This window comes from Mycobacterium bulgaricum, assembly GCF_041287165.2.
Taxonomy (GTDB): domain Bacteria; phylum Actinomycetota; class Actinomycetes; order Mycobacteriales; family Mycobacteriaceae; genus Mycobacterium; species Mycobacterium bulgaricum.
In genome coordinates this window covers 226,905-282,157 of record NZ_JBGGKV020000007.1, presented here as the reverse complement: position 1 = coordinate 282,157, position 55,253 = coordinate 226,905, and the positions used below count along the sequence as shown (strand labels likewise).

Annotated in this window: 59 protein-coding genes and 2 pseudogenes (2 of these 61 cut by a window edge); 37 read left to right on the top strand and 24 right to left on the bottom strand. The window is 67.3% G+C overall.

All coding sequences use genetic code 11. The annotated features are described in order from the left end of the window. Window positions 1–148: the 3' end of a DUF4344 domain-containing metallopeptidase gene (locus ACAG24_RS20130; protein ID WP_370475816.1), read on the top strand. The gene continues 761 nt to the left of window position 1, outside the view; only the last 148 of its 909 coding nucleotides appear in the window; the start codon falls outside the window, past its left edge; its stop codon occupies window positions 146–148. Between the two features lie 31 nt (window positions 149–179). On the opposite strand, the gene ACAG24_RS20125 is transcribed toward ACAG24_RS20130, so the two are convergent. Further along, complete coding sequence (locus ACAG24_RS20125; RefSeq protein WP_370475815.1) at window positions 180–674, bottom strand: nitroreductase family deazaflavin-dependent oxidoreductase; 495 nt, start codon at window positions 672–674, stop codon at window positions 180–182. Window positions 675–693: 19 nt separating this feature from the next. Next, entirely contained in the window at window positions 694–903 is a 210-nt protein-coding gene (locus tag ACAG24_RS20120) for a hypothetical protein (RefSeq protein WP_370475814.1), read from the bottom strand. 367 nt (window positions 904–1,270) lie between these two features. Here ACAG24_RS20120 and ACAG24_RS20115 point away from each other — a divergent pair, with 367 nt between their 5' ends. Further along, window positions 1,271–1,726 (top strand): hypothetical protein, encoded by a 456-nt coding sequence (locus ACAG24_RS20115; RefSeq protein WP_370475813.1) that lies wholly within the window; start codon window positions 1,271–1,273, stop codon window positions 1,724–1,726. Then, window positions 1,723–1,944, top strand: coding sequence for a hypothetical protein (locus tag ACAG24_RS20110; RefSeq protein ID WP_370475812.1), 222 nt, complete (start codon window positions 1,723–1,725; stop codon window positions 1,942–1,944). The genes ACAG24_RS20115 and ACAG24_RS20110 overlap by 4 nt, the downstream gene beginning before the upstream one ends. Here ACAG24_RS20110 and ACAG24_RS20105 read toward each other — a convergent pair. After that, the gene (locus ACAG24_RS20105; protein ID WP_370475811.1) at window positions 1,929–2,522 is read right to left on the bottom strand and encodes a hypothetical protein; all 594 of its coding nucleotides are present in this window, start codon (window positions 2,520–2,522) and stop codon (window positions 1,929–1,931) included. The two genes, ACAG24_RS20110 and ACAG24_RS20105, sit on opposite strands and share 16 nt — an antisense overlap. A 105-nt stretch (window positions 2,523–2,627) precedes the next feature. After that, window positions 2,628–3,305: a guanylate cyclase gene (locus ACAG24_RS20100; RefSeq protein ID WP_370475820.1), complete on the bottom strand. Its 678-nt coding sequence runs from the start codon at window positions 3,303–3,305 to the stop codon at window positions 2,628–2,630. 42 nt (window positions 3,306–3,347) lie between these two features. On the opposite strand from ACAG24_RS20100, the gene ACAG24_RS20095 reads away from it, so the two are divergent. Beyond that, window positions 3,348–3,509: a hypothetical protein gene (locus ACAG24_RS20095; RefSeq protein ID WP_370475810.1), complete on the top strand. Its 162-nt coding sequence runs from the start codon at window positions 3,348–3,350 to the stop codon at window positions 3,507–3,509. Here the strand turns inward: ACAG24_RS20095 and ACAG24_RS20090 are convergent. Beyond that, the gene (locus ACAG24_RS20090; RefSeq protein ID WP_370475809.1) at window positions 3,476–4,276 is read right to left on the bottom strand and encodes an adenylate/guanylate cyclase domain-containing protein; all 801 of its coding nucleotides are present in this window, start codon (window positions 4,274–4,276) and stop codon (window positions 3,476–3,478) included. The genes ACAG24_RS20095 and ACAG24_RS20090 overlap by 34 nt on opposite strands. Window positions 4,277–4,301: 25 nt before the next feature. Between ACAG24_RS20090 and ACAG24_RS20085 the strand changes: the two genes are divergently transcribed. Then, complete coding sequence (locus tag ACAG24_RS20085; RefSeq protein ID WP_370475808.1) at window positions 4,302–5,237, top strand: hypothetical protein; 936 nt, start codon at window positions 4,302–4,304, stop codon at window positions 5,235–5,237. Window positions 5,238–5,249: 12 nt separating this feature from the next. Here the strand turns inward: ACAG24_RS20085 and ACAG24_RS20080 are convergent, their stop codons facing one another. Together ACAG24_RS20080 and ACAG24_RS20075 are read right to left on the bottom strand one after the other, a co-directional pair. Further along, on the bottom strand, window positions 5,250–8,156 hold the full coding sequence (locus ACAG24_RS20080; protein ID WP_370475807.1) for an aminotransferase: 2,907 nt from the start codon (window positions 8,154–8,156) through the stop codon (window positions 5,250–5,252). Between the two features lie 2 nt (window positions 8,157–8,158). After that, window positions 8,159–9,034, bottom strand: coding sequence for an alpha/beta fold hydrolase (locus ACAG24_RS20075; RefSeq protein WP_370475806.1), 876 nt, complete (start codon window positions 9,032–9,034; stop codon window positions 8,159–8,161). Window positions 9,035–9,135: 101 nt separating this feature from the next. Between ACAG24_RS20075 and ACAG24_RS20070 the strand changes: the two genes are divergently transcribed. From ACAG24_RS20070 to ACAG24_RS20015, 12 genes are all read left to right on the top strand, one after another. Further along, window positions 9,136–9,741 carry a TetR/AcrR family transcriptional regulator gene (locus tag ACAG24_RS20070; protein ID WP_370475805.1) on the top strand — a complete coding sequence of 202 codons (606 nt, stop codon included), beginning with the start codon at window positions 9,136–9,138 and terminating at the stop codon, window positions 9,739–9,741. A 76-nt stretch (window positions 9,742–9,817) separates the two neighbouring features. Continuing rightward, a complete protein-coding gene (locus ACAG24_RS20065; RefSeq protein ID WP_370475804.1) occupies window positions 9,818–10,291 on the top strand; it encodes a VOC family protein in 474 nt (157 codons plus the stop codon). A gap of 152 nt (window positions 10,292–10,443) precedes the next feature. After that, window positions 10,444–11,211, top strand: coding sequence for an MlaE family ABC transporter permease (locus ACAG24_RS20060; protein WP_370475803.1), 768 nt, complete (start codon window positions 10,444–10,446; stop codon window positions 11,209–11,211). After that, window positions 11,208–12,062: an ABC transporter permease gene (locus ACAG24_RS20055; protein WP_370475802.1), complete on the top strand. Its 855-nt coding sequence runs from the start codon at window positions 11,208–11,210 to the stop codon at window positions 12,060–12,062. The genes ACAG24_RS20060 and ACAG24_RS20055 overlap by 4 nt, the downstream gene beginning before the upstream one ends. Before the next feature lie 3 nt (window positions 12,063–12,065). Next, window positions 12,066–13,532 carry an MCE family protein gene (locus ACAG24_RS20050; protein WP_370475801.1) on the top strand — a complete coding sequence of 489 codons (1,467 nt, stop codon included), beginning with the start codon at window positions 12,066–12,068 and terminating at the stop codon, window positions 13,530–13,532. A 64-nt stretch (window positions 13,533–13,596) separates the two neighbouring features. Beyond that, window positions 13,597–14,628: a virulence factor Mce family protein gene (locus tag ACAG24_RS20045; protein WP_370475800.1), complete on the top strand. Its 1,032-nt coding sequence runs from the start codon at window positions 13,597–13,599 to the stop codon at window positions 14,626–14,628. Continuing rightward, window positions 14,625–15,986 carry an MCE family protein gene (locus ACAG24_RS20040; protein WP_370475799.1) on the top strand — a complete coding sequence of 454 codons (1,362 nt, stop codon included), beginning with the start codon at window positions 14,625–14,627 and terminating at the stop codon, window positions 15,984–15,986. The genes ACAG24_RS20045 and ACAG24_RS20040 overlap by 4 nt, the downstream gene beginning before the upstream one ends. Beyond that, window positions 15,983–17,344 (top strand): MCE family protein, encoded by a 1,362-nt coding sequence (locus ACAG24_RS20035; protein WP_370475798.1) that lies wholly within the window; start codon window positions 15,983–15,985, stop codon window positions 17,342–17,344. Before ACAG24_RS20040 ends, ACAG24_RS20035 begins: the two co-directional genes overlap by 4 nt. Then, window positions 17,341–18,486 carry an MCE family protein gene (locus tag ACAG24_RS20030; protein WP_370475797.1) on the top strand — a complete coding sequence of 382 codons (1,146 nt, stop codon included), beginning with the start codon at window positions 17,341–17,343 and terminating at the stop codon, window positions 18,484–18,486. Before ACAG24_RS20035 ends, ACAG24_RS20030 begins: the two co-directional genes overlap by 4 nt. Before the next feature lies 1 nt (window position 18,487). Beyond that, on the top strand, window positions 18,488–19,948 hold the full coding sequence (locus tag ACAG24_RS20025) for an MCE family protein (protein ID WP_370475796.1): 1,461 nt from the start codon (window positions 18,488–18,490) through the stop codon (window positions 19,946–19,948). After that, window positions 19,912–20,583, top strand: coding sequence for an Rv1363c family protein (locus tag ACAG24_RS20020; RefSeq protein WP_370475795.1), 672 nt, complete (start codon window positions 19,912–19,914; stop codon window positions 20,581–20,583). The genes ACAG24_RS20025 and ACAG24_RS20020 overlap by 37 nt, the downstream gene beginning before the upstream one ends. Next, on the top strand, window positions 20,580–21,236 hold the full coding sequence (locus tag ACAG24_RS20015) for an Rv1363c family protein (RefSeq protein ID WP_370475794.1): 657 nt from the start codon (window positions 20,580–20,582) through the stop codon (window positions 21,234–21,236). The genes ACAG24_RS20020 and ACAG24_RS20015 overlap by 4 nt, the downstream gene beginning before the upstream one ends. A gap of 53 nt (window positions 21,237–21,289) precedes the next feature. Here the strand turns inward: ACAG24_RS20015 and ACAG24_RS20010 are convergent, their stop codons facing one another. Continuing rightward, window positions 21,290–22,099, bottom strand: a complete 810-nt coding sequence (locus ACAG24_RS20010; RefSeq protein ID WP_370475793.1) for an SDR family NAD(P)-dependent oxidoreductase — start codon at window positions 22,097–22,099, stop codon at window positions 21,290–21,292. A 24-nt stretch (window positions 22,100–22,123) separates the two neighbouring features. Here ACAG24_RS20010 and ACAG24_RS20005 point away from each other — a divergent pair, with 24 nt between their 5' ends. Next, on the top strand, window positions 22,124–23,383 hold the full coding sequence (locus tag ACAG24_RS20005) for a WS/DGAT/MGAT family O-acyltransferase (RefSeq protein ID WP_370475792.1): 1,260 nt from the start codon (window positions 22,124–22,126) through the stop codon (window positions 23,381–23,383). On the opposite strand, the gene ACAG24_RS20000 is transcribed toward ACAG24_RS20005, so the two are convergent. Continuing rightward, window positions 23,380–24,054: a TetR/AcrR family transcriptional regulator gene (locus tag ACAG24_RS20000; RefSeq protein ID WP_370475791.1), complete on the bottom strand. Its 675-nt coding sequence runs from the start codon at window positions 24,052–24,054 to the stop codon at window positions 23,380–23,382. The two genes, ACAG24_RS20005 and ACAG24_RS20000, sit on opposite strands and share 4 nt — an antisense overlap. A 65-nt stretch (window positions 24,055–24,119) precedes the next feature. Between ACAG24_RS20000 and ACAG24_RS19995 the strand changes: the two are divergent. From ACAG24_RS19995 to ACAG24_RS19985, 3 genes and pseudogenes are all read left to right on the top strand, one after another. Beyond that, a pseudogene (locus ACAG24_RS19995) lies at window positions 24,120–25,564 on the top strand (carotenoid oxygenase family protein). A 43-nt stretch (window positions 25,565–25,607) separates the two neighbouring features. After that, on the top strand, window positions 25,608–26,129 hold the full coding sequence (locus tag ACAG24_RS19990) for a DoxX family protein (protein WP_370475790.1): 522 nt from the start codon (window positions 25,608–25,610) through the stop codon (window positions 26,127–26,129). A 61-nt stretch (window positions 26,130–26,190) separates the two neighbouring features. Continuing rightward, window positions 26,191–27,933, top strand: coding sequence for a DUF3556 domain-containing protein (locus tag ACAG24_RS19985; RefSeq protein WP_370475789.1), 1,743 nt, complete (start codon window positions 26,191–26,193; stop codon window positions 27,931–27,933). Between the two features lie 77 nt (window positions 27,934–28,010). Here ACAG24_RS19985 and ACAG24_RS19980 read toward each other — a convergent pair whose 3' ends face one another. The 3 genes and pseudogenes from ACAG24_RS19980 to ACAG24_RS19970 all read right to left on the bottom strand — a co-directional run. Beyond that, window positions 28,011–28,802 carry a FadR/GntR family transcriptional regulator gene (locus ACAG24_RS19980; protein ID WP_370475788.1) on the bottom strand — a complete coding sequence of 264 codons (792 nt, stop codon included), beginning with the start codon at window positions 28,800–28,802 and terminating at the stop codon, window positions 28,011–28,013. A gap of 170 nt (window positions 28,803–28,972) precedes the next feature. Continuing rightward, window positions 28,973–30,388: a hypothetical protein gene (locus tag ACAG24_RS19975; RefSeq protein WP_370475787.1), complete on the bottom strand. Its 1,416-nt coding sequence runs from the start codon at window positions 30,386–30,388 to the stop codon at window positions 28,973–28,975. Window positions 30,389–30,664: 276 nt separating this feature from the next. Beyond that, a pseudogene (locus ACAG24_RS19970) lies at window positions 30,665–30,856 on the bottom strand (phenazine antibiotic biosynthesis protein); the annotation flags it as partial. Window positions 30,857–30,912: 56 nt separating this feature from the next. Between ACAG24_RS19970 and ACAG24_RS19965 the strand changes: the two are divergent. From ACAG24_RS19965 to ACAG24_RS19950, 4 genes are all read left to right on the top strand, one after another. Continuing rightward, window positions 30,913–32,229 carry an acetyl-CoA hydrolase/transferase family protein gene (locus tag ACAG24_RS19965; RefSeq protein WP_370475786.1) on the top strand — a complete coding sequence of 439 codons (1,317 nt, stop codon included), beginning with the start codon at window positions 30,913–30,915 and terminating at the stop codon, window positions 32,227–32,229. A gap of 94 nt (window positions 32,230–32,323) precedes the next feature. After that, a complete protein-coding gene (locus ACAG24_RS19960) occupies window positions 32,324–33,469 on the top strand; it encodes a thiolase family protein (RefSeq protein ID WP_370475785.1) in 1,146 nt (381 codons plus the stop codon). Beyond that, window positions 33,466–34,266 (top strand): crotonase/enoyl-CoA hydratase family protein, encoded by an 801-nt coding sequence (locus ACAG24_RS19955; protein ID WP_370475784.1) that lies wholly within the window; start codon window positions 33,466–33,468, stop codon window positions 34,264–34,266. Before ACAG24_RS19960 ends, ACAG24_RS19955 begins: the two co-directional genes overlap by 4 nt. A 28-nt stretch (window positions 34,267–34,294) precedes the next feature. Then, window positions 34,295–35,437, top strand: coding sequence for an acyl-CoA dehydrogenase family protein (locus tag ACAG24_RS19950; protein WP_370475783.1), 1,143 nt, complete (start codon window positions 34,295–34,297; stop codon window positions 35,435–35,437). Window positions 35,438–35,501: 64 nt separating this feature from the next. Here ACAG24_RS19950 and ACAG24_RS19945 read toward each other — a convergent pair whose 3' ends face one another. From ACAG24_RS19945 to ACAG24_RS19935, 3 genes are all read right to left on the bottom strand, one after another. Beyond that, entirely contained in the window at window positions 35,502–36,245 is a 744-nt protein-coding gene (locus ACAG24_RS19945) for a fasciclin domain-containing protein (protein WP_370475782.1), read from the bottom strand. Window positions 36,246–36,409: 164 nt separating this feature from the next. Continuing rightward, window positions 36,410–37,012: a TetR/AcrR family transcriptional regulator gene (locus ACAG24_RS19940; RefSeq protein ID WP_370475781.1), complete on the bottom strand. Its 603-nt coding sequence runs from the start codon at window positions 37,010–37,012 to the stop codon at window positions 36,410–36,412. Next, window positions 37,009–37,962, bottom strand: coding sequence for an SDR family NAD(P)-dependent oxidoreductase (locus ACAG24_RS19935; RefSeq protein WP_370475780.1), 954 nt, complete (start codon window positions 37,960–37,962; stop codon window positions 37,009–37,011). The genes ACAG24_RS19940 and ACAG24_RS19935 overlap by 4 nt, the downstream gene beginning before the upstream one ends. A gap of 67 nt (window positions 37,963–38,029) precedes the next feature. Between ACAG24_RS19935 and ACAG24_RS19930 the strand changes: the two genes are divergently transcribed. Genes ACAG24_RS19930 through ACAG24_RS19920 form a run of 3 tightly spaced genes read left to right on the top strand, consistent with a single transcriptional unit; the run spans window position 38,030 to window position 40,459 of the window. Beyond that, window positions 38,030–38,557, top strand: a complete 528-nt coding sequence (locus ACAG24_RS19930; RefSeq protein WP_370475779.1) for a gamma carbonic anhydrase family protein — start codon at window positions 38,030–38,032, stop codon at window positions 38,555–38,557. Window positions 38,558–38,597: 40 nt separating this feature from the next. Beyond that, window positions 38,598–39,752 carry an NAD(P)H-binding protein gene (locus ACAG24_RS19925; protein ID WP_370475778.1) on the top strand — a complete coding sequence of 385 codons (1,155 nt, stop codon included), beginning with the start codon at window positions 38,598–38,600 and terminating at the stop codon, window positions 39,750–39,752. Then, entirely contained in the window at window positions 39,749–40,459 is a 711-nt protein-coding gene (locus tag ACAG24_RS19920; protein WP_370475777.1) for a CPBP family intramembrane glutamic endopeptidase, read from the top strand. Before ACAG24_RS19925 ends, ACAG24_RS19920 begins: the two co-directional genes overlap by 4 nt. Here ACAG24_RS19920 and tet(V) read toward each other — a convergent pair. After that, complete coding sequence (gene tet(V), locus ACAG24_RS19915; RefSeq protein WP_370475819.1) at window positions 40,456–41,712, bottom strand: tetracycline efflux MFS transporter Tet(V); 1,257 nt, start codon at window positions 41,710–41,712, stop codon at window positions 40,456–40,458. The genes ACAG24_RS19920 and tet(V) overlap by 4 nt on opposite strands. A 129-nt stretch (window positions 41,713–41,841) precedes the next feature. Beyond that, complete coding sequence (locus tag ACAG24_RS19910; RefSeq protein ID WP_370475776.1) at window positions 41,842–42,675, bottom strand: enoyl-CoA hydratase; 834 nt, start codon at window positions 42,673–42,675, stop codon at window positions 41,842–41,844. Window positions 42,676–42,793: 118 nt separating this feature from the next. On the opposite strand from ACAG24_RS19910, the gene ACAG24_RS19905 reads away from it, so the two are divergent. The 3 genes from ACAG24_RS19905 to ACAG24_RS19895 are packed head-to-tail and all read left to right on the top strand — an operon-like array spanning window position 42,794 to window position 45,661. Continuing rightward, a complete protein-coding gene (locus ACAG24_RS19905) occupies window positions 42,794–43,888 on the top strand; it encodes a CaiB/BaiF CoA transferase family protein (protein WP_370475775.1) in 1,095 nt (364 codons plus the stop codon). Window positions 43,889–43,919: 31 nt separating this feature from the next. Beyond that, window positions 43,920–44,672 carry a 3-hydroxyacyl-CoA dehydrogenase gene (locus ACAG24_RS19900; RefSeq protein ID WP_370475774.1) on the top strand — a complete coding sequence of 251 codons (753 nt, stop codon included), beginning with the start codon at window positions 43,920–43,922 and terminating at the stop codon, window positions 44,670–44,672. Continuing rightward, window positions 44,669–45,661, top strand: coding sequence for an NAD(P)H-dependent flavin oxidoreductase (locus ACAG24_RS19895; protein WP_370475773.1), 993 nt, complete (start codon window positions 44,669–44,671; stop codon window positions 45,659–45,661). Before ACAG24_RS19900 ends, ACAG24_RS19895 begins: the two co-directional genes overlap by 4 nt. Window positions 45,662–45,730: 69 nt before the next feature. Here ACAG24_RS19895 and ACAG24_RS19890 read toward each other — a convergent pair whose 3' ends face one another. Both ACAG24_RS19890 and ACAG24_RS19885 read right to left on the bottom strand, forming a co-directional pair. Continuing rightward, window positions 45,731–45,862: a hypothetical protein gene (locus ACAG24_RS19890; protein ID WP_011893017.1), complete on the bottom strand. Its 132-nt coding sequence runs from the start codon at window positions 45,860–45,862 to the stop codon at window positions 45,731–45,733. Between the two features lie 107 nt (window positions 45,863–45,969). Further along, window positions 45,970–46,515, bottom strand: coding sequence for a DoxX family protein (locus ACAG24_RS19885; protein WP_370475772.1), 546 nt, complete (start codon window positions 46,513–46,515; stop codon window positions 45,970–45,972). 102 nt (window positions 46,516–46,617) lie between these two features. Between ACAG24_RS19885 and ACAG24_RS19880 the strand changes: the two genes are divergently transcribed. From ACAG24_RS19880 to ACAG24_RS19870, 3 genes are read left to right on the top strand one after another with little or no spacing between them, the layout of a single operon-like run. Next, entirely contained in the window at window positions 46,618–48,909 is a 2,292-nt protein-coding gene (locus ACAG24_RS19880; RefSeq protein WP_370475771.1) for an MMPL family transporter, read from the top strand. Continuing rightward, entirely contained in the window at window positions 48,902–49,597 is a 696-nt protein-coding gene (locus ACAG24_RS19875; protein WP_370475770.1) for a TetR/AcrR family transcriptional regulator, read from the top strand. The genes ACAG24_RS19880 and ACAG24_RS19875 overlap by 8 nt, the downstream gene beginning before the upstream one ends. Beyond that, window positions 49,578–50,207: a class I SAM-dependent methyltransferase gene (locus ACAG24_RS19870; RefSeq protein WP_370475769.1), complete on the top strand. Its 630-nt coding sequence runs from the start codon at window positions 49,578–49,580 to the stop codon at window positions 50,205–50,207. Before ACAG24_RS19875 ends, ACAG24_RS19870 begins: the two co-directional genes overlap by 20 nt. A 24-nt stretch (window positions 50,208–50,231) precedes the next feature. Here the strand turns inward: ACAG24_RS19870 and ACAG24_RS19865 are convergent, their stop codons facing one another. Next, window positions 50,232–51,146: a DUF8686 domain-containing protein gene (locus ACAG24_RS19865; protein WP_370475768.1), complete on the bottom strand. Its 915-nt coding sequence runs from the start codon at window positions 51,144–51,146 to the stop codon at window positions 50,232–50,234. Window positions 51,147–51,220: 74 nt separating this feature from the next. After that, window positions 51,221–51,937, bottom strand: coding sequence for an NAD-dependent deacylase (locus tag ACAG24_RS19860; protein WP_370475767.1), 717 nt, complete (start codon window positions 51,935–51,937; stop codon window positions 51,221–51,223). Between the two features lie 36 nt (window positions 51,938–51,973). Between ACAG24_RS19860 and ACAG24_RS19855 the strand changes: the two genes are divergently transcribed. Continuing rightward, complete coding sequence (locus tag ACAG24_RS19855; RefSeq protein ID WP_370475766.1) at window positions 51,974–52,339, top strand: Rv1152 family transcriptional regulator; 366 nt, start codon at window positions 51,974–51,976, stop codon at window positions 52,337–52,339. Window positions 52,340–52,349: 10 nt separating this feature from the next. On the opposite strand, the gene ACAG24_RS19850 is transcribed toward ACAG24_RS19855, so the two are convergent. Further along, complete coding sequence (locus tag ACAG24_RS19850) at window positions 52,350–53,195, bottom strand: class I SAM-dependent methyltransferase (protein ID WP_370475765.1); 846 nt, start codon at window positions 53,193–53,195, stop codon at window positions 52,350–52,352. 22 nt (window positions 53,196–53,217) lie between these two features. Then, entirely contained in the window at window positions 53,218–54,084 is an 867-nt protein-coding gene (locus tag ACAG24_RS19845) for a class I SAM-dependent methyltransferase (protein ID WP_370475764.1), read from the bottom strand. A gap of 34 nt (window positions 54,085–54,118) precedes the next feature. Here ACAG24_RS19845 and ACAG24_RS19840 point away from each other — a divergent pair, with 34 nt between their 5' ends. Both ACAG24_RS19840 and ACAG24_RS19835 read left to right on the top strand, forming a co-directional pair. Next, window positions 54,119–54,562, top strand: coding sequence for a PPOX class F420-dependent oxidoreductase (locus ACAG24_RS19840; RefSeq protein ID WP_370475763.1), 444 nt, complete (start codon window positions 54,119–54,121; stop codon window positions 54,560–54,562). Between the two features lie 18 nt (window positions 54,563–54,580). Then, window positions 54,581–54,766: a DUF5302 domain-containing protein gene (locus ACAG24_RS19835; RefSeq protein ID WP_370475762.1), complete on the top strand. Its 186-nt coding sequence runs from the start codon at window positions 54,581–54,583 to the stop codon at window positions 54,764–54,766. Here ACAG24_RS19835 and ACAG24_RS19830 read toward each other — a convergent pair. After that, window positions 54,763–55,253, bottom strand: the 3' end of a protein-coding gene (locus ACAG24_RS19830) for an acyltransferase family protein (RefSeq protein WP_370475761.1). Its footprint extends 793 nt past the window's final position; 491 of the gene's 1,284 nt are visible here — the last part of the coding sequence; its start codon lies beyond the right edge, outside the window — the gene reads right to left on this strand; its stop codon occupies window positions 54,763–54,765. The genes ACAG24_RS19835 and ACAG24_RS19830 overlap by 4 nt on opposite strands.

The window sequence follows — 55,253 nt, the reverse complement described above, 5'->3', positions numbered from 1 at the left end:
GTGCTGGGCATACGGCGCCGACACCACCGCCAACGCGGGCATCGTCGACGACGGGGAGCTGCCGCTGGAGCGTGCCGAGTTGTGCGAGGACGAATACGACAAGATGCAGTACGGGTGGGCCACCCTGCTGGAGCCCTACGTGAAGTGACCGGGTGAAGTGACGGGTCGAGTGGGGACGGTCAGCGCGGCGTCAGCCTGAAGATCGGGATCTGACGGCCGCTGTCTGCTGTCTTCTCCCGGTAGTCGCCGTATCCGGCGTACACCCGCTTCGCGAGGTCGTACAGCCGTTCGTATTCCTCGGATTCGGTCACCTGGGCAGCGGTGAACGGCTCCTGCCCGAACGTGCAGTCCGGGTTGGCCTTCAGGTTGTAGTACCACTGCGGATGCTTGCTCTGCCCGAAGTTCGACGCGACCAGGATGACGTCGGAACCGTCGTGGAAGTACGTCAGCTGTACCTCGCGCGGCTTGCCCGACTTGGCTCCGACCGTCCGCAGTGGGGCGTTGACGATCGGCCCCATGTTGACCCGCCCCTTGGTGAGGCGGAACAGGATGGGGTCCGTGCGGCGGGCGACATGGCGGGCGAGGAACTGACCGATCTTGGAGCGGCCGAAGTGGACTCCCTGTTCGTACCCTGACCCGCGACGGCGGTGAGGGTCGACATAGCGCAGCGGCATTGACGCACCGTACCCGTAGTCAGCGCCCGACGAACCTCAGTCTCCGGCGCGCGGAACGCTGGACCCGGCTCGCCGCCACCAGTGCGACAAGTCCGACCGTCTGGCGCCCCAACGCGAACCTGCTGGTGCGCTGCCGCCATGTCGGGGTGCGCGACCCGCGCCGATATCCGACGACATAACCGATGCACAACGCCGCCACCAATGCGGCGACCACCCCGAGCACTGCCATGGGGTCGAGCCTTCACCAATGCGGTCGCAGCGCGGTCACGATCCGGGCACACCTCGTCGTCCATCCGTGTCCCGGGGTGGGGGTGGTGCGGTCGAAAAGGCAAGCATGAAGGTCAGTTTCGCCGCCGCGAAGCGAGTATCGAGCGATTCGCTGCCGGCGCCACAGCGGGCTGAATCTTTGCGTTCGCAACTGGCACACGGTGCCGAGAGAAGCTAGCCTGCTGTGGTAATACAGCTGTATTCGCGGGCCGCGACGCGACTACTGCAGCGATCGACGAGAGAGGTTGTCAGTGAAGGACGCGACGGCGAGATGTTCGGCACCACCGACGACGGCTACATCAGGTGACGGCCCGACCGCCTGAGCCGTCATGACAAACCGATACAACGCGTTGCTTTCCCGCCTCATCGGCTACCACCTGCAATCGGTTCATCTTGCCGGCGGATATCTGCAGTTCGCCTTCGCATCGCTGGGCAGAGGCGACAGTCCCGTGCTCACCTTCGAGGTGATGCCCGTGCTGTACACCTCGACCGGCCCTCTGACGAACGGCCAGCCGGGCTATACCGATGCCATCCGTGCCTTGATCGGCCACCACGTGACCGGTACCGAAGAAGCAGCCGGGGAGGGTTTCCGGATCGAATTCGCCGAGACGACACTGACGTTGCGACCCGCCGCCGAGGAGCTCCACGGCCCGGTCATCGCGATGCTGTCGGACTTCGGCGACTCGGGTTCGAGGAGCTGGCGCCCAGGGGTCGAGGCATTCGAGTACCTTGCTGAACATGGCCCGGACCGGCACCGCGTCACGGGTGATCGACGCACCATGTGAGACGGTCTTCGCCGCACTCGTCGATCCGACGGCTCTGGTCGAGTGGCTTCCCCCCGGCCGGGATGACGGGACATTTCGACCACTTCGACGCCAGGACGATGACCTGGACGGTGACCCCCGTCGCCGGCGGCATGACGTCGCTGGCCAATCTCGCCGCTCACCTCGCGGCGCGGCACTCCAGCCCGCACCGAAGGGGAGGCGGTCAGCCCACCCGGTAGTCGAGCACCGGGTCGCGACTCTGCATCGATTCGCCGGAGAGGACGACGAGCTCGGTCGGGGAGAGCCGGTAGGTGGTTCCGTCATTGCGTGCCTCGAACCCGACCGCCATCGGCCTGACGTCGTCGAGTTCCAAGGCTGCGCCGTCACGCAGGCGAACGCCCTGGTACTCATACGTGCCGTCGGAGGCCTCGCACACGACCATCGTCGCGTGCCGGGTACGGGCGATCGCCACTGCGCGCTGGCGTGCGTCGCAGCGCGCCGAGTCCACATAGCCTTGGGCGTCCATCGCGAGAACCGGGGCCTGCGGCGCGGGCGCAGGCGCGGGTGCCGGTGGGGCCGGGGCCTGGGCCGGGGCGGGCGGGGGCGGGACCGGAGCGGCGACCCACTGCGAGGTCGGATTCGGTTGTGCGGGAATCGATTGCACATGCTGAACCTCCTCACCCGAGGTGAGGATGACGTAGAGGACGCCGAAAGTGGCGATCGAGGCGACGACGACCGAGAGCGCGGTACGGACACCGAACCGGTCGCGAGGGGGCACGTCGTGCGTGGGGACGTGATGGTCCGTCGAGGTCGACATGCCTGCGCTCTCTTGGGTGCCGAATGGGTCTGCTGCCGCACAGCAAAGCACCTGACCAGCAGAAAGTGTGCGATATCGGTCGGCGTTTCGTCGACCAAGTCTGTGTCAGAGAACCACGGAGATCTCGTCGCCGAGGCGGTAGCCCTCGGTCAGCGGCAGCGTATCGCCGCTCCAGAAGGAGCCGGGATCGAACCAGTTGTAGTGCTTTTCGGTCGCCAGCAGGCCCATTTCCTCGTAGGTGATCGCGACCGTCTCTGCGCAGTAGGCCGTTTCGAGCCCGACGTTGGACTTGGCCGCTTTGCGGCGCTCGGCGGATTCGCGAACCTTGCGGTGCACGAACGGGATACCGCGCGTGAAGTCACTGACGATCGGGATGCGACCGCGCATCCATCGCCCGGTCAGTCGCGCCGTCGACGGGAACGGGGTGCCGTCCATGCGCGCGATCACCTTGAGCATCCGGTCCTCCTGCTCACGGGTCGCGTACGGCGTCAGCTGACGCAGCCAGCACCTCTGGTCGTAGCTGTTCACCCAGCGTTCGACGGCCTGGCGCAGGTCGTTGAGCTGCACTCCGCGGTGGTGGGTCCCGGTCCACAGATCGAGCAGTTTGTCGCCCAGTTCGGCATGCCAGATCAGCGGCGGCATGTCGTCGATCGCGACGGTCATGCCGACATGGTTGACCGGGCTGTTGGTCATCGACTGGATCGCCCGATCGGGTCCCGAATGCCCGCGGAACAGCCAGATATCGCCCGTGCGCGTTTCGTCCAGCGCGCGCTGCAGGGACACCGTGCTTGGATTCACCCCCGCAGCTTAGGCAGACTGAGGGGCATGCGTGGCATCTGGAAGTGGATCGGGCTGGCCGGTGTCGCAGGCGTCGTCGCAGGTGGGGCCTTGGTGGCACGCGATCAGCGACGCCGAAGGGCCTACACCCCTGACGACATCCGGGCCCGGCTGCATCAGCGGTTGGAGGAGGCCGAACGCACCGCGTAGAGGGTGTGGGTGCCGGTGAAACCCTTGAGTTCTGCGTCCCGTTCGGTCTCGACGGTGAGGTCGTCGCATGAGGAGATCGCCTCGTAGACCGTCCCGCTGACCAGGATCTCGCCGCCGTCGGCCTCGCCCGCCACGCGCGCCGCCATCGCGACATTGCGTCCGAACAAGTCGTCGCCGCGCAGCACGGACTTCCCGGCATGGATGCCGATCCGTACCCGGATTCCGTTGGGTCGCTTGCGAAGTGACTGCTGGATGTCGACACCGCATCGGACAGCCTGCTCCGCCTGGGCAAACGCCACCATGAAGCCGTCGCCCTGGCTCTTGACGACGTATCCGTCGTGCTTGTCGACGAACCTGCGCACCGACTTGTCGTGCTTGCCGATCATCCGCACGAACGCGCGGTCCCCGATGCGTTCGTTGAGCGCCGTCGACTCCTCGATGTCAGAGAACATGATCGCGACCCGGCCGTTGGGCGCCAGCCGCGCCAGGTCCGGGCGTTCGACCTCGGCCCAGTCGGCGAGTTCCTCGATCGACGACCGCACCGCGGCGCCGAAGCCGTCTCTGCGCAGGATGTTGGCCGTCTGCCAGACCGTCTTGACGGCCTTCGTCCCCCCGGTGACCAGCATCTGACGGGTGTCGAGGCGGCGACGCAGCTCGTCGGCCTCGTCCTGGGCGCTTCTGAGCCGGCGGGTCTGCACCGCCAGAGCGATCGCCAGGCCTGCTGCCAGCACCGCGACGACGCACAGCGCGATCAGCGTTGGAGTCACCACTCCAGTATTGGATGCTGGGTGCGTGACGTTCGTGAAGGCCCCCTATTACGAAAGTCGTTTCGTCCGGGCCAACGACCCCGACGGCGTCCGGGCGCTGTGGCTGCGCGAGACGCTTCTGCTACCCGACGAGGGAGATCCGACCGCCGACGTGTGGGTGATGGCGTTCGACCCGTCCGGCCACCGGGCCGTCAAGCAGCGTTACGCGATCGACGATGCGGACTTCGACGACGACCCGTGGACAGCCCGCATCGCCTCGACCCTGCTCGACGACGCCGCCGCGTCCGGGACTCTGCCCGCGGCGCGCTGGGATCTCGCGATCGTCCCGAACGGCGCCGAGCCGGTTCGGGTGCTCACCGAGCGTGCCTACCAGCGCAGGTTCCCGACCGCCAAGACGACCGTGCGTCACCCCCGAGCACGCTTCGACGGCCGGCTCGAGATCGCAGGACACCGTGTCGATGTCGACGGCTGGGTGGGCAGCGTCAATCACAACTGGGGCACCCGGCACACCCCGGCCTATGCGTACGGGCAGGTCTGTGGATTCGACAACGCGCCGGAGTCGACGCTGGAGATCGTCACCGCGCGCGCCGCGCTCGGTCCCGTGTTGCTGCCCGGCGCAACGCTGTTCGTGTTCCGCCACGACGGGCAGGAGTTCGCGGTGCGCACGATCCGCGGCAGCCTGCAGAGCCATGGGCGCTATGAACCGTTCACATGGACGTTCGGCGCGCGAGTGGGGGAGCAGATGATCGAGGGCGAGATCACCACGGTGCCCGCCGATGTCATCGGGCTGACCTATCCCGACACCCACGGCGGCGTGAAGTACTGCTACAACTCCGCGATCGCGAGCTGCCGACTTCAGGTCGCGGGCAAAGCATTCGACAGGACCGAGCTGACGAGCCACCGCGCCATGTTCGAGATCCTCACCGACACGAGGCTCGGCGCCGTCCCGCTTCTCGTCTGACCCGGGCCGGCCCTACCAGCCCTCGCTCAGCACCCGATCCAGGGTGTCGACGTAGAAGTCGGCTGCCTCGACGTCGATGCACAGCGGCGGCTTGGTCTTCAGGATGTTCTGGTGGTCACCGGTGGGCTGGATGACCACACCGAGTTCCAGCATGCGATCACAGATTGCCGATGTCTCCTCGGGCGCCGGCTCCAGAGTCTGCGGATCGCGGATCATCTCGACACCCAGGTACAGCCCGAAGCCGTGCACGGTGCCCACGAGCGGGTGCTTGTCGCGCAGTGCTTCCAGCCTGGTTTTGAGGTGGCCGCCGACGCGCAGCGCGTTGTCCTGCAGGCTTTCGTCGCGCAGCACGTCGAGTACCGTCATCCCGATCGCGCAGGACAACGGACTGCCTCCGGTCGACGAGAAGAAGTATCCCTGGCTGGAGAACGCATCGGCCACGGCGCGGCTGGTGATGACCGCACCCACCGGATATCCGTTGCCGACGGACTTGGCCACCGACACGATGTCGGGTACGGCGTCCTGCTGCTCGAATCCCCAGAACCACTGGCCGAGGCGGCCGTAGCCGACCTGGACCTCATCCGAGATCGCCAGCCCGCCACCGGCGCGCACCGCGGCGTAGACCTGTTGCAGGTAGCCGTCGGGCAGTGCCATGCCGCCGGCGTTGCCGTAGACGCTTTCGCAAATGAACGCCGCGGGTGGGCGCCCCTCGGCGATCAACGCCTCGATCTGGGCGACCGCATCGCCGGCATACCGGGACGCCTCGGTGCCGCGGTATTTGCCGCGGAAACTGTTCGGTGACTCCACGGTGTGCACCCAATCAGGACGCGTGGCAAGCGCATTCGGGTTGTCGGCCGTCGACGTCGACACCGCGTCGGTGCCGTAGGTCCAGCCGTGATAAGCCTCCCGCACGGCAACCACATCGCGCCGGCCCGTCGCGGCTGTCGCAAGGCGGATCGCGAGATCGCTGGCCTCCGATCCGGAGTTCACCAGAAAGACGGTGTCGAGCGGCTCTGGCAACAGGGCCGCCAGCCGTTCGCTGAACTCGACCACGGCCTCGTAGTTGAAGCGGGAGTTCGTGTTCAGTTTGCGAAGCTGCCGCGATGCCGTCTCCGCGATGCGGGGGTGCGCGTGGCCCAGCACCGTGACGTTGTTGACCATGTCGAGGTAGCTGCGGCCGTCGGTCGACATCAGGTAATGCCTTCTGCCGCGCTCGATCTGGGGTGGGGTGCGGTAGTAGAACTCCTGCACCGGCGCGAAGCTCGCTTCACGCCGCGCCAACAGATCTCCGTGCCCGTCGCGGGGCAACGGGGACAGCCCGAGCAACGGTCGGGGATCGCGGGTGTGTGCCAGCCATCCTGGAGCGAGGTCGGTGCGCGTGAACTCCGGCGCGACGGGCGCACCCACGGGGCGCACCGTCAGCCCGACCCGGGCGTGCGCCACGCAGCGGCCCAGAACTTCTCCCGCGGTCACCGCGCCGCGCACGCCCGAGGAGAGGCCGGCAACGGTCAGCTCGAAGTGCTCGCCGCGCAGCGTGATTCGGCCGGACGCGGCGTCGGACACCTCGCCGTCCCACGGCGCGACAAGGTCGGTGTCCACGGCCGTCCACAGATCCAGACCGGTGGCCACAACGTCGGGAACGTCTTGGTTCAGGCGGGCGGCATTGCACAGCCTGGCTTCGCCGTACCGGGTGACGACCAGCGGCGCACCCTGGTGCAGAGCGGCTTCGGCGCAGTCGTCGGGACTGATGAAGCCGCTGTCGTAAAGATCGGACCTGTCGTAAAGATCGGACGTGGTGGAGAGGTTCAGCGTGACCGCGGCGGTTCGGTCGACAGCGAGCATCTGTGCCTGCACCGTGACGGGGTGGGCCTGCTGGGCCATCCCGAGGTGAGCTCTGATCACCGCCGCCATCACATCGACGGGCACCGAGGTGGCCAGTTCGAACATCCGCATCTCGCCGTCGGATTGCTCGGTCAGGTAGTCGTTGTCAGGATCGAGGACCGCCTGCTGCGCGCCGCTGACGATCAGGACCGCGGTGCGCAGCACCACCATCGGCCAGAGAGCATCGACCTCGGCGGGCGACAACGGTCGCACGGCGTGGAACGCCGCGACCGCCGGCAGAATCGACGTGACGTCGGCGCCGGCGTGTCCCAACACGGACGACGCGCTGATTGCGAGTTCCGACACCGCCCACGTGTGCGACAGGTCCCCGAAGTCGATGACCCCGTCGGGGGCCCCGCTGGGGGAGACCACGACGTTGGCATCCGTCAGATCGATATGTGCCGCCTGCCTCGGCAGTTCGGGGTCGACTGCCGAGATGTGGGCCCAGGCTTGCTGTGCGGCCGCCCGCAGACGTCCGCGAAGGTTCTCATCGGCGACGTGGGATGCGAGATCGTCGACCACTGTCATGCCGAACCGTAAGTCCCACTGTAGGATTCGGTCCAGCCCCGGATGGGTGAAGTCTCTCAGTGCTCGGCTCACCCGCCCGGCGACGTCACCGAGGCCGGCGATCTTGGCCGGTGTGAGATACCCCGACTCCAGAAGCGTTCCCCCGGGCAGATATTCGAGCAGCCGGACGTAGGCGGTCCCGTCGACCAGGCCTGTGACGGCCGTGCATTTCTCGCCCGCGTTGTTCTGCAGCGGGACTGCGACTCTGAGGTCGGGCTCGGCGTCGGCGATCAGCTGAGCTGCCGCGTCCTGGGCGGCGATTTCCTGTTCGGTGAACGCGGGGTTGGCGATCTTGAGGACGCCCAGCACGGTGCCGTCGTCTTCGTGGACGGTGAAGTTCTTGTCCTGCTGGCTGCCCAGCGACGTGGCTCGCGCAGCCAGACCGTAGTGGGTTGCCAGGATCTGTTGTGCGGCAGCCTCATCCACCTGAGGCGCGGGCAACTCGCGTTGCTCCAGGAAGTTGAAGCCCACTGCTACCGCCGCAGCACGAACTGGCTGACAACCTCCGAGAAGGCGTCGTTGTCGTCACCGGCGGCGGTGTGGCCTGCCCCGGAGAGTTCGGCGAATTCGGCGCCGGGCACCTTGGCCAGGAAGTCCTGCACCGCTTCTTCACTCACCACGTCGGACAGCTTGCCTCTGATCAGCAGAATCGGGATGGTCAACTCGATCGCGGCCTGCTCGAGCAGCTCGACGCGGACGAAGGGATCCTCGTTCGGCTTGGTCAGGAACGCTGGATCCCAGTGCCAGTACCATCGCCCGTCGCGGTGTCGCAGGTTCTTCTTCAGGCCCTCCGGGCTGCGGGGCTTGGCCCGGTGCGGCAGGTAGGCGGCGACGGCGTCCGCCGCTTGGTCCAGCGAGTCGAAACCGTGGATGTGGCTGAACATGAACTCCCGGATCCGCGCGCTGCCGTCCTTCTCGTACCGCGGCACGACGTCGACGAGCACCAGCCGCGTCACCACCTCGGGCCCGGCCTGCTGCGCGGCGAGGATACCTGTCAGCCCGCCCATGCTGGCACCGATCAGCACCGTGGGGCGGCCGATCTCCCCGAGCACGCTCAACGTGTCCTCGCACAGCGCCTCGACGGTGTATCGGGCGTCGGGGGATCGATCACTGTCGCCATGACCACGGCTGTCGAGCGCAACGACGTGCAAGCCCTGCGAGGCCAGGATCTGCCCGGTTTTCTTCCAGGAGAAGCGATTCTGTCCGCCGCCGTGCAACATCAGCACCGACGGGCGTGACTCGTCGAAGTCGACCGTCAGTACCGGCTTGTTCCACTCGTCGGCAACGAGTGCGAGATCGTCTACGCCGCGGAACGTGGCGGTCATCGGCTCGCTGTGGTGAGCGCTCACAGGCGTCCTCTCGGCTGTCCCCGGTCGCTCAGGTTACCGAGGTGGGGAATTGCGGCCATCTCGGGTCCGTCGCGGTTGCACTTTCCCTAATATTTACGACCGTGCAACCCCGGTCCGGCTCCGACGACGATCGCCGAAGCATCATGGCCGCTGCCCTGCGCTTTCTGTCGGACGCCGACGCCGGCCCGGTGCCGATGGCGACGCTGCTGCGCAGTGCCGGGGTGTCCAGCCGGGCGTTCTATCGCCATTTCGTCTCGAAGGACGATCTCTACCTCGCCCTGCTCGAGGACGAGTGCCGGGCCGTGGTGCGCCGGGTCGACCGCGTCGCCGACGACGCGATCGGCTCGCCGCTCGACCAGCTCGCCGCATGGATCGGCACGATGTTCGACATCGTCGTGGATCCGACCCAGAGGATGCGCCTGACCGTGATCGACTCCGAAGAGGTCCGGGCAGCCAAGGGTTACCGGGAGGCGCGCGAACGGCAGCACGCCGCCCGCGAGCGGTCCCTGGCCGAGATCCTGCGCAGGGGCCGCAGCGACGGGACCTTCCCGCTCACCGATCCCGACATCGACGCGGTCGCGATCAATGCCACCGTCAGCCGGGTGCTCGGCGGCCAGACCACCGATGACCCCGAAGCCCTCAAGCAGGCCCAGGTGAATGTTCTCGACTTCGCACTGCGCGCCCTCGGAGCGATCACGCGCAGGTAGCCGGAGCCTTCGATGAGTTGTGCGCCTGCGGGTGGTCTGCACGGTATCGACAGTTTCCGCCGACAGGAGGTTGCCCATGCCCGCCATCACACCCTCGCTCTGGTTCGACAACGACCTGGAGGACGCCGTCGCGTTCTACAGCGCGATCTTCCCGAACTCGTCCCTCGAATCTGTCGAGCGCTACACCGACGCAGGCCCCGGCACGCCGGGCGAAGTGGTGTCGGCGTCGTTCACTCTCGACGGGCAACGCTTCATCGGGATCAACGGCGGCCCGCAGTTCCCGTTCACCGAAGCGGTGTCGTTCACGATCGCCTGTCGCGACCAGGACGAGGTCGACTACTACTGGGACCGGTTGGTGGCGGGCGGCGAAGAGTCGCAGTGCGGCTGGCTCAAGGATCGATACGGTCTCAGCTGGCAAATCGTGCCCGATCGGCTGATGGAACTCACCACCGACCCCGATCCGGCAAAGGCGACGGCAGCGACGAAAGCCATGCTCGGAATGCGCAAGATCGTGATCGCCGACCTGGAGGATGCAGTCGCGGCGAGGTAGCCCGGCGGAGCTCGTGTTGCTGGGTCAGAATTTGTTGATATACGGTTCTGCCTCGTCCTCACCTGTGTAACCTCAGCGGCACCCAAACTGGGTCCAGGCCGGTTGTCGGGGGGACCTATGTCGGTGGGCGCACACGAGGAGGGGCCCGTTAGATGGTCGCTTCCGGCGTGATCGCCAAACCTGTACGCGCTTTCGGCGGCTTCTTCTCGATGGCGCTCGACACGTTCGTCGTGATGTTCAAGCCGCCGTTCGCATGGCGCGAATTCATCAGCCAGTCCTGGTTTGTCGCACGCGTCTCCATCATCCCAACCCTGATGCTGACCATCCCGTACACGGTGCTGCTGACCTTCACGTTCAACATCCTGCTCACCGAATTCGGGGCCGCCGACTTCTCCGGCACCGGTGCGGCACTGGGCACCGTCCGCCAGATCGGTCCGATCGTGACGGTGCTGGTGGTCGCCGGTGCCGGCGCGACGGCGATGTGCGCCGACCTGGGCGCCCGGACGATCCGTGAGGAGCTCGACGCGCTACGCGTGATGGGTGTCAATCCCATTCAGGCTCTTGTGGTTCCGCGCGTCCTTGCGGCGACGTTGGTGTCGCTGGCGCTCTCGGCGACGGTGATCCTGGTCGGCCTCGCCGGCGCATACTTCTTCTGCGTCTACATCCAGAATGTGTCGCCGGGCGCGTTTGCATCCGGTCTCACCCTGATCATCGGCGCTCCCGACGTGATCATCGCGCTCATCAAGGCCGCGTTGTTCGGCCTCTCGGCGGGCATGATCGCTTGCTACAAGGGCATTTCGGTGGGTGGTGGACCCGCCGGTGTCGGCAACGCGGTCAACGAGACCGTCGTATTCACGTTCATGGCGCTGTTCGCGATCAACATCGTCGCCACGGCCGTCGCGGTCAAGGTGACGATGTGACCGTCTCGCGGCCGCACTCCCAGTTCCCGTGGCTCAAGGCCCGGTATCGCGCCATCGCTGGTCCGTGGAATCAGGTTGGCGTGCAGACGAAGTTCTACGGACGCACCCTGCGCTCCATCGTCTTCGCCGTCACCAGGTACCGCATCGAGCTCATCCGCCAGATCGCCCAGATGGGTTTGGGCGCAGGTGCGTTGATCGTCATCGGCGGCACCGTCGCGATCGTCGGCTTTCTGACGGTCACCACGGGCGCCCTGGTGGCCGTGCAGGGTTACACCGACTTCGCCGAGATCGGCGTGGAAGCGCTGACGGGTTTCGCGTCGGCGTTCTTCAACGTCCGGTTGATCGCACCGGCGACGACGGCCGTCGCGCTGGCGGCGACGATCGGCGCCGGCGCCACCGCGCAACTCGGTGCGATGCGCATCAACGAGGAGATCGACGCCCTCGAAGTGATGGGCATCCGCAGCGTCGCCTACCTCGCCTCCACCCGGGTCGTCGCCGGTCTGCTCGTGGTGATCCCGCTGTACTGCGTCGGCGTGCTCGCGTCGTTCTGGGCGGCACGCTTCGGCACCACGGTCATCTACGGTCAGTCGACCGGTGTGTACGACCACTACTTCCGGACGTTCCTCAACCCGACCGACCTGGTGTGGTCGTTCGCGCAGTGCATCGTGCTGGCCGTGGTGATCATGCTGGTGCACACGTACTACGGCTTCAGCGCCAGCGGCGGGCCGGCCGGCGTCGGCGAGGCCGTCGGACGTGCCGTCCGCACCTCACTGATCCTGTCCGCGTTCGTGCTCGTGATGATCTCCCTTGCGGTGTACGGGCAATCCGGCAACTTCAACCTGGCGGGCTGAGCGGTGGACGACGACGGCCTCAAGCCAGGCTGGTGGACGCTCATCCTGGTGATCCTGTTCGCGGGAGCCATCATCCTGACCTGGGCGCTGTTCACCGGATCGCTGAAATCCACGGTGCCGGTGACGTTGACCTCCGACCGCGCGGGCCTGGTCATGGAGACCAACGCCAAGGTGAAGCTGCGCGGCGTCCAGGTGGGCAGGGTGTCGAACATCGCGGTGACGGGGCGGCAGGAGCCCACCGTCGCACTGCAGCTGGAGATCGATCCCGATCAGCTGCAGTACATCCCGGCCAACGTGGAAGCCCAGATCCGCGCCACCACGATCTTCGGCGCCAAGTTCGTCGACCTCGTGTTCCCCGACGATCCCAGCAGCCAGCGTCTCGAAGCCGGCCAGGTCCTGGTGTCGCGCAATGTGACCACCGAGGTCAACACCGTGTTCCAAAACCTGGTGGAAGTCCTCGACCAGGTCGACGCGGCCAAGCTCAACAGCACGTTGTCGGCGCTGGCCGACGGTGTGCGCGGCCAGGGCGAGCGGATCGGTCGGGCCACGACGGACGCCAATCAGGTTCTGCTGGCGCTGAACCCCCGCAACGAGACCATCACAGCGGACCTGCGCGCCCTGGACGAGTTCAACGAGACGTACAGCGCTGCGGCACAGGACATCCTGACCACTTTGGACGCGGCGAGCACGACCAGCACCACGGTGGTCAACCAGTCCAACGAGCTCGACGCCTTGCTGCTGTCCACCATCGGCCTGTCCAACAGCGGCATCAACCTGCTCGCACCCAGCCAGGCGAACCTGATCAGGGCCGTCAACGTGCTGGCGCCGACGACGCAGCTGCTGCTGAAGTACAACCCCGAGTACACCTGCCTGCTGCTGGGGGCCAAGCACCTCCTCGACAACGGTGGATACGAAAGTCCCGGCGGCAACGGCCGTTCGCTGGTGCTCGACGCCGGACTGGCCTTCGGCGACGACCCGTACAAGTACCCGCAGCACCTGCCGATCATCGGCGCCAAGGGCGGCCCCGGCGGCAAGCCGGGCTGCGGTTCACTGCCTGACGTGTCGAAGAACTGGCCGGTGCGCAATCTGGTCACCAACACCGGGTTCGGGTCGGGCTTGGACTGGCGGCCCAACCCGGGCATCGCCTTCCCGATCTACGCCAACTACTTCCCGGTCACCCGCGCCGTGCCGGAGCCCCCGAGTATCCGCAACAACTTCGGAGGGCCCGCCATCGGACCGGTTCCGTACCCCGGCGCCCCCGCCTACGGTGCGCAGTTGTACGCGCCCGACGGCACGCCGCTGTGGCCCGGGCTGCCGCCGGCGCCGCCGCCGGGGGCTCCCCGCGACCCCGGTCCTCGTCCCGGGTCCGAGCCGTTCTACGTTCCGAATCCGGCGCAGCTGCAGCCGACTGCGGTTCCGTACCCGAACGTCGTACCCCCGGTTCCGGCGCTGCCCGGGCCGCCCCGCTAGACCCGCGGAACACCACCGATCCCCGAGGCGCACCCCGCCCCCGAAACGCACAGAGAGGTAACCGATGTCAGTCAGTGTCCGGCGCGACGCCACGCGACTCGGGGTCTTCCTCGCCGTGTGTCTGCTCGGCGTGTTCGGTCTGTTCGCCGTGTTCGGCCAGATGCGCTTCGGCGAGAAGTCGCACGACTACCGCGCCGAGTTCGTCAACGTCACCGGGCTGGAGACCAACGACTTCGTCCGGATCGCCGGTGTCGAGGTCGGCAAGGTGGAGAACGTCGAAATCCAGCCCGACACCACAGCTCTGGTCGAGTTCACCGCCGACGACTCGGTCGTGCTGACCGAGGGCAGCCGAGCCGTCATCCGCTACGACGATCTGATCGGCGGCCGCTATCTCGCGTTGGAGGAAGGAGCGGGCGGCACCGAGAAGCTCGATGCGGGCGACACCATTCCGCTGGCCCGCACCTCACCCGCGCTGGACCTCGACGCTCTGATCGGCGGTTTCCGTCCGCTGTTCCAGGCGCTGGATCCCGACCAGATCAACGCGCTCTCAGGGCAACTCATCACCGCGTTGCAGGGCCAGGGCGGCACCGTCAACTCGTTTCTCGCGCAGACGGCGGCGTTGACCAGCACGCTTGCCGACCGCGACCAGCTGATCGGTGAGGTCATCGTCAACCTGAACACGGTGCTGGGATCGCTGGGAGACCAGAGCCAGCAGTTCGACAAGGCGGTCACCTCGCTGTCCGAACTCGTCGAGGGCCTCGAGTCCCGCGGGCAGGACATCAGCGACGGGCTGGCATACACGAACGCCGCCGCAGGCAGCATCACCGATCTGCTGTCGCAAGCCCGTCCACCGCTGCAGAAGGTGGTGCAGGAGACCGACCGTGCGGCCGGAATCGTGGTGGCCGACCACGAGTACTTCGACAACGTCATCAACACCCTCCCGGACGCCTACAAGGCCCTGGCGCGCCAAGGTATCTACGGCGACTTCTTCAGCTTCTATCTGTGCGACCTTGTCATCAAGACCAATGGCAAAGGCGGACAACCGGTTTACATCAAGGTGGCCGGCCAGACCAGCGGGAGGTGCGCGCCGCGATGAAGCCGTTCAGCGAACGCAACCAACTGGTCATCGGCGCGGTCGGCGTCGGGATCACCGCCGCCATCGTGCTGGGGTCCGTGAACTACGACAAACTGCCGTTCATCAACCCGGGCAAGGAGTACACCGCCCACTTCGCCGAAGCCGGCGGTTTGAACACCGATGCGGCTGTTCAGGTTTCGGGATTCAAGGTCGGTCAGGTCAAGTCGATCGAGCTGGACGGCCCACAGGTGCTCGTGACGTTCACCGTCGACAAGGACATCCGCCTCGGCGACCGCACCGAGGCGGCGATCAAGACCAAGGGCCTGCTGGGCACCAAGATCCTCGAAGTCGTCGCCCGCGGCGAAGGTCAGCAGGACGGTACGATCCCGCTGGACCGGACGACGTCGCCTTACCAGCTTCCGGACGCGCTCGGTGAGTTGGCGACGACGATCAGCGGTCTGGACACCGACCAGCTGTCGGAGTCCCTTCGCGTGCTGTCGGCCACGTTCGCCGACACGCCGCCGCAGTTGAAGATCGCGGTCGAGGGTGTGGCGCGCTTCTCCGACACCCTCAACGAACGCGACGCCGAACTGCGCAACCTGCTCGCCAACGCGAACAAGGCGACCACCGTTTTGGCGGAGCGCAGCGACCAGGTCGTCAGCCTGGTGTCGAACACCAATGCCCTGCTGGCCGAATTGCAGAGTCAGAGCGCGGCTTTGGATGAGATCTCCGGCAGCATCTCGGCGCTCAGCCAGCAGCTACAGGGCTTCATCGGCGAGAACCGCGCGACCATGAAGCCCGCGCTCGACAAGCTCAACGGAGTGTTGACGATCCTGGACAACCGCAAGGAACGACTGCAGGAGTCGCTCAAACTGCTGAACCAGTACTCACTGTCGCTGGGCGAGTCGGTGTCGTCGGGTCCGTTCTTCAAGAACTACATCTCGAACCTGCTGCCCGGCCAGTTCCTGCAGCCGTTCATCGATGTGGCTTTCTCCGACCTCGGTCTCGACCCGAACGTGCTGCTCCCTTCCCAGCGTTTCGACCCGCAGGTCGGCCAGCCCGGCACCCCGGCGATGCCGGTGCCGTTCCCGCGGACCGGCCAGGGCGGCGAACCGCGGATGACGATTCCCGACGCGATCACCGGCAATCCCGGCGATCAAGGCTGCGGCCCGCCGGGAATCCCACTGCCTGGGCCGACGGGCTGCTACCCCTACCGCGAGCCGCTGCCCGCACCGCCGCCCGGTGGACCGCCACCCGGGCCGCCCGCACTCGCGCCACACGGAACAGGCTCCACGCCCACCCCGAACACCGGTCTGCTGGTGCCCGCGCCGGGTGAGGCGCCCCCGCTCGTTCCCGTTCCGGGGGAGGTCGCACCGTGAGAAACCCGAGAACGTGGGTCGGCCTCGTACTGGTCGCACTTCTGGTGGCGGGCGTCGCAATCCTGGTGAGAACGACGGACAAGGTCAATCGGATCAACGTCGTCGGCTACTTCGACAACAGCAACGGCATCTACGTGGGCGACGACGTCCGCATCCTCGGTGTGCCGGTCGGCCGGATCACCTCGATCGAGCCCGAGCCGGAACGGGTGAAGATCTCGTTCTGGTACGACGACCGCTACGACGTGCCCGCCGATGCGAACGCCGCGATCCTGTCGCCGGCGCTGGTGACCTCGCGTGCCATTCAGCTCACCCCGGTCTACACCGGAGGGCCGGTGATGGGCGACAACGCCGTCATCCCCGAAGAGCGGACCGTGGTGCCCGTCGAATGGGATCAGGTGCGGGGGCAGCTCGAACGGCTCAGCGAGACACTGCAGCCGACCGAACCCGGTGGGGTGAGTCCGTTGGGGTCGGTGATCAACACGACCGCCGACAACCTGCGGGGCCAGGGTGCCAGCATTCGCGAGACGGTCGTCAAGCTGTCGCAGGCCTTCTCGGCGCTCGGCGACCACAGCACCGACATCTTCTCGACGATCAAAAACCTGGCAATCCTGGTGTCGGCCCTGCAGGACAGCACGGACCTGATGCGGCAACTGAACCAGAACCTGGCGTCGGTCACCGGGCTGCTCGCCGACGGCCCCGACGAAGTAGCAAGCGCGATCAGAGATCTCAACGCCGTCGTGCCCGAGGTGCAGGCCTTCGTCGCCGAGAACCGCGACGCCCTCGGTACCACGTCGGAGAAGCTGGCGGGCGTGACGACCGCGCTCAACGAGAGCCTGGACGACGTCGAACAGTTCCTGCACAGTGCGCCCAACACGTTCCAGAACTACGTCAACATCTGGCAGCCGGCGCAAGGCGGCGCAAGCGCGATCCTCGCGGTGAACAACTTCGCCAACCCGATCCAATTCCTCTGTGGCGCAGTGCAAGCCGCCTCGCGGCTGGGTGCCGAGGAGTCTTCAAAGTTGTGCGTGCAGTACCTGGCGCCGATCATGAAGAACCGCCAGTACAACTTCCCGCCGCTGGGTCTCAATCAGCTCATCGGGGCCTCCACGCGACCCAACGAGTTGACCTATAGCGAGGACTGGCTTCGACCCGACTACATCCCGCCGAACGGGCCCGCGCCTGCCGGGTCACCGCCCGCAGGGTCACCGCCCGCACCGCCGGCCGCCGACCCGGCCACGCTGCCGCCCGGCCAGGGGCCGCTGCTGCTGAACGCTCCGCCCGGGGCTGCCGAAGCCCCGATCGCGACGAACCCCGGCGACGGCCTCCAGGGCATGATGGTGCCGGGAGGCGGGTCATGATCCCGGCCGTCAAGACGGCGGTGGCCGTCGCCGCCGTCGCGCTGGCCGCATCCGGATGTGGTTGGCGCGGACTGAATTCCATACCGCTGCCAGGCACCCAGGGAGGCGGCCCCGGCTCATTCACGATCCAGGCGCAGATGCCCGATGTCGACAACGTGGAGGAGAACTCGCGGGTTCGGGTGGGTGACGTCAACGTCGGCACCGTCAGCAAGATCGAGCGGCAGGGCTGGACCGCGTTGGTCACCATGACGATCAACGGTGGGGTGAACCTGCCCGCCAACGCGACCGCCAAGATCGGTCAGACCAGCCTGCTGGGCTCGCAGCACATCGAGTTGTCGGCCCCGGCGGGCGCGCCGCCGCAGGGCAAGCTCGAAGAGGGCGCGCTGATTCCGCTGAAGAACTCCGGTGCGTTCCCCACCACCGAACAGGCGTTGGCCGCGGTCGCTCTGCTGCTCAACGGCGGCGGCCTGGGCAACATCGGCGACATCACCGAGGCACTCAGCGTCGCCTTCACCGGGCGCGAGAACGATCTCCGCAGCCTGATCGAACAGCTCGACATCGCGATCGGGCATCTCGACGACCAGAAGGGCGACATCATCGCCACGTCGGAGAGCCTCGACGCACTGGTGGGGCAGATCGCCGACCAGAAGCCCGTCGTGGACAGGGCGCTGAAGACGATCCCCGATGCGCTTGCCGTGCTTCGCGATCAGCGCGACGAGCTGTCCGAGGCGCTCGTCCAGCTCGGCAGATTCAGTGCACTGGCCGCCGACTCGGTCAACCAAACCCGGGACGCGCTCGTGCAGGAACTCAAGGACATCGGTCCGGTGTTGCAGTCGCTCGCCGACGCCGGACCAGCCCTCACCCGGTCGCTGAGTTTCCTGCCGACCTTTCCGTTCCCGAAGGAGACGCTCACCAACTGGATGCGCGGTGACTACGCGAACCTGACGCTCATCGTCGACCTGACGCTGAGCCGAATCGATCAGGGCTTCTTCACCGGGACGCGGTTCGAGTGCAACCTGACGTGGCTCGAGCTGCAATGGGGCCGCACGATCGGGCAGATGCCCAGCCCGTGCAACCACAACGTCCCGCCGCCTGGCGGGAACCCTCTGGTGGCGCCGTACCGCTGGGATCAGGGGCGTTGACATGCGACTGACCCGACAGATGCTCATCCAGCTCGCGATCTTCGCGGTGATCGCCGTAACCGCTTTGGGCATCATGGTTTTCGGCTACATGAGGTTGCCGGCGATGATGGGTGTCGGCCAGTACAACGTCACCCTGGAGCTGCCCGAGACCGGTGGCCTCTACGAGCGGGGCAACGTCACCTATCGCGGTTCCCAGGTCGGCATCGTGGAAGGCGTCGGTCTCACCGACCGCGGTGTCGAGGCGCGGTTGTCGCTCGACTCGGGCGTCGACATCCCCGCCGATCTCATCGCGTCGGTGCGCAGCCAGTCCGCGGTCGGCGAGCAGTTCGTCGAACTCGTCCCGCAGAGCGGCGCCGGTCCCGTGCTGCGCGACGGTGACGTGATTCCCCGCGACCGCGCGCGGGTGCCACCTGATGTGAACCAGGTGCTGGAGCTGACGAACGAAGGCCTGCGCGCGATCCCGCAGGAGAACCTCAGGACCGTCATCGACGAGTCGTATCTGGCGGTCGGCGGACTCGGTCCCGAACTGCGGCGGCTGGTCAACGGTTCGAGCCAACTCGCGACCGACGCACGGCATAATCTGGACTCGCTGACCACGGTGATCGACCAGTCCAAGCCGGTCCTTGATTCGCAGACCGAGACGTCGGGCTCGATCCAGGCGTGGGCCGCGAACCTGGCGAACATCACGGGTCAGCTGCAGCGCGAGGACCAGTCGGTGTCGGGCATCCTGAGCAGCGGGCCGGGGGCGGCCGAAGAGGTGCGCGCGCTGTTCGACCAGCTGCAGCCCACGCTGCCGGTGGTGCTGGCCAACCTCGTCAGCGTCGGCGAGGTCGCCGTCACCTACCAACCCAACCTCGAGCAGCTGCTCGTGCTGCTGCCGCAGGGCACCGCCGTCACCCAGGCGGTCGGCGTCGCCAAGAACGGCACCAAGCAGGACTACATGGGTGACTACCTCACCCTGAATCTGAACCTGAACATCCCGCCGACCTGCAACACCGGCTTCCTGCCCCCACAGCAGCAGCGGCCGCCGACGTTTGAGGACTACCCCGACCGGCCGGCGGGCGACGTCTACTGCCGGGTGCCGCAGGACGGCGCGTTCAACGTGCGGGGTGCCCGCAACATCCCGTGCGTCACGGTGCCGGGCAAGCGCGCGCCCACCGCGAAGATGTGCGAAAGCACCGAGAACTACGTGCCGTTGAACGACGGCTACAACTGGAAGGGCGATCCGAACGCCACGCTGTCCGGGCAGGCCGTTCCGCAGTTGCCGCCAGGTTCACCGCCTGCAGAAGCCACTCCGCCGCAGGGTCCGGCACCGCCACCGATGGCGGCCGCCGAATATGATCCCGCGAACGGCACGTACGTTGGACCGGACGGACGTGTGTACACACAGTCCAACCTGGCCGAGGGTGCCACTGAGGAGCAAACATGGCAGACGATGCTGCTGCCCCCGACGGGGAACTGACGAAGCCGGCGGACGAGGTCGAATCGACGGCCGGCGAACCAGCGTCGACGGTGACCGATGAGGGCGCCGGCGGAGTCGAGGACACCGCCGAGGTCGATGACGTCGACGAGTCCGTCGACCCCGACCCGGACACAGCGCCGACGAAGACGCCGATGTCACACGTCTCGCTCGCGCTCATCGCCGGTCTGGTCGGCGTGCTGGCACTCACCGGTCTGGTGGGGTGGCTCGGTTACCGCACCTACGAATCGCACCGCGCCGAGGAACAACGCAACGTGTTCCTCCAAGTCGGGCGGCAGGGTGCGCTGAACTTGACCACTATCAGCTGGGAGTCCGCCGAAGCCGATGTGCAGCGAATCCTGGACTCGGCGACCGGCACGTTCTACGACGACTTCCAGCAGCGGGCGCAGCCGTTCGTGCAGGTGGTCAAGCAGGCCCAGTCGAAGTCGGTGGGGACCATCGCCGAGGCGGGCCTCGAATCGGCGGGCGACGACCAGGCCCAGGTCCTCGTCGCCGTGACGGTGCAGACGACGAACGCCGGCGCCCCTGAGCAACAGCCGAGGGCGTGGCGGATGCGGATCTCGGTGCAGGACATCGACGGAGAAGCGAAGGTGTCGGATGTGGAGTTCGTGCCGTGACCGACGACGTGAAGGACGACGAGACGACCAAGACCGTGGCAGACGAGACCCAAGCTGTCGAGATCGAGGAGTCGGGAGCTGTCGAGGAGACCGCCGAGGAGGGCGTCAAGGAGCCTGCCGTGTCGCCACCGGCGAAGCGCGGGATCCAATGGTCGCGCGTGGTCGCGTTCATGGTGCTGCCCGCGCTGGCCCTCGTGCTCGCGGCAGGCGCCGGCTACCTGAAATGGCTTGACGATACGAATCGTGCCGGCACGATGTCGGCCGACGTCACGTCACATCCGTCGCTGGCCGAGACCACGGTGCAGGCGGCCCGCGAGGGCACGATCGCGCTGCTGTCCTACACCCCCGACAAGGTGGAGGAGCAGCTCGGCGCGGCGCGGGACCTGCTCACCGGCGAGTTCCGCGAGTCCTACACCTCGCTGACCAACGACGTCGTGATCCCCGGCGCCAGGGAGAAGCAGATCTCGGCCATCGCGACCGTGCCCGCGGCGGCCTCGGTGTCGCTGTCGGGGGACGAGGCGGTGGTCCTGCTGTTCGTGAATCAGACCGTGACGGTGGGCCCGGACGCGCCGACGGACACCGCCTCCAGCGTGCGGGTCACGCTGGAGAAGGTGGGCGATCGATGGCTGATCTCCCAGTTCGACCCGGTGTAGACGGGTGATTCGGGTGTAGTTGGTCAACGACGGATTGACCAACTACACCGAAATCACGTCTTCTTTCGGCCGGGATGGCTGCGGCCCAACATCGGCAACAGCATCCACCTCGGGGCGAGGCGGTTCAGCATCGCCGCCGCACGGTTGGGGGTGCCGGGCACGATGACCCGGCGCCCGCGCGCCAACCCGTCGACGGCGGTCTTGGCCACGTCGTCGGGCTGCTCCCACAGAAATCTCGGAAGCATCCTCTCGGCCTCGTCATCGGGAATGCCTGCGGCTTCCCCAAATCCGGTGCGCACAGGGCCAGGGCACACGACGGCCGCAGTCACGCCGGTGCCCTTGAGCTCCTCGCTCATCGCCTCGGTGTAGGACAGCACGAACGCTTTCGCCGCGCCGTAGGACGCCTGCCAGGGGACGGGGCCGAACGCGCCGACCGACGCGACGTTGAGGACGGCGCCCCCGCCACGGGTGACCATGCCCGGCACGAAGCGGGTGCACAGGTCGACCACCGCCGCGACGTCGACTTCGACCAGACGCAATTCGGCGTCGACGTCGACCCCTGCCACGCCGCCGAGATTGGACATCCCCGCGTTGTTGACCAGGATGTCGACCGTCAGCCCGAGTGCGGCCACCTGGTCGGGGAGGGTGGCGCGATCTGCGGGGCTCGCCAGATCGACCGGAATGACATAGGCGTCTTTGCCGAGCGAATCGGCGAGCGAGCGCAGGCGATCCGCGCGGCGCGCGACCAGGATCACCGGGTATCCGCGCCGCGCCAATTCCCGGGCGATCTCCTCGCCGATCCCCGATGACGCCCCGGTGATGAGCGCCGCCCCCGATGAGGAGGGATCCGGCAGCGTCGGCATGCGGCACAGCCTAGCCTGGGGCCCATGACGGCGCGGCGACTCACTGCGGTCGATGCGCAGACCTATTGGATGTCGGCCTCGGTTCCCAGCGACCAGTTCCTGATCTACGCATTCGGGCAAGGGACAACAGATCTCGACGACGCCCTGCGCGAGGTCCGTGAACGGGCGCGCGCGTGCGACAACATGCGGCTGCGCATCGAGGACTCGGGATTCTGGACCTATCCGGGCTGGGTGCCGCGGGAGGTCGCAGGGGACCAGTTCGTCGTGCACGATCTCGACAACCCGACCTGGGCGGGGTGTCTCGACGCGGTGGCGGCGCTGGACGCCGACCAGCTCTCCGCGCGGGTCCTCACGTGGCGGTTGCACATCTTCCCGTGTATCGGGGGACTGCCGAACGGAACGCGCAGCGGCACAGTCGCAGTGCTGCAGATCAGCCATGCTCTCGCCGACGGGATCCTGGCCTCTGCGCTGGCGGCCCGGCTCTTCGGTCGCGACGACGACGTACCGACGGTAACCGCGACACCGACGCGGCCGGCGTCCGTGCCGGTGCTCGCGCTGCAAGCGGTACGCACACATCGTCGGCTGGTACGTGACACCGAGTCGGGGTCCGTTCCACCACAAGCACATTCGCGGCCAGTGCTTCAGACCAATCGCCGGCCCGAAGGGCAGCGACGGTTGCGGACGGTGGTGTGCGAGCGTCACCGGGTCGGCGGCCCGACGGTCACGGTGGGTGTGCTGGCCGCGATATCCGCCGCGCTGGCGGCGCATCTCCGCGAACTCGGCGACGCCCCGTCGCAACTGGGTGCTGAGGTCCCGATGGCCAAGAGCGGTCCGCGCCGGTCGAACAATCACTACGCCAATGTCGGGGTGGGACTTTATCCGGACGCCGAGATCGGTCGCCGCGTTCAGCTGATCGCCGCCGACCTGGCGGCGCGTCGGCGGCGGGCCGCACACCCGGCGATGTGCGCCGAGGCCGCAGCCTTCGCCGCCGTCCCCGCGCCGCTGTTGCGTTGGGGCGTACAGCAATTCGACCCTAACGTGCGGTGGGACACCGCAATCGGCAACACCGTGGTGTCGAGCGTGAACCGTGGCCGCGCCGACCTGAGGTTCGGGGATTCGCCCGTGCAGCTGACCACAGGCCTGCTCGGCCTCTCTCCGATGATGGGGATGACGCACGGCGTGCACGGCATCGGCGACACGGTCACGGTCAGCGTGTACGCGGCCGACTCGTCCATCGGTGACATCGATGCCTACGTCGAGCGACTGGCCGACGAACTTCGCTAAGGCTCCTCGGCCAGAGACGCCATCACCGTCTCCATCGAGCGTGTCGCGGCCTCGCGATCGTCGCCCATGCCCACGAGCGCGTCGATGATCAACGGGCCGAGAATCTGCACCAGCCCGTGACCTTCGTGGCCGAAGAAGCCCGCGAGCTCCAGCATCACGGCGCCGTGGTTGATGCTCCACAACCGGCCCGCGACCGCGAGTTCGTCGTCGTCGCGGATCCGGCCCGCGTCCATCATCCGGTGCACCGCGGTGTGCAGCGCTCCGAATGACGCGGTCCACTCGGCGCGGTTGGTCGCACTGTCGGAGACCGTGATGTCGCTGCGAAACTTCGCGACCGACGCCGGGGACGTCGCACCGAAGATCAGTTGATAGCGCTGTGGATTCGCGAGCGCGAACTGGTGGTAGGCCAGTCCCATCATCAAGAAATCGGCCACCGGATCGTCGGTCTCGGGGACTTCGGTGAGCACCTGCGTGAAGGCGAGGAACACTTCCACGGCGATGGCGTCGAGCAACCCGGGCATGCCGCCGAAATGCGTGTACAGCGCCATCGTCGACGTCCCGGCCTCGGTGGTGATGCTGCGCGCGCTCAGCGCGGCGAGGCCTTCGCGTTCCATCAACCGGATCCCGGCTGCAACCAGCCGGTCGCGCAACGTCTCGCGCTCGGAATTCATGGTTGCCATGCTGCCATAACGGTGTTATACACGAGGGACTTATAACGCTGTTATCGGAGGTGGGGATGAGTAGCAGGTATCTGGAGGGTGCGCTCGCCCCGATTGCGCAGGAGTACACGCTGACCGACCTCGAGGTCAGGGGCGACATCCCGGAGTACCTCGACGGGCGTTATCTGGCAACGGCCCGAACCCGATCGAAGAGATCGACCCCGACGTCTACCACTGGTTCCTCGGCGACGGCATGGTCCACGGCGTGCGCCTGCGCGACGGCAAGGCCGAGTGGTATCGCAACCGGTGGGTGCGCGGACCGCAGGCGACGCGGCTGCTGGGCGAGCCCGCGCCCGACGGACACTTCGGTGGGGCGTCGGTCGGCGCGAACACCAACGTGATCGGCCATGCGGGAAAGACGTTGGCGCTCATCGAATCCGGTGTGGCGAACTACGAGCTGACCGACGAGCTGGACACCGTGGGAGTCTGCGACTTCGACGGCACGTTGACCGGCGGCTACACCGCCCACCCGAAACGGGATCCCGATACCGGCGAGCTGCACGCGGTGTCCTACCGCGTCCTCAACGGCAACACGGTGCAGTACTCGGTGATCGGCGCCGACGGACGTGCCAAGCGGACCGTCGACATCGAGGTCACGGGATGTCCGATGATGCACGACTTCTCGCTCACCGAAAAGCATGTGATCATCTACGACCTGCCGGTCACCTTCGATGCGCGCCAGGCGGTCGAGCTCACCGTCCCGCGTGGCCTCCGGCTGCCCGCCCGGCTCATGTTGTCGGCGTTGATGACACGCATGCCCATCCCTGACCCGATCAAGGCGCGTAAACCGCGGACGCCGTCGTCGGACCGCAGCTTCCCGTACTCGTGGAATCCGAAGTATCCGGCCCGCATCGGGGTGATGCCCCGCGAGGGCACCAACGCCGACGTCCGGTGGTTCGACGTGGAACCGTGCTACGTCTTCCATCCGATGAACGCCTACGACTCGCCGGCCGACAACACGATCGTGCTCGACGTCGTCCGGCACCAGAAGATGTTCGCGACCGACCACCTCGGCCCCAACGAGGGGCCGCCGACCCTGGACCGGTGGACGGTCGACCTGGCCGACGGCAAGGTGCGCGAAACGCGGATCGATGACCGTGGGCAGGAGTTCCCACGTGTCGACGAGCGGCGTGTCGGAAAGCGACACCGCTACGGCTATGCGCCGCACGTTTCGGGGGGCGCCGAGACCAGCGACATGCTGCTCAAGCACGACTTCGTCGGACACGGTTCGGTGAGCAGAGCCTTCGGCGCGGGCAAGGTGTTGGGCGAGTTCGTCTTCGAGCCCTCGGCCGCCGATGCCGCCGAGGACGACGGGGTGCTGATGGGTTATGTCTACGATCGCGCGACCGATCGCAGCGAGCTCGCCCTCCTCGATGCAGGCACCCTCGAGGACGTCGCACGCATCAAACTGCCGCATCGCGTGCCTGCCGGATTCCACGGCAACTGGGTGCCCGCGGCCTGAGGGGGGTGGGCGGCGACGTGACAGATGTTCTAGATTTTGTTACATGACTGCCTACGATGTCGGCCTCCTGATCCTGCGCGTCGTCCTCGGCCTGACCATGGCTGCGCACGGCTACAACAAGTTCTTCGGCAAGGGCGGGCTCAAGGGCACCGCCGGCTGGTTCGACAGCATGGGGATGAAGCCGGGCATGTTTCACGCCCGGGTCGCGGCGACCACCGAGATGGCCGCCGGCCTCGGTCTTGCCGTCGGCCTCCTCACGCCGATCCCTGCCGCCGGGTTCGTCGCGTTGATGTTCGTCGCGGCCTGGACCGTCCATAAGGCGAACGGCTTCTTCATCGTCAAAGAGGGCTGGGAGTACAACCTGGTGCTCGCGGCCTCGGCCGTCGGTATCGCGACCACCGGTCCCGGCGCGCTGAGCCTCGATCACGCGTTGTTCAACGACTCCGGGTTCTACGACTACCTGCACGGCTGGTGGGGCCTGCTGATCGCTGTGGTTCTCGGCCTCGGCGGAGGTATCGGCCAGCTGGCGATCTTCTACCGGCCGCCGGCCAAGCAGAGCGCATAATTCGACGCTTTTTGCGGACGTTCGCGCCAGCGGAACTGGAACACGTTCTAGTCTGACCGGCATGGGTTTTCTCAAGCAGGACGCGCCCGTCGTCGACTACGCGGAATGGAGCAAGGGCACCCGCGCCGAGCGGATCGTCCCGATGGCCCGGCACTGGGCGGAGGTCGGCTTCGGCACCCCGGTCGTCATGCATCTGTTCTACGTGGTGAAGATCCTTCTCTACGTGCTCGTCGCGTGGGTGATCGTCGTCGCCACCACCACCGGAATCGATGGATTCACCAACGTGACGGCGTGGTACCACGAGCCGATCGTGTACCAGAAGGTCGTCTTCTACACGATGCTGTTCGAGGTCGTCGGCCTGGGCTGCGGCTTTGGTCCGCTGAACAACCGGTTCTTCCCGCCCATGGGTTCGATCCTGTACTGGCTGCGGCCCAAGACCATTCGGCTGCCACCGTGGCCGAACCGGATACCCCTGACCGCCGGCGACACCCGCACACCGCTCGACGTCGCGCTGTACGGGGCGCTTCTCGTCATGCTGCTGGTCGCCCTCGGGTCGAACGGCACCGGCCCGATTCCCGAGATCGGCTCCGAGGTCGGCGTGCTCCCCGTCTGGCAGACCGCGACCATCATCGGTCTGCTCATCGTGGCCGGGCTGCGCGACAAGGTCATCTTCCTGGCCGCCCGCGGCGAGGTCTACGGCTCGCTGGCGGTGTGCTTCCTGTTCAGCGGCGCGGACATCATCATCGCCGCGAAGCTCGTCTGCCTGGTGATCTGGATGGGCGCCGCCACGTCGAAGCTCAACAAGCACTTCCCGTTCGTGATCTCGACGATGATGAGCAACAACCCGGTGATGCGACCGCGGTGGATCAAACGAAAGTTCTTCGAGCACTTCCCCGATGACCTGCGTCCCGGCCGGGCCTCGCGCATCCTCGCGCACTTCTCCACCGCGATCGAAATGCTGGTGCCGCTGGTGTTGTTCTTCTCCCACGGCGGTTGGGCCACCGCCATCGCGGCATTCGTCATGCTCGTCTTCCACTTCGGCATCCTGTCGGCGATCCCAATGGGTGTGCCGCTGGAGTGGAACGTCTTCATGATGTTCAGCGTGCTGGCACTGTTCGTCGGCAATGCGGGTATCGGCCTGGATGACCTGAACAGCCCGTGGCCGATCGTGCTGTTCCTCGCTGTCGCGGGCACCGTCGCAGTCGGAAACCTGTTCCCGCGCAAGGTGTCCTTCCTGCCCGGCATGCGCTACTACGCAGGCAACTGGGACACGTCGCTGTGGTGTGTGAAGCCGTCCGCGGCGGAGAAGATCACCAACGGCATCGTCGCGATCGCGAGCATGCCCGCCGCGCAGATGGAGAAGTTCTACGGCAGCCCCGAGACGGCGGAGATGTACCAGTACATGGGGTATGCGTTCCGCTCGTTCAACACCCACGGCCGCGCGATGTTCACGCTGGCGCACCGGCTGATGGCCGACGGGAACGAAGCCGACTACGTGCTGACCGACGGCGAACGCATCTGTAGCACCGCGATCGGCTGGAACTTCGGCGATGGGCACATGCACAACGAGCAGCTCATCGCCGCCCTGCAGAAGCGATGCCATTTCGAGCCCGGCGAGATCCGGGTGCTGCTACTCGACGCGCAGCCGATCCACAAGCAGCGCCAGGAGTACCGCCTCGTCGACGCCGCGACCGGGGAGTTCGAGCGCGGCTACGTGATGGTCGCCGACATGGTCACCCGCCAGCCGTGGGACGACACCGTGCCCGTCCACGTGACGTGGCAGAAAGACGGCGCCGACGCCTGAGGGCCGAGATCCACCGTGTGCAGACGGTTACTCGAACGTCCGCCGCAGAACGTGGATTTCGGCGTGCGGGCGACCGATCAGCCCATGACGTCGCGCACGGGCACGCTCTCCAGGCCCGTCAGCAGCAGCTCCCGCGAGGTGTCGAGATGCTTGCGCCAGTGCGATTCGGCTCCGGCGGCGTCGCCCGCACGCAGGAACTGCATGAGCTTGCGGTAGGACCGCATGAGCTTGGCGTAGTCGGCTTTCGACACCGGACGGCGCTCGTTGAACACGAAAGCCGTGTGCCTGACCGTGATCTCGTGCAGCATGCCCGCGACGATGCTCAGCGTGGCATTGCCGGACAGCTGCACCACCCGTAGGTGAAACGCGCCGGTCGCCTCGGCCAGCCGTGCGGACTGGTAACCGTCGGTGATGAGCTCTTCGAGCATCTGTTCAAGTTCGTCGAAGGCTTCCGCGGAACCGGATTCGGCGAGCAGTCTGGCCGCCATCGGCTCGATGCCCGATTTGGCGGTCAGCAGGTCGGCGATGGTGGCGCCGGACAGTTCCAGCAGCAGACCGGCGGGCCGCGCGACGACCTCGGGGCCCGGCACCCGCACGCGCGCCCCGGTGCGCGAACCGCGGCGCACCTCGACCAGGCGTTCGGACTCCAGCACACGAACCGCTTCGCGCAGCGTGGGCCTGCTGACGCCGAAATGCGCCATCAGTTCGGCCTCGTTGGGCAGGAAGTCGCCGTCCTTGAGTTGTCCCTCGACGACCATCCGGCGCAGTGTTCCGGCGACGAGCTCGGCGGTCTTGGGGGAACGCACAGCGGCGCGGGACGCGACGGCGTCCGGCCCGATCATGGGCGCCAGGGGGGTACTGCGAGCCACTGCACCTCCTCGACGGTCGACTGAGCTGTGCAACTCAGTAAACCATGTGGGGCTACTGCGGCCCGATCACACGGTGTCCACGCAGGTGAACAGCGATTCTGTCATGGAAAAGAGAAGCGGGTGCGGGAGCCTGTCGACTCCCGCACCCGCCGGTGACCCTGGGGTACGGCTTACGTGTTCGAGCTCGCGTTGCCGTCGTTGCCGTCGTTGCCCTGGTTACCGTCGGACGCGCTGCCGCGGCCGCCGGCCCCGCCGTTGCCGCCGGTACCGGCCTTGCCCGCGCCGGGAGTGGCGTTGCCGCCGTTGCCGCCGTTGCCGCCGGCCCCGGTGCCTTCGCCGACGGCCGAGCCGCCGTCGCCACCGGTACCACCGTTGCCGCCGCGGGCGACACCGCCGGTGGCGTTGCCGCCGTTGCGGCCGACACCGCCGTTGCCGCCGATCGCACCGCCGTCGCCGCCGTTACCGCCACGACCGCCGGTGGTGTTGCCGCCCTCGGTCGAGGTCGCACTTCCGCCGTTGCCGCCGCGGCCGCCAAGGCCGGTCAGCTCGCTCTTGCCGCCGGTTCCGCCGGAACCGCCTGTGGCAGTGCCCGATTCGGAGGTGGCGCTGCCGCCGCCGCCCGCGTTGGAGCTGCGCGCGGCGAGACGCCCGCCGCCGTCGCCGCCGTTGCCGCCGACAGCCTTGCCGGCCTGGTAGGCCGTGGCGTTGCCGCCCTTGCCGCCATTGCCCTCGAGATCAGGGGTGGCGCCACCGGAGATGAGGCCGTATCCGCCGGCGCCGCCGCTGCCGCCGGTCGCGGTCTGGTCGCCGGTGCCGCCGGTGCCGTCTGCACTGCCGACAGTGGCCGCGCCGCCGGCGCCACCCGCGCCGGGACCGTAGTTCTCTTCCGGGGTCTCGCCGGGCAGCGGCAGGCCGATGTTGGCACGTCCACCAACGCCGCCGGCGCCGCCGGTGGCGTTGCCGTTCAGCGACGAAGCGGCACCTCCGGCACCGCCGGCACCGCCGCGGCTCGGAAACAGCTTGGCGCCTTCGCCGCCCGCACCGCCGGCACCACCGACAGCGTTGGCGTTCGCGCCCGCAGCGCTGGTGTTGACGTCGGCGCCACCGGCACCGCCGGCGCCACCGGCGCCACCGAACAGGCCCGCGTTGCCGCCCTTGCCGCCCGCGGTCGCGGCCGAGATCAGCGTGCCGTCAGCGGCGTACACCGCCGCCTTTCCGGCTGCACCCGCGCCGCCGCTGCCCCACAGGAGGCCGCCGTCGCCGCCGTTGCAGGCGGCGCCTTCGCAGTCTGCGGCGGCGTCGAGTCCGTTGCCGATCAGCCAGCCGCCGTCGCCGATCATCGGGCGGAAGGCGGGATTGGCGCTCGCCGCGGCGAGCAGAGCAGTCGGGCTTGCCGTCGGCGTGCTTTCGGCACCGGCGCAGCCGATGAGCCCGCCGGGCACGCATTCTTCGCTGGCGACCAGCTTGACCTCGGCCGTGTAGGCCGAGGGCGTCGCTTCGTCGGTGGCGCCTGCTGCGGCGACAACCAGTGCGCCGAGACCGACCATCGCCGCGCCTGCGACACCGGTCGCCACGTGCTTGGGCACGGAACGCGGAATCACGTTGTGGCGCGAGGACTTAACGTACATACAACCCCCATGGTTGAAGGGCCTGGCCGCTATGGCAGGCGTGGATGCTTTGCTTTGCCTGAGCAAATGCAGCGTCAGAATGGGGTTGGCCCCGTCGCCGGTCAAGACCTACGTCTGGCGGTCCCGGCCCTGATTCTCGGTGAAATCGGCCCCCGCGCGCTGACGACATCGTAAAAAAGAGCAGGTCACGGGTTCGGGCCGGCCATCGCGGTAGCTGTCGAGACTGTGTGAAAAATATGCCCCGCCGGGCACCATGCCCAGCAGCCCCGCGCCGGTCACGAAGCCACCTCCGCTGAAATCCTCCACCTGCCAACGTGTTACCTGCTCCATCCAGTCCGCCGCCAGGGCGGTGCGCTTGGATGCGCTTGTAGGACCGCCCGATTCGACGATCCGCGGAACCGGACACGGGTTGCGATGACGACGGGGGCGAGGTCCGGTGAATTCGCCGGGATGAACCAGGTGGGCATGGCAGGGTATCGCCCATGCCCACCGAGCTGACCGCAGACGAGGCCGCCGCACGACTCGATTCCGCCGACACCCTCGGCATCCCGTTCGGTCCTGGCCAACCACCTGCTTTTCTGCGCGCGCTCGGGGAGCGCACTGACTGGTCCGACCTCCGCGTCTATGGTGCCCTGCTCGCGGTCGGCACCGAACTGTTCTCGCGCACCGGAGTGCACTATCTCTCCGGATTCTTCGGCCCGCTGGAACGGGCACTCGGCGAAGCCGGCGCGGACATCGAGTTCACACCTGCCGATTTCCGCCGCTTCGGCCCGCTGCTGCAGCGTCAGGCACCGCGTGTCATGACGACGGTCGCCACACCGCCCGACGGGGACGGTTGGTGCTCGCTGTCGTTGCATGCCGGCGGGACGGTCGAGGAGTTGCGACGGGCCGGAGCCGACTCGCAGCGTCAGTTGGTGGTCGAGGTCTCCGATGCCTATCCGCGCACGTTCGGTCTCGGCGACGGGTACCGGCACGCGTTGCACGTGGACGAGATCGACGTGCTGATCCGTTCGACGGACGCGCCGCTGGCGCTTCCGGGTCCGCCGCCGACCGACGCCGACAAAGAGATCGCCAAGCACGCGGTGTCGTTCATCCGGTCCGGCGCCACGCTGCAGACGGGCATCGGCTCAATCCCGAGTCAGATCGCGACCTTGCTCGCCGAGGGCGACGGAGGTGACTACGGGCTGCACAGCGAGATGTTCACCGACGGCTGCATGCAACTGCACCGCGCAGGCAAGGTCACCAACGCCGCCAAGGGGCTGTACGACGGTGTGAGCGTGACGACCTTCGCGTTCGGCACCGACGAGCTCTACCGGTGGCTCGACGGCAACGCCGACGTCGCGTTCCTGCCCGTCGAGATCGTCAACTCGCCAGAGGTCATCGCCGCCAACCGGAACATGGTGTCGATCAACGGGGCGCTCGCGGTCGACATCCAGGGGCAGGTCGTGGCCGACACCATCAACGGCACCCAGTTCAGCGGCATCGGCGGCGCCGAAGATTTCGTGGCGGGCGCCGGATTGGAACTGTCGGACCGCTCGTTGATCTGCCTGCCCTCGACGTACGAGAAGGACGGAGCGCTGCAGTCGAGGATCGTGCCGTGGTTCGGCCCCGGCGCGGTCATCACGACACCGCGCCACCATGTCGACGTGATCGTGACCGAGTACGGCGCCGCCGAACTGGAGGGCAGAACGGTCCAGGAGCGTGGTCACGCGCTCGCCGCGATCGCGCACCCGCAGTTCCGCGACGAACTGGTGGCCGCCGCCGACCGCGCGGCGAAAGGCGGATCGCCGGTCATCTGACACGCGGCCACCGGCCTACCAACCAGTAGGTTGACCTAGTAAACCTTGTTCGTTTACGTTCGAGGGAAGACCCGTTCTATGAAGGAGTATCCCCATGGCTGAAGCCGTCATCGTCGAGGCTGTCCGGTCGCCAGTCGGCAAGCGCAACGGCGGCCTGTCCGGCGTCCATCCCGCCGAACTGTCCGCCCAGGTACTCAACGGTCTCGTGCAGCGCGCAGGCGTGGACCCCGCCCTCGTCGACGACGTCATCTGGGGCTGCGTCATGCAGGCCGGCGAGCAGGCCCTCGACATCGGCCGCACCGCGTTGCTGACCGCGGGATGGCCCGAGTCGGTGCCCGGCGTGACCGTGGACCGCCAGTGCGGATCCAGCCAGCAGTCGGTGCACTTCGCCGCGGCCGGCGTGGTCGCAGGCCACTACGACGTCGTCGTCGCCGGCGGTGTCGAATCGATGTCGCGCACCCCGATGGGTTCGTCCCTGGCCAGCGGCGGCAACCCGTATCCCGGCGGCTTCAAGGACCGCTACAGCCAGACTCCGAACCAGGGCATCGGCGCCGAGATGATCGCCGAGCAGTGGGGCCTGTCGCGCACCCAGCTCGACCAGTTCTCCCTCGATTCCCACGAGAAGGCTGCTGCCGCACAGGATTCCGGTGCTTTCGACGACCAGATCGTGGCCATCAAGGACCAGGAAGGTAACCCCGTGCTCAAGGACGAGGGCATCCGCCGCGGCACCACCCTGGAGAAGATGGGTCAGCTCAAGCCCGCCTTCCGCGAGGACGGTGTGATCCACGCGGGCAACAGCTCTCAGATCTCCGACGGCTCGGCGGCGCTGCTGTTCATGTCGGCCGAGAAGGCCAAGGAGCTCGGGCTCAAGCCGCTGGCCAAGGTGCACACCGCGGTGCTGGCCGGAGCCGACCCGGTCATCATGCTGACCGCCCCGATCCCGGCCACGCAGAAGGCGCTCAAGCGTTCCGGCCTGAGCATCGACCAGATCGGCGCGTTCGAGGTCAACGAGGCCTTCGCGCCCGTGCCGATGGCGTGGCTGAAGGACATCGGCGCCGACGAAAAGAAGCTCAACCCCAACGGCGGCGCGATCGCGTTGGGCCACCCGCTCGGCGGTTCGGGTGCACGCATCATGACCACGCTCCTGTATCACATGCGCGACAACGGGATTCAGTACGGACTGCAGACCATGTGCGAGGGCGGCGGCCAGGCCAACGCCACCATTCTGGAACTGCTGTGACCGAAACCGTCACGACCCCCGGCGCTCTGACGGAGCGCCGGGGCAACGTCCTGGTCATCACGATCAACCGGCCCGAGGCCCGCAACGCCATCAACTCGTCCGTGTCGATCGCCCTCGGCGACGCACTGGAGGAGGCGCAGCAGGATCCGGACATCTGGGTGGTCGTCGTCACCGGCTCCGGCGACAAATCCTTCTGTGCCGGAGCCGATCTCAAGGCCCTCTCACGCGGGGAGGACATCGGGCACCCCGACCACCCGAAGTGGGGTTTCGCCGGCTATGTCCGCCACTTCATCGACAAGCCGACCATCGCTGCGGTCAACGGCACTGCTTTGGGTGGCGGGACCGAGCTTGCGCTCGCCAGCGACCTCGTCGTCGCCGGGGAGAGCGCGAAATTCGGTTTGCCCGAGGTGAAGCGGGGACTGATCGCCGCGGCGGGCGGTGTCTTCCGACTCGTCGACCAGATCCCGCGCAAGGTGGCGCTGGAGATGATGTTCACCGGCGAGCCCATCACGTCGGCCGAGGCGCTGAAGTGGGGCCTGATCAACGACGTGGTCCCCGACGGGACCGAACTCGAGGCCGCCCTCAAGCTCGCCGAACGGATCACCGTCAACGCACCACTGGCCGTGCAGGCCAGCAAGCGGGTCGCGGTCGGTGCCGACGACGGTGTCGTCGCCGACGACGAGCCCGGGTGGAAACGCACCAGGCGCGAAGTCGCCGTCGTCTTCAGTTCCGAGGACGCCAAGGAAGGTCCGCTGGCCTTCGCGCAGAAGCGCGAGCCGGTATGGAAGGCAAAGTAAGCCAGATAAGCCAAGTGGGAGAAGAGAAATGAAGCGCACGATCTACGACGAAGAGCACGAAGCATTCCGCGACACCGTCCGCGGCTACATCGAGAGCGAACTCGTCCCCAACGCTGAAAAGTGGGAAGCCGATCGCCTCGTCGACCGGTCGGCCTACGTGGCCGCAGGCAAGCACGGCCTCATCGGGTTCAACATGCCCGAGGAGTTCGGCGGCGGCGGGACCGACGACTTCCGGTTCAACGCGATCATCGACGAGGAGATCGCCAAGGCGGGCGTTCCGGCCCCCGCCCTGAGCCTGCACAACGACGTCGTCGGGCCGTACTTCAAAGATCTCGCCAACGACGAGCAGAAGCAGCGCTGGCTGCCCGGCATCACCAGCGGCGAACTCGTCATCGCGATCGCGATGACCGAACCCGGCGCGGGCAGCGATCTGGCCGGTATCCGCACCTCCGCGGTGCGCGACGGCGACGACTGGATCGTCAACGGCTCCAAGACGTTCATCTCATCGGGCATCAACAGCGACCTGGTGGTCGTGGTCGCCCGCACCGACCCCGAAGCCGGCCACAAGGGCTTCTCCCTGCTCGTCGTGGAGCGCGACATGGAGGGCTTCAGCCGCGGTCGCAAGCTCGACAAGATGGGCCTGCATGCGCAGGACACCTCGGAGCTTCACTTCGAGAACGTCCGCGTGCCGAGCGCGAACCTGCTCGGCAAGGAAGGCCGCGGCTTCTACCACCTCATGCAGAACCTGCCCTCGGAGCGGCTGTCGATCGCCATCTCCGCGATCGCCGGCGCCCGCGAAACCTGGCGGCAGACACTGCAATACGCCAAGGACCGCAAGGCGTTCGGCCAGCCGATCGGCAGCTTCCAGCACAACCGCTTCCTGCTCGCCGAGATGGACACCGAGCTCGAGGTCACCGAGTGCTACATCGACCGCTGCCTGCAGGGTGTCGTCGACGGTGAGCTGACCGCGGTCGAGGCGGCCAAGGCGAAGTGGTGGGCGACCGAGGTCGCCAAGAAGGTGGTCGACCAGTGCGTACAGCTGCACGGCGGCTACGGCTACATGCTGGAGTACCGCGTCGCGCGCGACTACGTCGACGGCCGGATCCAGACCATCTTCGGTGGCACCACCGAGATCATGAAAGAGATCATCGGCCGCGACCTGGGCCTCTAGACAACGAATCGGGCGCGCTTTGCGACAGTGAGTGTCGCGAAGCGCGCCCGATCCGTTGGTAGATCTAGCCGATCGGTGCTTCGGCGGCGGGCGCAGTCGCCGGCGTGGTCGCAGGAACCTCGGCGGGCAGCGGCGCGGACGGGGTGGTGGTGGTCGCCGTCGTCGACGTCTCGCTGGTGCTGGTGCCCGTCGGCGTGATCGGCGCCGGAGCGTCGGCCGGATTGAGCACCGCGTCGACGATGTAGATCCGCGCGTTCTGCGCCTGGATACCGCCGCAGACGACCTTGACGGTCTCGTTGACCTGGATGTCGCCACCCGAACCGGTCACCTCGATCTCGGTGCCCTCCTGGGTGGGGCGCTGTCCCTTGACGTCGCCGGGGCCCAGCAGGCCGAGGAATGCGTGGTAGTACACCAGGCTGGTCAGCGCCGCCGGATCCGTGCGCAGCACCTCGAGCTGTTCGGGCGGGAGGGCCGAGAACGCCTCGTTGGTGGGCGCGAAGACGACGTACGGGCCGTTGTCGAGAACGCTGGTGACGTTGACGGCCGGGTTGAGCTGCCCGGAGATCGCCGAGTTGAACGTGGAGATGTCGGGGATGCTCGCCAGCACGGTGCTGACGGGCATGTTCGCCAGGCCCTTCCAGTTGGGCAGGGCTTCCTTGAATGCGCCGCAGTCGGGGCCTTGCGGATCGGGGATCTCGGTGACCGGGGTGGTCGGCTCGGCGTAGGCGTTGACGGCCAGCGGAACAGACAGGGCGATCGCGGCGGCGCTGAACGCGACGCCGAGGGCCTTGCTGGTGCGGGTCTTCACGGTGTGCTCCTTACATATGTCAAGTCGCAAGGATGGTATGTGCACGAAATGGTCACGGCCAAGTCGAGGACCGGCCTCAACGGACCCATTCAGGGTCGCTACAACCCTGTGAACTGCGGTTTCAACGGCATCCCGCGAGAGCGGATTCACATGGGCCAACCGGGCTAGGAACGGTTTCCGCCGGTCCCTTCTGGCAACAGCGCGGCGACCATCCGCGCGAGATCGTCGGCGGCGTCCTCGAAGGTGGCCGATCCGGAACTGGCCTGGACCATCGCGCCCACCAGGCCGAATTCCAGCGTCTCGGCGACTTCGGGCCAGGCGGCCGAGCGCAGCACGGTGCGTACGCGGCGATGCAGCTCGGCGTGGATGCGTTTGCGGATCGCCTGCACCGACGTCTCCTGCGAGATCATCGCGCTCGAGCAGGCGGCGGCCAGCCCGGGCTGGTCGGACAGCAGCATCACCAGCTGGTGGAACAGCGCCGCCACCCGCGACTGCGCGGATTCCTCGACGTCGACCGCCAGCGGTGCGTCACGGAGCAGACCCAGGTAGACCTCCGCGACGATCGCGTTCTTCGACCGGAAGTAGACGCACAGATCGCTGTGCGCGACGCCCGCTTTCTCGGCGATCTGCCGGGTGGTCAGGTCGTCGAACGGGGTTTCGCGCAACAGTTCGACGGTCGCGTCGAGGACGGAGCGCACCACGTCATGGTCGTCGCGGTCGCGGTCACCGTAGGAGCGAAGGTAGATGACCTTCGCCGACGTCGTCACGCACTCGAGCCTAGGCTGCGCGCGCTCGGTGTGCAGAGGTGTTCCGAAAGCGCCCACAACGCCAGTGCCCGAGATTCGTCCATCGCGTACGGTGCCGCCTCGGCGACGCCGCAGTCCGACAGGTACAACGCGCCCCGGCCGTCGAGTTCCTCGCTGACCGCCGCCCAGACCTGGGTGGCGGCGCCGTGTTCGGGCGTCGTGAACCGCTTGCGCACGTCGATCTTCGGCGCGTTCGCATCCCGCGAACCCGCATCGTTCAGAGCCGTGAAGTCGTCCTGGGTCATGTGCCGGGCGAGCGAGGTGGCCACGATTCCCGGATGCACCGCGAACGCGCGCACCTGACTGTCGCGCAACCGCCGGTCGAGTTCGACCGCGTGAAGGATGTTCGCCGTCTTGGACGACCCGTAGGCCGCGAATTTGTCGTACTGGCGCGTCTCCCAGTTGGGATCCTGGAAATCGACGTCCGCCATTCGGTGTCCGGCCGACGACAGGTTCACGACCCGCGCCCCGTCGGCGGCCACGAGGGCGGGGAACAGCAGCCGGGTCAGCTCGAAGTGGCCCAGATGGTTTGTCCCGAATTGGTTTTCGAAGCCCTCGGCGGTCCTGCTCAGCGGCGTGAACATCACGCCCGCGTTGTTCATCAGCACGTGGACGGCGGGGGTCAGCTCGCTGATCTCCGCAGCCGCGGCAGCCACGCTGGCCAGTGACGTCAGGTCCAGGTGGATCAGTGACAGCCGCGCATCGCGGACATCGCCGCGGACCCACGCCGCCGTCTCGGACAGCGCTTCGGTGTCGCGCGCCGTGAGGATGACGTGTGCACCCGTCGTTGCGAGGGCCCTCGCCGACTCGCGGCCCAGCCCGGAGGACGCGCCCGTGATGACACAGGTCCTGCCGCTGAGGTCGACGCCGTCGACGATGTCGAGCGCGGTCGGGTTCGACGTCGTTGTCATGCGGTGAGGATTGCACGCCGCGCCCCGCACCCGCGAATCTGTGTGGTCCGGTCATACGATGGCGCTCATGGTCGCGCCACTCATTCTGTCCATCGCCGGACGCTCACCCGAACTGCATCCCGACAGCTGGGTGGCGCCCAACGCCACCGTGATCGGCCACGTCGTCCTCGCCGAGCGCGCAAGTGCCTGGTACGGCACGATCATCCGCGCCGAAGCCGAACCGATCGAGATCGGAGCGGGCACCAACATCCAGGACGGTGTGACGATCCACGTCGACCCGGGTTTTCCGGCCCGCATCGGCGCGGGCGTCAGCGTCGGGCACAACGCCGTGCTGCACGGCTGCACCATCGAAGACGACGCCCTCGTCGGCATGGGCGCGGTGGTGCTCAACGGTGCTGTCATCGGTTCCGGCTCGTTGATCGCCGCCGGCGCGGTGGTGCCGCAGGGTGCGGTGATCCCGCCGGGGTCGATGGTCGCCGGGGTGCCGGGGAAGGTGCGCAGGGAGCTCAGCGGGGACGAGATCGCCGGGATCCGCACGAACGCCCTTCTGTATCAGGAGCTGGTCAAAGTGCATCGTGACGCAAGCAACGCCTGATCGCCGGTTCTGAATCGGCGGGTCGGGGTACAGCCCTAGCGTGAAACCAGTGCGCACCCTCGTGACCGGCGCGACAGGCTACATCGGTTCCCGCCTGGTCACCGCGTTGCTCGATGACGGCCACCAGGTGGTGGCTGCCAGCCGCAACCCGACCCGTCTCGCGGACTTCGGCTGGTACCGCAACGTCTCGACGGTGTCGCTCGACGCGCATGACGAGACCTCGGCACAGCAGGCTTTCACCGAAGCCGGTCCCATCGACGTCGTCTACTACCTCGTGCACGGCATCGGGCAGCCCGGTTTCCGGGAAGCCGACAACAAGGCGGCGGCCAACGTCGCCACCGCCGCCAAGGCCGCCGGGGTCAGGCGCATCGTGTATCTCGGTGGCTTCGTGCCCGATGACGACTCGCTGTCCGAACACCTGACCAGCCGGGCCGAGGTCGCGGCGGCGCTGACCATCGATGGTGGGCCGGACGTGGTGTGGCTCGGTGCGGCCATCGTCATCGGGGCCGGCTCCACCTCATTCGAAATGCTGCGCTACGTCGCCGATCGGTTCTTGCTGCTGCCGATGCCGGAATGGGCGGCCAACCCGATCGACCCCATCGCGGTCAGTGACGTGCTGCACTACCTCGTCGCGGCGGCCGACCCCGAGATCCCGGCCGGCGCCTATGACATCAAGGGCCCCGAGACGACGACGTACGGCGATCTGCTGCGCACCTACGCGCAGATCGCGGGACTGCGGCGCACGCCCGTCCCCGTGTACGGCGTCGACACCGGGCTCGTGTCGAAGGTGTCCGGCCTCATCCTGCCGGTCCCCGGCGGCTTGGCCGGCGATCTCGTTGAGTCGCTTGACTTTCCGATGACCGCGTCGAATCGGGGCCTGCAAGATCTCGTCCCCGATCCGCCCGGCGGTCTGGTGGGCGTCGAGGACGCGATGCGTCGCGCCGTTACGAGTCCGCCCCGGCGGCCCGTCGACCGACTCGGCGACCCCCACCATCTCGCCGACACCGACCCGGACTGGGCGGGCGGCGACACGCTGCGACTGCGGCAGTTGGCGAGCGTGGTGACGCCACCCCTCGCGTGGCCGGTGCTCGGCTTGCTCGGCTTCGTGCCGAGACCCGTCGCCGCCGCGGTACGTACCGGAATCGACCACGTCCTGGGAGTGATCGGATTGGAGCCCAAGGTGATTCCAGCGTGAGCGCGCCGACGAGCTGGGCCGGCGAGCTTCGCAACATCGCTCGCGCCAAGGCCCCGCCTTACAACGAACCGCCGTCGGTGGTCACCAGGCGCAAGGTCATCGTGTCGGTTGTTCTGCTCGTCGGCGCGGCTCTGCTCGGCTACTCGCTGAGCAGACCTCCGGGGGACGAGACGTTCGTGTGGCTCACGCTGGCGCTGGCCGGCGTCTGGGCCGCGGGAGCGTTCGCCTCGGGCCCGCTGCACATGGGACACATCTGTTTTCGCGGACGCAATCAGCGACCCGTCATCACCGGAACGGCCGCAGGACTCGGTTTGGGCGCGGTGTTCGTCGTCGGCGGGTTGGTGGCGCGAGAGATCCCCGGGGTCAACGACTACATCCGCGAGGTGCTGCAGTACTCCAACGCCGGACCGCTCTACCTGATCACCTTCATCACCGTGATCAACGGGCTCGCCGAGGAGATGTTCTTCCGCGGCGCCGTCTACACCGCGCTGCTGAAGTTCCATCCGGTGATCGTGTCGACGGTGCTGTATGTCATCGCGACAGCCGCCACCACCGGCAATCCGATGCTCGGATTCGCGGCGATCATCCTCGGCCTCGTCTGTGCGCAGCTGAGGCGAGCCACCGGGGGAATTCTCGCACCGATGCTGACCCACTTCTTCTGGGGTCTGGTCCTGGTGCTCGCACTGCCCCCGATATTCGGCGTCTAACGCAACGGGTGCGCCAGCTCGTCGCGGTGCATCTTCGCCGCCCAGATCGCCACTGCCGCAAGTAGCACCGGCACCAGTCCCGCGGCGAAGAAGATCGTCTCCATCGGCACCACTTTCGACAGCGGGCCGACAATGGCGAACGACACCGGCATGAACGCCAGCGAGACGAAGAAGTCCAGGCTCGACACCCGTCCGAGCATCTCGGGCGGCACCCGCCGCTGTAGCAGCGTGCCCCAGATGACCATCGCGGCGCCGTCGGTCACCCCGATGACGAAGGTGGCCAACGCCATCAGCGGGAACGACGACGTGACGCCGACGACGACGAGCGGGATCGAGCCGACGCTCCACATCGCCATCATCGTCGTCAGATAGCGGCGCGGCATCCGCCGCGAGGACACCGCCAAAGCGCCCAGAGCACTCCCCAGTCCGAAGAACGCCAGGATGAAGCCGTACGACTGCGCGCCGTGGGTGAACCGGTCCTGCGCGATGAACGGCAACAGCACCTCGATGGGGCCGAGAATGACCAGCACAAAAATGCTCGCGAACAGCAGCGTCCACAGCAGCCAGGGCGTCCTGCGCACGAAGCCGACACCGTCCCGCAAATCGCGCAGCAGATGCGGCTTCGGCTGATCCTGTTGCGCACCTCCGTCTTTGACGGTTGTCGAACGCGTGGCGACAAGGAGAACGAGGCCGATGCCGAACAGGGCCGCGACCACGACCGCGCCGAGTGACGGGAACGTCGCGCCGATCAGAAGTCCCGCGACCGCAGGCCCGACGGCACGCTGGAACACCGGCCGCACCATGCCTTCGACACCGTTGGCCGCGAGCAGCTGCTCGGGCGGCAGGATGCGCGGAAGTATTGCGCTGTAGGCCGGGAAGAAGAACGCCGCCGCGATGCCCAGCGCCGCGGCTGCGACGGCCATATGCCAAATACGGAGTGCACCAGTCATTCCCAGGATCGCGACGGCGGTGACAACCGCGGTGTTGACCGCCTCGACGGCGATGATGATCGCCCGCTGATCGAGCCGGTCCGCGGCCAGCCCGCCCACGAGCACGAACGCGACGAGGCCCGCGCCCAGGCAGGTCGCGACCAGCGACAGCGCCGCGGGATCGTTGGAGAGTTCGATGACCTGCAGCGCCATCACGACGGCCCACATGCCCTCGGCGAAGATCGACAGGGACACGGCGGCGATCAGGAGGCGGTACTCGCGGAATCGGAAGGGTGCGAGCACGCGCCATCGGCCGGGCGTCACCGGCTGTTCGACGTCGACGTGCGTGCTCACCGCTCGATGGTGGCGCACGGGTGAGCTGTCGGTCGAACGATTTTCCGCGGTTCGGGTGTAGTCGGTCAGCCTCAGCGTGACCAACTACACCCGAATCCCTCAGGAATCGGTGAAGGTTGCGGGGCGCCGCTGCTGAAAAGCCTTGGTGCCCTCGCGGAAATCGTGCGAGTGGAGCAGCTCCAACTGCCCCTTCTTCTCACGTTCGAGCGCGCCCTCCAACTCGGTCAGAGTCGCGGCGTTGATCGCGTCCTTGGTCTTACGCAGCGCGACCGCCGGTCCCGACACCAGCGCGTTGATCACCGTGTCGACCGCGGCGTCGAACTCGTCGACCGGGTAGACGGCGCTCACCAGGCCCCAGCCGTAGGCCTCGGTTGCCGTGATGCGTTCGGCCAGCAGCGCCATCCGCATCGCGCGGATCCGGCCGACGGCAGCGGCGATCAACGCCGAGGCGCCGCCGTCGGGCATCAGCCCGATCTTGGTGAACGCCAGCATGAAAAACGCCTTCTCCGAAGCAAGTACGACATCGCATGCCAACGCGAGCGACGCTCCGACGCCCGCGGCCGCGCCGTGCACGACGGCGACGGCGGGCTGCGGAAGCGCGACGATCGCGCGGATGCAGCGGTTCGCGGCGTCGAGGACATCGGCCGGGGTGCCTGCCGCGCCCGGGTTGGCATGGTCTTCCTCGCTGATGCCGGCGCCGGAGGAGAAGCCGCGCCCGGCGCCGCCGATGCGGACCACCCGCACACGGGAATCGGTCGCCGCACGTTCAAGGGCCGCGGCGAAGGTCTGCAGCATCGGGGCGGTCAGGGAGTTGAGGCTGTCCGGCCGGTTCAGCGTCACCGTGAGGACGCCGTCGGCCAGGTTCACGCCCAGGTCGGCAATTCCTTCGTAGACGTTGTCGTTGGGACCTTCATGTACGTCGGTGGAGGTCAAAGTCGTCCCCTGGTGTGTGGTGGTTTGCACTGCCGAAGCCCCGTGGCCGGTCCGACTTGGTTATACAAGTAAGCTATGTCGCGGTCAACCGAGCGATTCTCATGAAGGGCGGTTAGGCATGGCTGGACCTCTGCAAGGACTTCGGGTCGTAGAACTGGCCGGCATCGGCCCCGGACCACACGCCGCCATGATCCTCGGTGATCTCGGCGCCGACGTGGTGCGCATTGAGCGCCCCGGTAAGGGGCCAGGTCCGGCGACCAAGCCCGGCGGCGACTACTTGCTTCGCAACCGCCGGTCGGTGGCGGCGAACCTGAAGAGCGAAGAAGATCGCGACCTGGTGCTGCGGCTCATCGCGAAGGCCGACGTGCTGATCGAGGGCTTCCGGCCCGGCGTCACCGAGCGGCTCGGTCTCGGCCCCGAGGACTGCGCCAAGGTCAACGAGAAACTGATCTACGCGCGCATGACCGGATGGGGTCAGGATGGTCCGCGGTCTCAGCAGGCCGGACACGACATCAACTACATCTCGCTCAACGGCGCGCTGCATGCCATCGGCCGCGCCGGTGAGCGCCCGGTGCCGCCGCTCAACCTGGTCGGCGACTTCGGTGGCGGCTCGATGTTCCTTCTGGTCGGCGTCCTTTCGGCGCTGTGGGAGCGGGAACGCTCGGGTAAGGGTCAGGTCGTCGACGCCGCGATGGTCGACGGGTCGAGCGTGCTGTCGATGATGATGTGGGCCTTCCGCGGCATGGGGATGTGGAGCGACGAACGCGGTGTGAACATGCTCGACACCGGTGCGCCCTACTACGACACGTATGAGACGTCCGACGGAAAGTACGTCGCCGTCGGCGCCATCGAGCCGCAGTTCTACGCGCATGTGCTCACCGGCCTCGGCCTGGACGCGGCGGATCTGCCCGACCAGAACGACATGGGCCGTTGGCCTGAGCTGCGCGAGGCGTTCACCAAGGCCTTCGGCGCGCAGGACCGGGACCACTGGACCAAGGTCTTCGCGGGCACCGACGCGTGCGTGACGCCGGTGCTGTCGTTCGCCGAGGTGGAGTCCGAGCCGCACAACACCGAGCGCGACACCTTTTACAGCGAGAACGGTTACCTCTATCCGGCACCTGCGCCCCGGTTCTCACGCACCGCGCCGTCGGCTCCAAAAGCGCCTGGTGTGCCCGGCGCCGACACCGAAGCTGTTCTGCAGGAATGGGTTTGACCTCTTAACCAAGAGAGAAGGGAAACGATCTGTGGAGATCAAAGACGCTGCTGCCGTTGTCACCGGAGGCGCTTCCGGCCTCGGGCTCGCGACGACCAAGCGACTGCTCGACCGGGGTGCCTCGGTCGTCGTCATCGACCTGCGGGGCGAGGACGTCGTCAAGGAGCTGGGGCCGCGGGCCAAGTTCGTCGAGGCCAACGTCGTCGACCCCGAGCAGGTGACCGCGGCGCTGGATGCGGCCGAGGAGTTCGGCCCGCTGCGCATCAACGTCAACTGCGCGGGCATCGGCAATGCGGTCAAGACGCTGGGCAAGGACGGACCGTTCCCGCTCGACGGGTTCAAGAAGGTCGTCGAGGTCAACCTGATCGGCACGTTCAACGTGCTGCGGCTGAGCGCGGAGCGGATCGCCAAGACCGAACCGATCAACGGAGAGCGCGGCGTCATCATCAACACCGCGTCGGTCGCCGCGTTCGAGGGTCAGATCGGCCAGGCTGCCTACTCCGCGTCCAAGGGCGGCGTCGTCGGTATGACCCTGCCGATCGCCCGCGACCTGTCGCGGGAGTTCATCCGCGTCTGCACCATCGCGCCGGGTCTGTTCAAGACGCCGCTGCTGGGCTCGCTGCCCGAGGAGGCGCAGGCTTCGCTGGGCAAGCAGGTGCCCCACCCGGCGCGTCTGGGTGATCCCGACGAGTACGGTGCGCTGGCCGTGCACATCGTCGAGAACCCGATGCTCAACGGCGAGGTGATCCGCCTCGACGGTGCGATCAGGATGGCCCCCAGGTGACGATCCAGACGAAGTTCACCGAGGCGTTCGGGGTCGAGCATCCGATCGCCCAGGGTGGTATGCAATGGGTGGGTCGCGCGGAACTCGTTGCGGCCGTGGCGAATGCGGGTGCTCTGGGCTTCATCACGGCGTTGACGCAGCCGACGCCCGCCGATTTGGCCAACGAGATCGCCAAGACGCGGGATCTGACGGACAAGCCGTTCGGCGTGAACCTGACGATCCTTCCGGCGATCAACCCGCCGCCATACGACGAGTACCGCCAGGTGATCGTCGACGCGGGCATCAAGATCGTCGAGACGGCCGGGTCCAATCCGGCGCCGCACCTGCCGATGTTCCATGACAACGGCATCAAGGTGCTGCACAAGTGCACATCGGTGCGGCACGCCGTCAAAGCCCAGTCGTTGGGGGTGGACGGCATCAGCATCGACGGGTTCGAGTGCGCGGGTCACCCGGGTGAGGACGACATTCCCGGCCTGGTGCTGATCCCGGCGGCTGCCGACAAGATCGAGATCCCGATGATCGCGTCGGGCGGGTTCGCCGACAGCCGGGGCCTGGTGGCCGCACTGGCGTTGGGCGCCGACGGCATCAACATGGGGTCGCGGTTCATGTGCACCGTCGAGTCGTGCATCCACCACAACGTCAAGGAAGCCATCGTCGCCGGGGACGAGCGGGGCACGGAGCTGATCTTCCGGAGCCTGCACAACACCGCGCGGGTGGCCTCGAATGTCGTCTCGCGCGAGGTGGTCGAGATCCTGAAGAGTGGCGGCCAATTCGAGGACGTCAAGGATTTGGTGGCCGGCGTGCGCGGCCGCAAGGTGTTCGACGACGGCGACATCGACGCGGGCATCTGGACTGTGGGAACGGCCATGGGCCTCATCAACGACATCCCGACCGTCGACGAACTGGTGTCGCGAATCGTGGGTGAAGCGGAGGAGATCATCAGCGGCCGCCTGGCCGGGATGGTCGCGCCGGTGGCGCAAAGGGTCTGAAAAGGACGCTTCAAGCGTCAGGCAAACCGGAGAGTGTCAGAACGCGCGCCCAGCGGGGCGCGCGTTCTCTCATACTGCGGTAGGGAGGGCCTGGTCGTCGTCGAGTTGCTCCGAGGTCAGGCCCTCGACGAGGAAATCGCCGTGGTAGAGCGCCTCGAAATCAACCTTGATGACATCGGCATTGGTGTCGTCGATCCACATGTACTGGAGAGTAACCACGGGCTCTAAGAGTTCTTTGAGCCTCGTTTGGGAGAACTGTGGCAATTCTTACCGCCCGGTAGGTTCGGCGTTCTACCCGCGAGTAGCAATCACGGTGCAGGTGGTGCGGGTGGTGCGGTGAAGTGGATCGGATTGCTGCCGTAGAGCGCCACCCACGTCACCACCGCGGCCGCGAAAGCCAGCGCCAACAGTCCCAGTTTCACCCGCGATGACCAGGTGAAACGCCGGACAACGCGAGCGTCGACCGAATACTCGCCCGCCCCGGTGAACAACAGCGCCGCGCCGCCGAGCCCGATCAGGAACGGAACGTTGAACGGGTCCGACCAGAACGCGGCGCCGGACACGTTGACCGCCCAGGCGCAGAGCATGGCGCCCACGGTTGCGCTGCCCGCCAGAGGCGTGAGGACGCCGAGTATGAGGCCGATGCCGGCCAACGTTTCGGTGGCGGTGACCATGAAGGCCGCGAACCCGGGGAGGCGCCAGCCGGCGTCGGTGAGGAACTGCACGGTCATCCCGAAGTCGGAGGCCTTGATCAGGCCCGCCTGCACAAGGGCCGCGCCGGTGCCCACGCGCAGGATCAACAGGCCTGTGCTCACGGACGAGTCGATCGGGAGTCGGGTGGTGGTGTCGGTCATGATCAGATCGACCGGACAGGGTCACGAAACTCATCGCCGGGTCTGGTGACTCCAAGTTATCGCTGATAACTTAGCGGCGATATCCCAGGAGGCCCGTTCCCGATGTTGCACCGCATCGCCCTGCTCGCCGTCGCGGCGCCGCGCCGTGTTCTCCTCGTCGCGCTGCTGATCATGGCCGGGTGCGGCGTCTTCGGCGTCCCCGTCGTGACGCACCTGTCCGCAGGCGGCTTCCAGGACCCGACGTCCGAATCCGCGCGCGCGACGCAGCTGCTGGTGGACAAGTTCGACCAGGGCGACATGGACCTCGTCATCGGCGTCACCGGCGAAGACGGCGCCGACAGCCCGGCGGCACGGCAGGTCGGCAGCGACCTGGCCGCCCGGTTGGCGGAATCGCCGCACGTCGGCACCGTGACGTCGGCATGGACCGCGCCGCCGTCCGCCGCCGCCGCGCTCGTCAGTGAAGACGGCAGGACCGGGCTCATCGTCGCCGGAATCACCGGAGGGGAGAGTGGCGCGCAGAAGCACGCCAAGGCCCTGACCGAGGAACTCGTGCACGACCGCGACGGCGTCACCGTGCGGGCCGGTGGTGTGGCGATGACGTATGTGCAGATCAACTCGCAGAGCGAGAAAGACCTCCTGATGATGGAATCGATCGCGATTCCGTTGAGTTTCGTCGTTCTGGTGTGGGTGTTCGGCGGCCTGCTCGCGGCCGCGCTGCCCTTGGCGGTGGGCGCTTTCGCGATTCTGGGTTCGATGGCGGTGCTGCGCGCGGTCACGCTGGTCACCGACGTCTCCATCTTCGCGCTGAACCTGTCCATCGCGATGGGCCTCGCGCTCGCGATCGACTACACACTGCTCATCATCAGCCGTTATCGCGACGAGTTGGCCGACAGCGGCGATGCGTCCGCATCGGGGCGCGAGGCCGCGCTGATCCGCACGATGACGACCGCCGGCCGCACGGTGCTGTTCTCGGCGCTCACGGTGGCGCTGTCGATGGTCGCCATGGTGCTGTTCCCGATGTATTTCCTGAAGTCGTTCGCCTACGCGGGAATCGCGGTCGTCGGCTTCGCGGCACTGGCTGCCATCGTCGTGGCGCCCGCGGCGATCATGCTTGCCGGGGACAGGCTCGACTCGTTGGACGTGCGCAGGCTGGCTCGCCGGATCTTCGGAAGGCCTGAGCCGCAACCTAAGCCCGTCGAGCAGATGTTCTGGTACCGGTCGACGAAATTCGTGATGCGACGGTCGATCCCGATCGGCATCGCCGTGGTCACTCTTCTGGTGCTTCTCGGCGCACCGTTTCTAAGCGCCAAGTGGGGATTCCCCGACGACAGGGTCCTCCCCGACTCCGCCTCGGCCCGGCAGATCGGCGACGAGCTGCGCGAGGACTTCGCTGTCGACTCGTCCACGAACGTCGTCGTGGTCCTGCCCGACGCCGGCGGTGTGACCGTCGAAGAGCTCGACGGGTATGCCGCCGAGCTGTCGCGGGTCGGAGACGTCTCCTCGGTGTCCGCGCCCGGCGGAACGTTCGTCGACGGAAGGAGGGTCGGAGATCCCTCCGCCGCAACGGGTTCGGCCGACGGAAGCGCATTTCTGACCATCGGGAGCACGGCTGCGCTGTTCACCGACGCGTCCGAGACACAACTCGACCGGCTGCACGCCGTCGCCGCGCCCGGCGGGCGCGACGTGCTGGTGACCGGCCTGGCCCAGGTCAACCGCGACAGCGCCGATGCGATCACCTCACGCTTGCCGACGGTGCTCGCAGTGATCGCGGCCATCACGTTCGTACTGCTGTTCCTGCTGACCGGCAGCGTCGTCCTCCCGTTGAAAGCGTTGGTACTCAACGTCTTGTCGCTCACCGCGGCGTTCGGCGCCCTGGTGTGGATCTTCCAGGACGGTCATCTCGGGGCGCTGGGCACGACACCGACGGGGACGCTGGTCGCGAACATGCCGGTGCTGCTGTTCTGCATCGCCTTCGGCCTCTCGATGGACTACGAGGTGTTCCTCATCAGCCGCATCCGCGAGTACTGGCTGGCGTCCGATCAAACCGCCGAAGCCAATGACGAAAGCGTGGCGCTCGGGCTCGCCAGAACCGGCCGGGTCGTCACCGCGGCGGCGCTGCTGATGTCGATCTCGTTCGCGGCGCTGATCGCGGCCAAGGTTGCGTTCATGCGGATGTTCGGCGTCGGGCTGACGCTGGCCGTCCTCGCCGACGCTACGCTGGTACGGATGCTGTTGGTGCCCGCATTCATGCATGTGCTCGGCCGGTGGAACTGGTGGGCACCGAAGCCGCTGGCGCGCCTGCATGAACGCATCGGCTTGCGCGAGTCCCTCGACGACACAGCCGCACCCGCGCAAACGTCGGAACAGGTCACCTCGGGGAGGGTCCTTGACTGACGTCAGCGTCCGTCGTCGCCGTGCGCCCCGGGGCTCCGGGGAGCAGCTTCGCGATGAGATTCTCGACGCCGCAACAGATCTGCTGATCGAGACCGGTGACGAAAAGGCCGTGTCCATCCGGTCGGTGGCACTGCGGGTCGGGGTCACTCCGCCGTCGATCTATCTGCACTTCGCCGACAAGACCGCCCTGCTGGATGCCGTGTGCTGCCGGTATTTCGAGAAGCTCGACGAGCAGATGCAGGCGGTGGCGGCCGCATGTGCCTCGACCATCGAAGTGTTGCGAGCCCAGGGCCTCGCGTATGTCCGCTTCGCGTTGCAGACCCCCGAGATGTACCGCATCGCCACGATGGGTCACGGCGAACCCGGCAGCGGCGTCGATGTGACGCTGAACAGTTCGGCGTTCGTCCACATGCGGGCGACGGTGGAGGCGCTGATCGCCGAGGGTGTCTATCCGCAGGAGGACCCGACGACGCTGGCGCTCGAACTGTGGACGTCTGCCCACGGTGTTGCGGCACAGCTGATTTCGCGCCCCTACCTCCCCTGGGGCGACGTCGAGGAATTCGCAGGCCGTGTCCTGCGCGCGGTGTGCCTCGGACACATCGCGTCGGCGGCCATCGAACCCGACGAGACCCCGACGGAGACAGTGCGCTGGTTGAAGGAGACCGTTGATGAGCGAACACGTCGATAACCCGTTCTTCGCGCGGCTGTGGACGGCGATGTCGTCCAGGGAACCCGAGTCGCTGCGCAGGCTGCGGCGGGAGAACCTGGCAGGACTGAGCGGCCGCGTTCTCGAGGTCGGTGCGGGGACGGGCACCAACTTCGAGTTCTACCCGGCGACGGTGACGGAGGTGGTGGCCGTCGAACCCGAACGCAGACTCATGGCGCTGGCCCAGCAGGCGGCCGGCCGCGCCCCGATACCGGTGACCGTCACCGCGGACACCGTCGAACAGTTCAGTGACGCGGAGCCCTTCGACGCCGTGGTCTGCTCGTTGGTGCTGTGCTCGATCGACGATCCGGAAAGCGTTGTCGGTCAGCTGTTGTCACGATTGAAGCCGGGCGGGGAGTTACGCTACCTGGAGCATGTGGCCGGGCCCGGCGCCCGCGGGCGGCTGCAGCGGTTCGCCGACGCCACCTTCTGGCCGCGCCTGCTCGGGAACTGCCACACCCACCGTCACACCGAGGAGACGATCGCCGGGGCGGGATTCCGCATCACCGGTGCGCGGCGCGAATGGACGTTCCCGCGATGGGCCCCTGTTCCGGTCGCCGAGTTCGCGATCGGGGTCGCGGTCCGGCCGTAAAACGAGGGCGACCACGGCGTCGGCCTATTTGCGCCCTTGATGAATGGTCTGCGCCTTCGCCATGTGGATCCGGTAGCCGATCACCACACTGGAGATGAGCGAGATCGAGATGATGGTTTCGGCGATGAAGAACGACGCATAGTCGATGACCGACCCGATCGGCGGACTTCCGGGCACGGCATTGCGAAGGGGTATGAGCGCGAACAGAATACCGGCCATCATCGAACACGCCCCGAACACCAGACCCCGGCGCCACCGCAGGACGAAGTACGCCGCGGTGACGGCCGCGAGCGCGAGGCCCAGCATCAGGATCATGATGAACACGGCGAAGACCACCATCGGCGTGCTCCGCTTCATCTGCACCGACACGTCGATGCCGGTGCCCTCGATCGGTCCCAGGGTGGGATCTTCGATCGGGTCCGTCGAGAAGAACGAATCGTTGTTGTAGACGGTGACCGTGGTGGGAACGAGATCTCCGTCGGCGGTGACGACCCGAAGTTCCATCAGCGCCGTGTACCTGTCGAACGGATAGTCGGTGACCTTGCCGTACATCGGGAATCGTTGCTCGATGTCGGCGGGCCACTGGCCCTGCCTGAGGTCGATCGCGTCGTTGGTGGTCGACGTCGTCAGGATCCGCATGTCGCTGCCGTAGTTGCCCGTGTCGTCGGCGAGAGCGCCGAATGCCTGGATGTCGCTCAAGGTGACGGTCAGCAACTGGGTCGACGTGTCGGCGCGGTTGATCACCGCGGTGATGTCGATGCGGTCGGGGTTCGCGTCGTCTCCGAACGTCCGGTAGTCATCGGAGGTGGCCCGGCTGATGGCGTACATGCCGAGGCTCGCCGAGATGACGACGGCCAGGACGACCAGACCCGCCACCGCGGCCAGCACGACCTGCAACCTCGGGGAGACGGCATTCCACCGGCGACCGATCGTACCCACGTGAAATTCGCCCTCCCGCAACGCCAGATGGTCGGAGTCTAGGGCCGCAGCGCTCGGAAACGTTGCGAAGCGCGCTAACCGAGCAGTGCAGGCAGTCGCTGCAGCAGGCCGGGCAGAGCAGTGGCGGCCTTCTCGCGCAGGCTCACCGTCGCACTTGCCGATAGCGGGGTCGGCTCGGGATTGACCTCGATGACGGGCGTGCCGTTGGCCACCGCCAGTTCGGGCAGGCCCGCCGCGGGATAGACGACCGACGACGTTCCGACCACGACAACCAGATCAGCCTGGACGACCGCGTCGACCGACTGCTGCCACGCGTCGTCGGGCAGCGGCTCGCCGAACCACACCACGTTGGGTCGGATGAGGCCTCCGCACGCGTCGCAGCTCGGCGGGTCGACCGATTCGATCGGCTCCGGCATATCGGGCACCTGACCCTGGAATGCGGATCGGCACTGACCGCAATGGAATTCGAACAGGCTGCCGTGCACGTGATACACCTGGTTGCTGCCTGCGCGTTCGTGCAGATTGTCCACGTTCTGCGTGACGACGTGCACGTCGGCGTAGTCCTCCCACGCGGCGACGGCGCGGTGCGCGTTGTTCGGCGCCACAGCGCTCATCATGTGGTGGCGCCACAAATACCACGCCCACACCCGGTCGGGATGTGCGCGCCAGCCCTGGCTGCTGGAGATCTCGTACGGATCGACCTTGGCCCACAGACCGGTCTCCACGTCGCGGAACGTCGGCACGCCGCTTTCGGCAGAGATCCCGGCGCCGCTGAATACCGTCACTTGCACTCCACCAAATTAGCGGCTGTGGGTGATACTGGGCACGTGGCCGAGTTGGGGGATTGGGTACGGGTAGATCCGCATGCCGCTAGACCGCTGTTCGACCAGCTCAGAATGCAGATCATCGCGGGGATCCGGGACGGGGAACTGTCTCCTGGCACCCGGCTTCCGACGGTCCGCGAGCTGGCCGGTCAGGTGAATTTGGCGGTGAACACCGTCGCGCGCGCGTACCGCGAGTTGGAAGCCGCAGGAATTCTGGAGACCAGAGGGCGCTTCGGCACCTTCGTCGCGCGGGCCGATCCGGCCGACGCCGCCATGGCGACCGCGGCGAACACCTACGTGTCGGCGGCACGGGCGCTCGGTGTCGCCAAAGGTGATGCGCTTCGGTACGTGGAGACAGCCTTCGGTTGAGCCGCGCCGGTCAGCCGAATTCGAGAAGCGTCATCGTCGGCCGCAACGGGTCGAGCAGCTGCACCCGCTGAGTCGTCCACAGCAACGCGTTGATCAGGTGACCGCGGGCGCGCTCGGCGGGGATGTCGTGCACGGCCCGCACCCCCGGCACAGTGTTGACGAGGTCGGCCAGCTCGGCGACGGTCAGAGTGAACGGCATCGGCGGCACCCGGTAGCGCAGCGAGGTGCGCATGCCCCGGCGGGCCACCGGGGCGAAGGCCGCCGGGCCCAGGTCGAACATCATCCGGCCCCCGGGGAAGCGCGCCGCGCATTCGGTGATCAGAGCCATCGCCTCTTCGGGCTGCAGATACATCAGCAGCCCCTCGGCGGTGATGAACACACCGTGTGAGTTGTCCACCCGATCCATCCAGCTGAAGTCCAACGCGGACTGGGCGATCAGCTGGACACGATCCGAGGCAGGGAGCAGCGCGCGGCGCAGCTCGATCGTGGGCGGGAAGTCGATGCTGACCCACCGGAAGTCGTGGCCGATGTCGAGGTTCTGCGGGCTGTCGGCGTCGAGACGGTAGAACGACGTCTGCATGCCCTCCGCGAGCGCGACGACGGTCGCCTTGGGGTGGTCGCGCAGATACCGTCGCGTCTGCTTGTCGAATGCCAACGCGCGCAACGCCATATCCTGACGGCGGGTGAAGCCGAACTTGGCGAAGTCGAAGTCGATGGAATCGACGAGATGGATCGCCATCGGATCGTCGATGAGGGAGTCGGGGCGCCTGGCCTCGGTCGCCCGTACCTGCAGGGTCATCAGTGCGGTCTCGGGAACCCCGGTGAGGTCTACGGGATGCTTGCCGGTGTCTGTCATCGGTTTCCCATCGTGAGGCTGGTCATGAGCCGAACTGCAGCACGGTGATGCTCTGACGGTTCCTGTGGAAAAATCCGCGATCCAGTTGCGGAAGAGCCGACAGCTTGAACAGGCCGCGGCCGGGCGGCAACGCCACACTGCGGGCGGCGGTCACGCCGGGAATCCGTCCTGCGAGGGTGAGCCCTTCATCGGCGGTCAACGCGAACGGCATCGGCGGGGTGACGTAACGGTTGGACAGCTTCAGGCCGCGAAGCGTGCGCTGGCTCAGCCACGGCGGGATGGAGTCGAACACCATGGCGCCACCGGGAAAGCGTCGTGCGCAATCGCGAATGAGACCGAGTGCGTCGTCGGGCGGCAGGTACATCAGCAGCCCCTCGGCGGTGATGAACACGCCGTCTGCTCTGGTCTGATCGACGCCTCCGGCATCGGCGTCGACCCGGTCCATCCAGCTCCGGTCGAGAGCCGACTGCGCCAGCGGCAGGACGCGATCGTCGGCCGGGAGGAGCTCGTCGCGCAGCTTCATCACCGGCGGCAGGTCGACGGAGTACCAACGGGATTCGTCGAGGATGCCGTCGCGGTCGAGGCGCCAGAAACTGGTCTGCAGTCCTTCGGCGAGCGCGACGACGGACGCCTTTGGGTGGTCGGTCAGATAGGCGCGTGTGCACTCATCGAAAGCCCGCGCGCGCAGCGCGTGCGACTGGTTGGGCCGGCCGAACTTGTCGTAGTCGTATTCGATGGCGTCACAGACGGTGATCGCCCAGGGATCACGGATCACCCCGTCGGAACGCTTGGCCTCGGCCGCACGGTTACGCAGGGTCCACAGGGTGGTGGCGGAGACGCCGTCGAGCACGCTGCCGTCGATCGCGGTGAATCGGCCCACGCGCTCCATGTTTCCAGACGCGCAAAGGTCGTAGGCTCGTGCCATGACCCGCGACGTCTTCGACGACAAGCTGCTGGCGCTGCTCGCAGGCAATTCGCTGGGCGTGCTGGCCACGATCAAGCGCGATGGCCGACCTCAGCTGTCCAACGTCTCCTACCATTTCGACGCACGCAGCCTGACCATCTCGGTGTCCATCACCGAACCGCGGGCCAAGACGCGTAACCTGCGCCGCGACCCCCGCGCCGCGATCCATGTCAGCTCCGACGACGGATGGGCCTACGCCGTCGCGGAGGGCGACGCCGTCCTGACCCCTCCTGCGGCCAATCCCGCCGACGACACCGTCGATGGTCTCGTCGAGCTCTACCGCAAGCTCGCCGGGGAGCACCCGGACTGGGACGACTACCGCAGGGCGATGGTCGACGACCGGCGAGTGCTCATGACACTGCCGATCTCGCATCTGTACGGCATGCCGCCAGGAAAGCGCTGAGCGGGCTACGCTGCCGGTATGGCATCGAAGGAGTCCGCGCAGCCCGCCGAGGACGACAACAAGCGCAAGTTCCGCGAAGCGTTGGAGCGCAAAAATGCCAAGGCCAGCAGCGGCTCGTCACATAAGGACGGCGGCGCCAAACAGTCGAAGGGCGCGCACGGACCCGTCGAGAACCGCAGGGAGTTCCGCCGCAAGAGCGGCTAGCGGGCCAGCGCCCTCGCGGCGATCAGCGCGGTGACCATCGCCGCGGTCAGGGACAGGCCCAGATCTTTGAGGCCCCAGCCGACGGACGCCAGCGTCGCCGCCCCCGCCACGCACAGCAGCAACCCCACCGCCGCGCTGCGCAGGCCGCGCTGCGCGACGACACCGCCGTCCCAGAACGGCAGCGGGTCGTTCTCCAGCGGCCGCAACACCACGAACGCGGCACCGACGACGGCCACCATGACCATCGTCTGCAGCACCGACAGCGCGACGAAGTGCGGTGCGCCGGGAAACCGCGGAGAGCCCAGGTAGTCGAATACCAGGTGCATGCCCAGCAGCAGCGGGATGTGCCACAGGTAGAGCGTCATCGCGCCCGAGTTGCCGATCACCGTCAGCCACCAGACCCGCGGCCTGCGTGCCCACCGCGTGATTGCGGGCGCGGCGGCAATTGCCAATGCGCACATCATGATTGCGTGGCCTGCCAGCAACA

What these genes read in the sequence shown, in the direction of transcription:
- ACAG24_RS20125 (WP_370475815.1), bottom strand. Translation starts at nt 674, where the DNA reads ATGCCGCTGCGCTATGTCGACCCTCACCGCCGTCGCGGGTCAGGGTAC.
- ACAG24_RS20120 (WP_370475814.1), bottom strand. Translation starts at nt 903, where the DNA reads ATGGCAGTGCTCGGGGTGGTCGCCGCATTGGTGGCGGCGTTGTGCATC.
- ACAG24_RS20115 (WP_370475813.1), top strand. Translation starts at nt 1,271, where the DNA reads ATGACAAACCGATACAACGCGTTGCTTTCCCGCCTCATCGGCTACCAC.
- ACAG24_RS20105 (WP_370475811.1), bottom strand. Translation starts at nt 2,522, where the DNA reads ATGTCGACCTCGACGGACCATCACGTCCCCACGCACGACGTGCCCCCT.
- ACAG24_RS20095 (WP_370475810.1), top strand. Translation starts at nt 3,348, where the DNA reads ATGCGTGGCATCTGGAAGTGGATCGGGCTGGCCGGTGTCGCAGGCGTC.
- ACAG24_RS20065 (WP_370475804.1), top strand. Translation starts at nt 9,818, where the DNA reads ATGCCCGCCATCACACCCTCGCTCTGGTTCGACAACGACCTGGAGGAC.
- ACAG24_RS20060 (WP_370475803.1), top strand. Translation starts at nt 10,444, where the DNA reads ATGGTCGCTTCCGGCGTGATCGCCAAACCTGTACGCGCTTTCGGCGGC.
- ACAG24_RS20045 (WP_370475800.1), top strand. Translation starts at nt 13,597, where the DNA reads ATGTCAGTCAGTGTCCGGCGCGACGCCACGCGACTCGGGGTCTTCCTC.
- ACAG24_RS20040 (WP_370475799.1), top strand. Translation starts at nt 14,625, where the DNA reads ATGAAGCCGTTCAGCGAACGCAACCAACTGGTCATCGGCGCGGTCGGC.
- ACAG24_RS20030 (WP_370475797.1), top strand. Translation starts at nt 17,341, where the DNA reads ATGATCCCGGCCGTCAAGACGGCGGTGGCCGTCGCCGCCGTCGCGCTG.
- ACAG24_RS20025 (WP_370475796.1), top strand. Translation starts at nt 18,488, where the DNA reads ATGCGACTGACCCGACAGATGCTCATCCAGCTCGCGATCTTCGCGGTG.
- ACAG24_RS20020 (WP_370475795.1), top strand. Translation starts at nt 19,912, where the DNA reads ATGGCAGACGATGCTGCTGCCCCCGACGGGGAACTGACGAAGCCGGCG.
- ACAG24_RS20010 (WP_370475793.1), bottom strand. Translation starts at nt 22,099, where the DNA reads ATGCCGACGCTGCCGGATCCCTCCTCATCGGGGGCGGCGCTCATCACC.
- ACAG24_RS20005 (WP_370475792.1), top strand. Translation starts at nt 22,124, where the DNA reads ATGACGGCGCGGCGACTCACTGCGGTCGATGCGCAGACCTATTGGATG.
- ACAG24_RS20000 (WP_370475791.1), bottom strand. Translation starts at nt 24,054, where the DNA reads ATGAATTCCGAGCGCGAGACGTTGCGCGACCGGCTGGTTGCAGCCGGG.
- ACAG24_RS19990 (WP_370475790.1), top strand. Translation starts at nt 25,608, where the DNA reads ATGACTGCCTACGATGTCGGCCTCCTGATCCTGCGCGTCGTCCTCGGC.
- ACAG24_RS19985 (WP_370475789.1), top strand. Translation starts at nt 26,191, where the DNA reads ATGGGTTTTCTCAAGCAGGACGCGCCCGTCGTCGACTACGCGGAATGG.
- ACAG24_RS19965 (WP_370475786.1), top strand. Translation starts at nt 30,913, where the DNA reads ATGCCCACCGAGCTGACCGCAGACGAGGCCGCCGCACGACTCGATTCC.
- ACAG24_RS19960 (WP_370475785.1), top strand. Translation starts at nt 32,324, where the DNA reads ATGGCTGAAGCCGTCATCGTCGAGGCTGTCCGGTCGCCAGTCGGCAAG.
- ACAG24_RS19950 (WP_370475783.1), top strand. Translation starts at nt 34,295, where the DNA reads ATGAAGCGCACGATCTACGACGAAGAGCACGAAGCATTCCGCGACACC.
- ACAG24_RS19935 (WP_370475780.1), bottom strand. Translation starts at nt 37,962, where the DNA reads ATGACAACGACGTCGAACCCGACCGCGCTCGACATCGTCGACGGCGTC.
- ACAG24_RS19930 (WP_370475779.1), top strand. Translation starts at nt 38,030, where the DNA reads ATGGTCGCGCCACTCATTCTGTCCATCGCCGGACGCTCACCCGAACTG.
- ACAG24_RS19905 (WP_370475775.1), top strand. Translation starts at nt 42,794, where the DNA reads ATGGCTGGACCTCTGCAAGGACTTCGGGTCGTAGAACTGGCCGGCATC.
- ACAG24_RS19890 (WP_011893017.1), bottom strand. Translation starts at nt 45,862, where the DNA reads ATGTGGATCGACGACACCAATGCCGATGTCATCAAGGTTGATTTCGAG.
- ACAG24_RS19885 (WP_370475772.1), bottom strand. Translation starts at nt 46,515, where the DNA reads ATGACCGACACCACCACCCGACTCCCGATCGACTCGTCCGTGAGCACA.
- ACAG24_RS19880 (WP_370475771.1), top strand. Translation starts at nt 46,618, where the DNA reads ATGTTGCACCGCATCGCCCTGCTCGCCGTCGCGGCGCCGCGCCGTGTT.
- ACAG24_RS19870 (WP_370475769.1), top strand. Translation starts at nt 49,578, where the DNA reads ATGAGCGAACACGTCGATAACCCGTTCTTCGCGCGGCTGTGGACGGCG.
- ACAG24_RS19850 (WP_370475765.1), bottom strand. Translation starts at nt 53,195, where the DNA reads ATGACAGACACCGGCAAGCATCCCGTAGACCTCACCGGGGTTCCCGAG.
- ACAG24_RS19845 (WP_370475764.1), bottom strand. Translation starts at nt 54,084, where the DNA reads ATGGAGCGCGTGGGCCGATTCACCGCGATCGACGGCAGCGTGCTCGAC.
- ACAG24_RS19840 (WP_370475763.1), top strand. Translation starts at nt 54,119, where the DNA reads ATGACCCGCGACGTCTTCGACGACAAGCTGCTGGCGCTGCTCGCAGGC.
- ACAG24_RS19835 (WP_370475762.1), top strand. Translation starts at nt 54,581, where the DNA reads ATGGCATCGAAGGAGTCCGCGCAGCCCGCCGAGGACGACAACAAGCGC.